The organism is Aquabacter sp., assembly GCF_965279295.1.
Classification (GTDB): Bacteria; Pseudomonadota; Alphaproteobacteria; order Rhizobiales; family Xanthobacteraceae; genus Aquabacter.
This window is the reverse complement of sequence record NZ_CBDIHQ010000014.1, coordinates 224,830-282,500: the sequence shown is the minus strand read 5'-3', so window position 1 is coordinate 282,500 and position 57,671 is coordinate 224,830. Positions and strand designations below refer to the sequence as shown.

Below are 57,671 nucleotides of genomic sequence, written 5' to 3'. Positions count from 1 at the left end.
CTCGCTTCCCGGCGCGCTTGGACCTGGCGTGCCGGACGACGACACCGGCGCCCTGCCCTACAATTTCGGCTTCGGCACCGACCCCTCCGACCCGACCGCCTACGACCTCACCGAGACCTTTGCCTTGTTCGAGGTGCTGCGTGAGATCGGCATCAAGCTCGTCAACATCACGCTGGGCAGTCCCTATTACAATCCGCACCTCACGCGCCCCGCCAGCTATCCGCCGTCCGACGGCTATCACCCGCCGGAAGACCCTCTGCTGGGCGTGATGCGTCACCTGGAAGTGGTGCGTGATCTCAAGGCGCGCTTCCCAGACTTCTGCCTGCTCGGCTCGGGCTACACCTATCTCCAGGAATTTCTGCCCAACGTGGCCCAGGCGGTGGTGCGCCAGGGCTGGACCGATCTGGTCGGCCTCGGCCGCATGGTGCTCTCCTATCCCGACCTGCCGCTGGACGTTCTGGCCGGGCGCGGCGCGCAGAAAAAGAAGATCTGCCGCACCTTCTCGGACTGCACCACGGCGCCGCGCAACGGCATCGTCTCGGGCTGCTATCCGCTGGACCCGTTCTACAAGCAGTCGGCCGAGTTCAAGCAGCTCGCCGCCGTCAAAAAGGCGGCCAAAACGGCCTGAGACAAGACCGCCTAAGAACAAAGCGGCCGGAAGAAACGGGGAAGCGACCATGAGCGAGGTTTCCGCCGGCAGCGCCGTAGCGTTCCTGGGCACAGGCATCATGGGCGGGCACATGGCCCGCCGTCTGGCACAGGCGGGTTTTTCGGTCCGCGCCTGGAACCGCAGCGCTACAAAATCCGAACAGCTTGCGCAGCACGGCGCCACCATCGCGCCCACGCCGCAGGCGGCGCTTGAGGGCGCGCGGGTCGCGGTGGTGATGCTGTCCACCGGCGCGGTGGTGGACGAAGTGCTGTTTTCCGGCCCCTTCCCCGCCATCACGAGTCTGGCGCCGGGATCGACGCTGGTGGTCATGAGTTCTATTCCCGTCGAGACCTGCCGCGCCCAGACGGACATCTGCACCGCCCATGGCATTGCCTATGTCGACGCGCCGGTCTCGGGCGGCGAAGTCGGCGCGCGGGAGGGCACGCTCGCCATCCTGGCCGGCGGCGCGCCCGAGGCGATCGCCCACCTCGCGCCCCTCTTCGCACCGCTGGGACGGCCGACGCGCATCGGGCCAGTGGGCACCGGCCAGTTGGCCAAGCTGTGCAACCAGATCATCGTCGGCGCCACCATGGTCGGGGTCGCCGAGGCGTTCAACTTCGCTGCCAAGGGCGGCGCGGACCTCGCCTGCCTACGCACCGCCCTGATGGGCGGCTTCGGGGACTCCAAGGTGCTCAACATCCACGGCGCCCGCATGGCGACGGGGGATTTCGTGCCCGGCTCCCCGGCGCAATATCAGCTGAAGGATCTGCGCACCGCACAGGCACTGGCAGGCGATCTCGGCCTGTCCCTCACCCTGTTGGACACCATGACATCCATGTTCACGGACATGATGGCGCATGGCGGCACCGACCGTGACGTCTCCGCCATATTCGAGGAAGTGGCGCGGCGCTCCGCGCAGCAATAGGAGGCCGGGATGGCTGAAGAGACAGACGGCGCAATCCGCGTCGAGCGCGACGGCCATGTGGCCCGGATCGTCATCGACCGCCCGCGCAAGCACAACGCCATCACCCCGCCCATGGCACGCAGCCTCGGCGAGACCTGCGCCGCTCTGGATGCGGACGAAAGCGTGCGCATCGTCGTCATCACCGGCGGCGGCGAGCGGGCGTTTTCCGCCGGCTCAGACATGAATGCGCTCGGCGAGATCACCGATCTCTGGGCATTCCGCAACCGCGTGGAATATGCCGCCGTGGTGCGCGACATGCGCAAGCCGGTCATCGCCGCCCTGCGCGGATGGGTGCTCGGCGGGGGCCTTGAGATCGCTTTGGGCGCCGACATCCGCATCGCCGGCGCCAGCGCGAAATTCGGCGCGCCGGAGGTGACGCGCGGCTGGGTTGGCGGCGGCGGCGCCTCGCAGATGCTGCCCCGCCTCGTCGGCTACGGCCAGGCCATGCGCCTGCTGCTCTCCGGCGACACCATCGATGCCGCCAGCGCCCTTGCCATCGGCCTGGTCGAAGAGGTGCTGGACGATGCCGATCTCGACGCCCATGTGGCGGCTCTGGCTCAAAAGATGGCGGCCTTCAGCCCGATCGCCACGCAGGCGGTGAAAGCGGCCACCCGCGCCGCCCTCTCCATGCCGCTTGAAGCCGGCATCCGCCACGAGAACGAACTTCACGTCATCTGCATGTCCGACCGCGGCCGGCACGAGGGCATCGCCGCCTTCCAGGAAAAGCGCGACGCAAAATTCGGCGCCTGAGGCGTTGCTCTCTGCCCTCGCCCTTAAGGTGGGATCAGACGTCCAGGCTGTCGAAAAAGCGACGCACGATCCGGGCGCACACATCAGGATCGGTCGCTGCCACATGGTAGGAATCCCCCGGCAGCACTTCCAGCTGGGAGCAGGGGATCGTCTCCTGCCACGCCCGCACGGCATCAACGCTGGCCAGTCCCGAGCCGGTGGTGGTGATGATGACCGAAGGACAGGACACGCGGGGCAGGTCCGCAGTGATGTCCACGGTCGGGACCATCTGAAGAAAGGCTTCCAGCGTAGAGGCCTGCGTCTTCGACATCAGGTTCACCCACCAGTCGATCGCCGCGGGCGGGAGCGAGGAGCCGAGCCGGAACGCCGTGGTCTCGCGCACCCAGGCCTCGACGCCCTCGTCCCGGATCTGTTTGCGCCAGACCGGCGCGCGATCCGCGAACGAGGTGAGCGAGGCCGGTGCCGCGACACCCGCAACCGCGATCACCCGGTCGGGATAATGGGCGGCGAGATGCAGGGCCAGCGCGCCGCCGATCTTGGCACCAACCAGCAGCACCTTCTCCAATTTCAGCGCGTCGAGCAGCGTGATGATGTCGACGCCGAGCTGCGCGAACCGGTAGGGATAATCGCCCGCCATGGGCGTGGAGGCGCCATAGCCGCGCAGATCCGGCCGCACCACCACATGATGGGTCGCGAAATAGGGCACCCAGCGCCGGAACGCCTCGCCGCTCTCGGCAAGGCCGTGCAGCATCAGCACCGGCGCCTTGGTCTCCCAGGGCAGCACATAATCATCCAGCCGGACGGCCAGTTCGCAATCGTCGCTGACTCGGACCTTCGAGATTTCCGTGGCCATCAGATGCACCTGGTTCCGCCGCCGTCGATGTTGATGCAGGTTCCCGTGATGAAGGACGCCCGATCGGAACAGAGGAAGGCGACCATGCCCGACACTTCCTCCGGCTGCCCCACCCGCCCGAGCGGAACGGAGGCGATGGCGGCAGTGTTCGCCGCGTTGGAATCCTTGCCGTCGAGGGTCGCGCTCTGGGACACCAACTGGTCCCATCGGCTGGTCTGTACCGGCCCCGGATTGACGCCGGTGACGAGCACATTGTCCGGCGCGCATTCCTCAGCCAGCGCCAGGGTGAAGTTCAGCAGCGCGGCATTCACCGCGCCGCCCACCAGATAGGCGGCGCGCGGCTGGTGTCCGCTGCGGCCGATGATGTTGACGATGCGGCCCCAGCGGCGCTGCCGCATTTCGGGAAGCACGTCGCGGGCGCAGCGCATGTAGCCGAGCAATTTCAGGTTGAGGGACTTCTCCCACACCGCGTCGGCGGAATCGGCAATGCGGCCCATGGGGGTCGCACCGGCATTGTTGATGAGAATATCGATCCGGCCGAAGGTGCTGCGGGCGAAGGCCATGGCCTTTTCCACATCGCCCGGCAGGGTCATGTCCCCGGCAAAGGCGACCACACGCCCGCGACCTGTTGCCGACAAGTCCCTGGCAGTGGCTTCAACCCGCTCGGGATTGCGCGCGACGATCAGGACATTGGCATTTTCAGCCGCGAGTTCGGCCGCGACCGCGCGGCCGATGCCCATGCTGCCGCCGGTCACCACCGCGACTTTGCCGCTCAGATTGAGATCCATGAAGATGCCGTCTCCTCAGTCGTTTCTTGCTTTGCCGTTGCGGCCACGCTCACTCGATCTTGGCGCCGGATTCCTGGATGATCTTCGTCCACTTCTTGGTTTCCTCGGTGAGAAAGGCACCGAACTGCGGGCCGAAAACCGTGCCGGGGTCCGCGCCAAGCTCAGCGAAGCGCTTCTGCACATCCGGCATTTTCAGCACTTTTTCAATGTCGCCTTCCAGCTTGGCGACAACCGGTGCGGGGGTCTTGGCCGGGGCCACCATGCCGAACCAGGCGCTGGCCTCGAAGCCGGGCACGCCGGATTCCGCAAGGGTGGGCACGTCGGGCATGGCGCTGGCGCGGGTGGCGCCGGCCACCGCGATGGCGTTGATGGACTTGGCCTGCACCTGCGGCAGCACCGCAGGCATGTTGTCGAACATCATCGGGATGTGGCCGGCGACCAGATCGTTCATGGCCGGGCCGGCACCCTTGTAGGGCACATGCACGATGTCGATGCCGGTCATGCTTTTCAGCAGTTCACCGGCGAGATGGTTGGTGGAGCCATTGCCCGATGAGCCGAAGTTGAGCGTGCCCGGCTTCGCCTTCGCGAGCGCGACCAAGTCCTTCACGTTCTTGACCGGGATCGCGGGGTTTACCGCCAAGACGATCGGCACGGAGGCGATCAGGGCAACGGGCGCGAAGGCCTTGGCCGGGTCATAGCGCAGGTTCTTATAAAGCGCGGTGTTGGTTGTGAGTGGAGGCGGCGCAGTGAGCAGCAGCGTGTAGCCGTCCGGGTCGGCGCCCGCGACAAAATCCGAGCCGACATTGCCGCCTGCGCCGGCGCGATTTTCCACCACGAAGGGCTGGCCCTCCAGCTCCGACAGCTTCTGCGCGACGATGCGCGCGATGATGTCGTTGGACCCGCCTGGCGGGAAGGGAACCACGATCTTCACAGGGCGGGAGGGATAGGTGTCCGCCATGGCGCCGCCGGCCAGCATCATGGCGCTGCAAGCGATCAGGAGGGAGCGGCGGCTGAACAGCGGCATGTCACGTTTCCTCGGGTTTTTATGATTTTGTCGGCAACCGCCCGCGTTCCGGAGCGGCCGATGGGCATCATGTTTCACGCGTGGGCACTTGGCTCGAAGATTCCCGGTTCAGCGACCAGCAAGCCCGGCGCGGGTGTGAATTCAGCCCCCCACAAGCCAAATCGTAATTCCGGCGACATTTTTGTCAACAATCATGCCGACATTCAAGAGGCCCATGCGTGCGCATGTGCCTGCGGCGTGCCGGTGGCCGAGAGCAGACGCTCGGCGATGGTCCGTCCGATCGGGATGGCCGATGTCGCCGCCGGCGAGGGCGCGTTGCAGACGTGCAGCACGCGCTCGGATTGTTGCAGCAGGAAGTCGTGCACCAATTGGCCGGAGCGGGTCACGGCCTGGGCGCGTATGCCGGCGCGGAACGGCGTCAGGTCCTCAAGCTCCAGGCCGGGGCAGTATTTGCGGCATTTCTCCAGGTAGCTTTTCTTGAAAAGCGAATCCCGCATCTCCTCCAGGCCGGAGGAAAGGTTGCTGCCGATGACCTTCCAGAAGCCGGGAAACCTCGCATAGCTGGCGATGTCCCGCGGGCTCACCGAGAATTTCGCGTATCCCTCGCGCGACCATCCCAGCACCGCATTGGGGCCGACCGTGAGTTCGCCATTGATCATCGGTGTGAGGTGAATGCCCAGAAACGGCAATTCCGGGTCCGGCACGGGATAGATCATGTGCCGCACGATGCCGCGCTTCTCCGGGCGGATGGAATAATACTCGCCCCGGAACGGCACGATCTGGAAATCCTCCTGCCCCTTCCGGCGCGGCGCGAGCCGATCCGCCTGAAGCCCCGCGCAGACCACCGCCATCTTCGCCAACCAGCGGCGGTCGCCGGCGACCACGGTGACGCCCGTCACCGTCTCTTCCACCCGGTCCACATTCACGCCGAGTTCGATATGGCCGCCCTGCGCGGTGATCAGATCGCCCATGGCGCGGGCCACGCGGGCGTAATCCACAATTCCGCTGGACGGCACGAGAAGCGCGCTGACGCCGCTGACGTTCGGCTCGATGGCCTTGAGGTCGGGCGCACTCAGCCGGCGGATCTCGATGCCGTTCTGCTGCGCGTTCTGTTCGAGATTGATAAGGCGGGCGTGCTCGGTCTCGTTGGTCGCGACCACCAGCTTGCCGATGGTCTCGAACGGAATCTGATGCGCTTGGCAGAACGCCTTTGTGGCCTGCGCGCCCTCGCGGCACAGCTTCGCCTTCAGGCTTCCCGGCTTGTAGTAGATCCCGGCATGGATGACGCCGCTGTTGTGACCGGTCTGGTGGGACGCAAGCAGCCGCTCCTTTTCCAGCAGAAGCACGGATGAGCCAGGCTGGCGGCGCAGGAGATCCATCGCCGTCGCAAGCCCAAGGATGCCGCCTCCGACGATGCAGAAGTCGTAGGTCATTGAACCCGTCTTTCCCTCTTGGCGCATGCCACTTTGACCCGCGCACCTTCGGGCGGCATCATCGGTATCAGCGTCGGCATTAATGTCAACAATCATGTTGACATGAAATGGCGTGTTGCGCCTTAATCTCCCGGCAGCGTAGGAGACTCTTCGCGAGGACGGGTTTTCAAGTAAAGTGGAAGCAGAAGATGCCGCAAACGCACATCATCAAGGTCGCGGACGTGAAGACCATCGAGCGCGGAGGGGGTGTGCAGACCACGCCGCTGATCACCCGCCATGGCGCGCCAGAGGCGAAGTTCACGACCGGCATGAGCGTCTATCCCAAGGGCAAGGGCGCCTTCATGCATCGCCACAATTGCGATGAGCAGGTGACGCTTCTCGAAGGCCAGGGCGAGTGCGAAGTGGACGGCGTCGTCACGCCGCTGGTGCCCTATGACAGCACCTATATTCCCGCCGGCCTGCTCCATGCGTTCCGCAACACCGGCGACGCGCCCATGCGCATTCTCTGGATCTATAGCTCCACGGCGGTCACGCGCACCTTCGCGGGGAGCGACGAGGAGGTCGAGCATCTCTCGCCCAAGGATCTCATGTCCAAATAGGCGGCCGGCGCGCGGACATCCGCCGCAAGTACATATCCGGGCAAGCGGATATGAGGGGCGGTCCGGCGCATGCTAATTTGCCGTGGCCCGGCGCGCTGGAATCACGACACCCGCCGGGCTTGCTGCCGAGGAAGAGTTACGCGATGGAGGCTTATTGATGCTCCGCAACGGGCCGCCTGCCGGTCCTGCGTCCGGTGAAGCGGGTTCGGCCGCAGCACCCAAGGATGCTGTCTCCCAGGATCAGGTCCTGAACGAGATCCGCATGGACATCATGTTCGGGCGTCTGCGGCCGCGCGAACGGCTGCTGGAAAACGAGCTGTCGCAGCGGTTCGGCGCCGGGCGCTACCTCATTCGGGGCGTTCTCACCGAGTTGCAGCGCCAGGGGCTGGTGGAGTTGCGCCAGAATCGCGGCGCAGTGGTCGCAGACCCGGCCACCTCCGATGTCGATCACCTCTATGACCTGCGCACCGTCCTCCAGCGCGAGGCGGCGAGCCGCATTCCCCTTCCCGCCACGCCCGAACTGCTGGAACAACTCGAAGACCTGAACCGGCAATATCTGACGCGCCTGACCAGCGGCGAACTCGACCGGGTGGTCGCGGCCAACGAGCAGTTTCACCGCGCCCTGTTCGGCGCCTGCGGGAATCCGTATCTGGCTGAGATGATCGAGCAACTCTGGCAGAAGACCGCAGCCATCCACTGCTATGCCATCGGTTCGCCGAACCTCGCCGGGCGCTCGCATCAGGAGCATGTGGACATGATCGCGGCCATGCGGGCTGGGGATAGCGCGGCCCTGGTCAAGCTGTGCGTCGACCACATGATGCCGGCGCTTGACGCCTACAAGGCCGCCCACGGCGGGTGGTCGGCCCGCGACCGGGGCTTTTCGCAACGGTGACGCCATGGTCGTCGGGCAGCGATTGCGCGCGCGCCGAAGGCCTCCATCCTTCTCACAATTTGGTTTGAACCATGTCGCAGCCCACGCTCCCTGTCTCGCCGCCACCGCCGCCCGCGCGCACGCCGCGCATCGCCGCCCTGCCCGGCATGACAGACAGCCATTTCCATGTCTTCGGCCCCACCGATGCCTATCCACTCCATCCCGCGCGGGGGTTCGATCCGCCTTTCGCGCCGGTGGAGGATTATCTGGCAATGGCGCGGACCATCGGCATCGCGCGCATGGTGGCGGTGCAGGGCGGCGTCTATGGCACCGACAATTCCTGCCTGCTGGACGCCCTGGCCAAGCTCGGTCCCGAGCGGGCGCGCGGCATCGCGGTGATCGACCAGAGTGCGACGGCGGAGGATATCGCGCGCATGCATGAGAGCGGCGTGCGCGGTATCCGCTTCAACGCCATCACCGGAAACACACCGGTTGATTGGCTACCCGCCCTGGCGACGCTGATTGCGCCGTTCGGGTGGCATATCCAACTCTGGATCGGCAGCGCCCGACTGCCCGAGGTCGCGGATATCCTGACCAACCTGCCCGTGCCGGTGGTGCTGGATCACATGGGGCAATTCCCCATCCAGGACGGCGTGGCCGGGCCGCAATTCCAGAACGTCCTCAGGCTGCTGGAAAATGATCACGTCTGGATCAAGCTGATCGGCTATCGCGTGTCGAACGCACCGGAGACCTTCGCCGACATCCTGGAGCCGGTGAAGGCGATCCTCGACACCGCACCCGAGCGGTGCCTCTGGGGATCGGACTGGCCGCACATCTTTTTGCAAGGTCGGCCGATGCCCAATACGACAGACTTGTTCGAAGCCGCCAGCGCCTGGGTGTCGCCGAGCGAGGCGCAACGAGTTTTCGTGGACAATCCGGCGCGCCTCTATGGCTTTGCCTGATGTACCGGGCACGCCGCGGCAGGATGCTAAAACAGCCATCCGAGGCGCGCGTTTACCAGCCAGAATTGATGAGTAAAGCATCTCCATTTTAAGGAGCTTCACCTCAAACTGTACACACCCGATCGGAGCAACGGGTGTTTCCGGCATCTGCAGAGGGCGGTCGATGCTTCGATGGTCGGAGCCATCCAGTTTTAATGAATGCGCCCTCTATCGCCCGGGATTAAGCGGCAAGGGGGAGCGAACGGATGTTGCCAGCGGCGTGTTCAACGCTTCGGCGCGGACTGTCTTGAGAGCCCTGGAAAGGGCGCGGCCGGCGATGAAGGTGAAGCGGCCCGCCGGCCAGCGATCTGGCCTGCCTTTCCCTGGGCCTTCTCCTGTTCGAGGTCGTTGACGCGCTCGACGTTGGAGAACAAGCGGACCCGCCTTTGATGTTGCCCGACGGCTGGACACCAAGAGCTGTGGCGATGTGAGTCTTGCCGGTACTGAAGTCGCGGTTCATCGACTTCAGCGGCGCCATGCGCCGAACGGAATGTCAAACCGGCGGCGTCATTGGGACGTGGCCCATTGCCGGGGTCCGTTCGGAGCTAAGGCGTTCCGTTCATAACGCGCTTCGCCGCAGGCTTCGGCCGGGGTGGAGACTTAGCCGCCGGGACCTTGCCCGCCGAAGCCCGCCGCGCTGGCTTCCTCTCGGATATGTCATCCTCGGGCACATCGTCCTTCGGCAGGTCATCATCGCCCGCATCGGCGTGCAAGCCGACGGCGCGCGATGTGCCCTTCGACGTGCCCATCATGGCCGAGATGGAAGCGCCCGCGTCGATCATGATCTGCTTGTAGTCCGACAACCGGGAATCCATTCGGATGCTGGGGCCGGTGATCGAGATGGAATAGTGCACCTCGTCGTTGATGTCGAAGATCGGCACCGAGATGGCGGTGACCCCGGGAATGCGCTGCCCGGAGGTGCAGGCGTAGCCATTGCGCCGGATTTCCGCCAATGCCGCCTTGAGCTTGGGCACGTCCACTTTATCCGAAGCCGGCGTGCGGGCGATGATGTCGTCAATCTCCGCTTCGCTCGCATAGGCGAGGAGAAGGCGTGCCGTCGCGCCGTGAAGCAGGCTGACGTGCTCGCCGGGCCGAACGATGGTCATCAGCGGAGAGGGCGTGTCCACCACGTCGATGCAGATCCGCTCGATGCCGGAGCGGATGTTGAGGGTGATCGTCTCACCGGTCCTGCGACACACATCCATCATGGCCGGGCGCGCGGCTTCGCGAATGCCCAGCGTGCTCTTCACCAGGCCGGCGAGGCGCAGGATCTTGAGCGAAAGGCAATAACGCTGGTTCTCCAGCCGCACCAGGAAGCCGCCGTTCAGCAGCGTGTTCACCAGCCGAAAGGTGGTCGCCTTCGGCATGGCGATCCGCTCCCCGATCTCCTGAAGAGAGAGGCTTTGGTGCTGGGTATCGAACGCATCGAAAATCGCCAGCGCCCGTTCAACAGCTCGGATCATGTCACCACCGCCGCAGCTTTCCTAACGCCATAAGTCCGTCTTCGATCATTCCGCCGCCTGCCGTACCGGCTGGCGTGCTTCGGGCCGCAGCGCGTTCAGGCCCGTCAATTCCCGTCCGAGAATCAAGGTCAGGATCTCGTTGGTTCCATCGGGGATCGGCAGCATGCGCACGTCCCGGTAGAGCCGCTCCAACCCTGTCTCCTCTGCAACCCCCATCGCGCCATGCACCTGCATGGCGAGCGAAATCGCTTCCGCGCACGCCGTCGTCGCGTACCTCTTGGCCATGGCCGAAGTCCCGTCCGCCCTGGCGCCGTCATCGATGAGCGACAAGGCGTGATAGCAGAGGAGACGGCTGGTTGTCACAGCGGTTGCAATATCGGCGAGACGCCCCTGCACAAGCTGCTTCTGGCCGATCGCTTCGCCGAACTGCCGGCGCACGCCGGCATAAGCGACCGCGATATCGAGCGCCTGCTGGGCCATGTTCACGGCGGAGAGGCCGAGCAGCGGCCGGTTGCCGACCCATGTGCTCTGGAGGATGCGCGCGGCGTCGCCCCCCTCGCCCAGCACATTGCGCATCGGCACACGACAATCGTCGAGCACGATTTCCGATAGGTGGCCCTGCTTGAAGCCAAGTACCGGAATTTCGTTGGCCTGATAGGGCGACTTGTCCCGCTCGATCAGCACGCGGCGCATCACGGCGGAACCATTTTCCGCCCGGCCGGCGGCGCAGGTGGCGATCATCACATCGCTGATCGTGCCGTTGGTGATCCACATCTTCGAGCCGGAGACGCTGCACTCGGCGCCGGCGTCGGTTAAGCGCGTGGCGATGCCGCGCGGGTCAGAGCCCGTGTTTGGCTCGGTGGAGCCGGTGCAGCAGATCTTGCGGCCGGCGATCAGGTCCGGCAGCAGGTTTTGGGCGTGCTCGGCCCCGCCCTCCGCGTGGATGCGCGCAATGGTGCATTCGTGGGAGATGAGCGAAATCGCGATCACCGGGGGCAATTGCTCGAACGCGATGCCGTAATCCAGCATGCGCATCTCGCCGCCGCCCACGGAGGCCGGCAAGCGGGGGGCGGTGAGGCCCATGTCCGCCAGCGCCGCGTAGATTTCCAGCATCACCGCTTTCGGCAGCGGGCGGTTGGGATCGTTTGCCGTCAGGCGCGGCTCGATCTGCGTGCGCACCATCCGGCGCACCGCATCGCGGAGCATGTCCTGTTCTTCGCTGAGCTTAAAATCCATGTCAGTCGATCCCGAACCGTTTCATCCCGATCATTGTTGGCGGCGACACCTCTCAGGGCATCACGAAGCCGCCGTTCACGCTCAGCACCTGCCCGGTGATCCAGGAGGCTTCATCGCTGCACAGGAAGGCGATCGAGGACGCGATGTCCTCCGGCTCGCCGATGCGGCCAGTGGGGTAGAGCTTCAGCACGCTCTTCACGCGGCGGGCATATTTTTCCTCGCCCATCTGCGCCCGCATGCTCTCCTCGCGATTGATGCGCAGCGGCGTATTGGTGGCACCCGGCGAGACCACATTCAGGGTCACGCCGCCACGCCCCACCTCCTGCGCGACTGACTTGATCAGTGCGATGACACCCGCCTTCGCGGCGGCGTAATAGGAGAGCCGTGCCTGGCCGATGCGCGCCGCATCGGAGGCGAGGCACACCACCCGGCCATAGCCGCGCTCGACCATCCCAGGCAGGACAGTGTGCAGGCCGAGCATGGGCCCCTGAAGGCAGACGCTCAGCATCCGCTCCCAGTCGGCCGGCGTGGATTCCAGGAACAGTTTGTCGTCGAGCACGGCGGCGCTGTTGACGAAGATGTCGAGCGGACCGAGCCCCGCTTCCACGGTCTCCACCATGCGCCTGACATCGTCCGCCCGCGTGATGTTGCAGGCGATGCCGATGGCGCCGGGCAGCGCTGCGGCGGCGGCCTCAGCCGATGCGCCATCAATGTCCGCAAGCGCCACCCGGCCGCCCTCGGCGGTGATGCGCTGGGCGGCGGCAAAGCCGATGCCCCGCGCGCCGCCAGTGATAAGGGCGACGCGGCCCTCGAAACGTCTTGCGCTCATCAGCCCGGCCTCCGGAAGCGCCGGAAGTCCGGCTTTCGCTTGTCCAGAAAGGCGTTGATGCCTTCCATGTTCTCCTCATTTCCGTAGATCGAGGCGAGCATTTCGGCGTTGGGGAAGAACGCCGAATAGAAGTCGCGGTCGGAACCAGAATTCAGGGCGATCTTGGCGATGCGAATGCTTTGCGGGCTCTTGTCGAGAATGTCGGAGCATAGGGCATCCACAGTGGCGTCGAGGTCTTCCGCCGCCACCACCTGGTTGATCAACCCCATCTCAACCGCCTCGCGGGCGCTGTAGAGACGACAGGTGAACACCATTTCGCGGGCCTTGCGCTCGCCCACGAAGCGCGTGAGCAACTGGCAAGCGCCCCAGATCGGGATGCTGCCGACGCGCGGACCGGTCTGGCCGAACTTGGCGTCCTCACTCGCGACCGTCATGTCGCAGAACAAATTGATCTCATTGCCGCCGCCGACGCAGAAGCCCCGCACTTTGGCGATTATCGGCTTGTCCATCATGCGCATGACGCTGGACAGGTTGAACAGCCGGCGCATGTGCTTGCGCCCCACGGGCGGCACGCGCTTCGACTGGTCGCGGATATCGCCGCCGGAGCAGAACGCCTTGTCGCCCGCCCCCGTCAGCACGACGACGCCCACCTCCGGATCATCGGCGGCGCGCGCCATGGCGTCCGTGAGTTCCTCATAAGTCCTTGGTCGAACAGCGTTTCGCACGTCCGCGCGATTGATGGTGATGCGGGCAATGCCGCCTTCGGCTTGGTACAGAACGTCCTCGTAGGGCACCTGCGTCTCCCTGTCGTATCGCACCCGGATTTCACTAGACGGACCCGGTTTCAAAATGATATATCCGCCGCAATGCCGACGATCAACTCAAGATCGGCACTTAGGGAGAAAAGCATGCTTCGACTTTCCGCGAGCGGATTCCTGTCTTCTCTCGCCGTGGCAGCCGCTCTCGCGGCGACGCCGGCGCTGGCGCAGGATGCCATTAAAATCGGTGTGCCGATGGAGCTGAGCGGGCGTTTCGTCGCCTATGGCTCATCCGGCAAGCGCGGCGTCGAATACGCCGCCGAGGTCTATGGCGGCAAAGTCGCCGGCAAGAAAATCGACCTTCTGGTGCGCGACATTCAGTCGGAATCCCAGGCCACCATTTCGGTGTTCAACGAGCTGATCGGCAAGGAAAAGGTCAATTACATCATCGGCCCCATCGGCAGCCCGACAGTCGCCGCGGCGATCCCGGCGTGGCGTCAGGGCAAGCCGATCTGGCTGGTTCCCGGCTCGTCCAGCACCAAGCTGGAAGAAGAGATCGGTCAGGACCCGGAATTCTTCCACACCTTCCCCTATGCCTATAATTACCATGAGAGCGTGGCGGCGGCGCTGAAGAACCAGTTGCCCGCAGGCCAGAAGGTCGCGATCGTCTATTCTGACGACAATTACGGCCGGACCCACCAGCCCTACGCCAAGAAGTATCTCACTGATGCCGGCTTTGATGTCGTCATCGAGGAGATCGTGCGCACCAATGCGTCCGACATGAACCCGCTGCTGACCAAGATTTCGCGGGTGAAGCCCGACATCCTGCTCGGCCTGGTTCAGACCACCGATGCCGTGACGCTCGCCAAGCAGGTCTATACCCGCAAGCTTCCCGTCCCGTATCTGGTCGGCACCGCCGCGACCCAGCTCGACGAGTGGCAGAAGGCCGTCGGCCAGGCGCAGGAAGGATGGGTTGGCGTGACCACCTATCTGCCCGGCCTCCAGCGGCCCGGCAACAAGGAATATCCCAAGCTGTTCCCGTCGAGCGACGAGTGGGAAGCAGCATTCATCAAGAAGTATGGCCAGGAGCCCGACTTCGAGGACGCCGGTTGCTACGTCACCGCCATGATGCTGTTCCTGGCCATCGAGAAGGCCGGCGGCGACGACAAGGAAAAGGTCGCGGCGGAACTGCGCAAGATGGACATTCCCAACACCCTTCTGGGCACCGCGAAGTTCGTCTCCACCCCGAGCGGCACCAAGCAGCAGGCGTTCACGGACATGGTCGTGTTCCAGCGCGAGAACGACAAGAACGTGATGCTGTACCCGCCGGGACCGACCGTCGGGAAGATCAAGCCCGTCAAATACTGACCCGACCTCCGGCCCGGGACACCTCCCGGGCCGCCTCAGGACGGAGATACAGATGGATTTTCTACCTCAGCTTTTCGTCGACGCGATGTTGCTCGGCGGCATCTACACCTTGATGGTGATTGGCCTGGCCCTGAGCTTCGGGGTCACGCGGGTGATCAACTTCGCCCATGGCGAAGCCATCATGCTCGGGGCCTACGGCTCCTATACGATATTCGTGGTCTCCGGCATCGACCCGCTGATCGGCATGCCGTTCCTGATGGTGGCGGGCTGCCTTCTGGGCATGGGCCTGTTCCGCATCTCGATCGCGCGGGTGCTCAAGGCGGCCCACGTCAACCAGATTCTGCTGACGTTCGGCATCGGCCTCGTCCTGCAGAATGCGGCGTTGATCGCCTGGAAGGCGGACGAGCGGTCCGTGGTGCCTTCCTATGCCTATTCGTCGTTCGAGATCGGCGAAGTGATCGTTCCCGGCGGCCGGCTGATCGGCTTCGGTGTGGCGCTCACCCTGGTGCTCTGCCTGTTCGTCTGGCTGAAGCGCACTGAATTCGGCCGCGCCACCCGCGCCCTCGCCGAGAACCGCGATGCCGCCGTGCTGATGGGCATCAACGTCTCGCAGATGTACGCGCTCGCCTTCGGGCTCAGCGTTTCGCTCGGGGTCGCCACGGGCGTCATCATGAGCTTCCTCGGCGCGATTTCACCGTTCATGGGCTTCCATATCTTGGTGAAGGGCTTTGCCATCATCGTCCTGGGCGGGCTCGGCAGCATCCCCGGCGCTGTGATCGGCTCGTTCCTGCTCGCCTTCGCGGAGACCGCGGTCAGCTATTACGTGCCAAACGGCACCGGATGGGCCGAGGCGGTCGCCTTCCTAACCCTGTTCCTCGTCCTTGTGCTGCGCCCGCGCGGCATCATCGGCCAAGCAGTGGCGGACTGATCCATGACACGCCACACCCACATCATGATCGGCCTCGGCCTGTTATCGGCCGCCCTGCTCGTCGCCTCGACCTTCTGGGACGCGCCGCAGATCAACAATTGGCTGTTCCGCATCTCGACCCTCATCATGCTGGCCACCAGCTGGAACCTGATGGCGAACGCCGGACTGGTCTCGCTCGGCCACTCGGCCTTCTGGGGGGTCGGCAGCTATGCCGCGATCCTGGCGGCCAACGCATGGAACGGCTCGGTGTTCACCACGGTATTCGTGGCTCTGGTGGTCGGCGGGGCCATGGGTGCCGCGCTTGCCGCCGTGACCGGCACGCTGCGGGGCATCTTCTTCGCCATCGCCACGCTCGCCCTTTCCGAGGGACTGCGCATCACGGCCTTGATGGTGCCTGAAGTCACTGCCGGGGCGGTAGGTCTCTTCCTCAAGCAAACGCTGCGGCCCAGCCAGCATACGCTCTACCTGTTCGGCGCGCTGGCGGCGGTGGCCAGCGTCGGCGTCGCGATCCTGGTGTCGTGTTCCAAGCTCCAGTTCGCCTCACGGGCCATGCGTGACAACGAGGGTGCGGCGCAAATGCTGGGCATCGACCCACGCCGGCAACGGCTGATCGTAGTCGCGATTTCCGGGGCGATGGCGTCCGCTGCGGGAGCGATCAACGCCTGGTACGGTGGCTATCTCGACCCCGAAGTGGCGTTCACGCTGCACAACACCATCCTGGCGCAGATCGCTCCCATCCTTGGCGGCATCCATACCCTCGCCGGCCCGGTGATCGGCTCCATTGCCATCGTCGCCTTCTCGGAAGCGACCCGCATCTGGTTCGGCAGCATGGAGGGTATCAGCCAGCTGACTTTCGGCTTGGTGCTGATCATCTGCATCCTGTTCCTGCCCAAGGGCGTCCAGGGACTGATCGCGGGCAAAGAGGAGCGGCCCAAGCCTGAGGGCGAACCGGCCATTCCCGTCAACTCGATGCGGGGAGCCAAGCCATGAGCGCGCTTCTTCAGGTCAGCGGCATCTATGCGGGATATGGCGAATCCACCGTTCTGCAGGGGCTCGACTTCGAGCTGAACGCGGGCGAGGTGATCTGCCTGCTGGGCGCCAACGGCGCCGGCAAGACCACCACCATGGGCGTGCTCTCCGGGCTGGTGGATGCCCGCGCCGGGCACATCCGCTACGAGGGCCGCGACCTTCTCGCCATGCCGCCGCACGAACGGGTGAAAGCGGGCATCGCCCTCTCCCCCGAGGGTCGCAAGGTTTTCCCCAACCTGACAGTCGAGGAGAACCTCGTCCTCGGTTCGTTCAACGTGAACGCCCGAGCGGGACGCGCGCAGAAGCTGGCGGAGGTCTACGACCTGTTTCCGCGCCTCGCCGAGCGTCGTACCCAAAGCTCGGGCCTCATGTCCGGTGGCGAACAGCAGATGTTGGCGCTCGGCCGCGCCCTGATGTCGAGTCCGCGCCTTCTCCTGCTGGACGAGCCCTCGCTGGGGCTCGCGCCGAAGATCGTCCAGATCGTGTTCGAGGCGATCCGAAAGATCGCCTCCAGTGATCTCTCCATCCTGCTGGTGGAACAGAACACCCACGCCGCCCTCAGCGTTGCGACGCGCGGCTATGTCATGTCAGCCGGCCGCATCGTCTATTCCGGCGACACGGCGGACCTGCGCCGCTCGCCGGAAGTGCGCGATGCCTTCATCGGCGGGAAAAGCGCCCGCGCAGCGGAGGCAGCCCATGCTTGAGATCAGCAATCTCTCGAAATCCTTCGGTGGTCTCAAGGCGGTCGGGGATCTCTCCATCAGCGTCGCGCAGGGCGATTTTGTCGGCGTGATCGGCCCGAACGGCGCCGGTAAGACCACGCTCATGAACCTCGTGACCGGCTATATGCGCCCGACCTCCGGCGACGTCCGGTTTGAAGGGCGCTCCATCGTCGGCCTTCCGCCCTACAAGATCTCCCATCGCGGCGTGGGCCGGACATTCCAGGTGGTTCGGCCGTTCTCGGAAATGTCGGTCGAAGACAACATCATGACCGGCGCCCTGTTCTCCGGCGCGCGCACCAACAGCCTCGCCAAGGCACGCGCTGCCGCCGAACTGCCGATGGAATTGACCGGCCTCACCGCCAAGCGCCGCATGCACGCGGGCGCTCTCACGCTTGGCGAAAAGAAGAAGCTGGAGCTTGCCCGCGCCCTCGCAACCGAACCGCGCCTCCTGCTGCTGGACGAGGTGATGGGTGGGGTGACGCGCAGCGAGGTGGACGACCTCATGGTCGTGCTCCAGCGCATCCATGCGGCCGGCGTCACCATCGTGATGATCGAGCATCTGGTGGAGGTCATCATGGCGCTGTCGCAACGCGTGGTGGTTCTCAATTTCGGTCAGAAGCTGTTCGAGGGTTCGCCCAAGGACGTGGTCGAGCATCCCGCCGTGATCGAATCCTATCTTGGAACCCCCATGGAGGCGGACGCTGCATGAATGTGCCGCTCCATCATCCCGCAACGCCCGCGCCCGAGATCATCGGCGGGCTTGCCGTGCGCCGTTTCGGTTCTGGCGCCCCGCTTGTGCTGGTGCATGGCGGGGTCGGCTCCTGGACCCATTGGGTCGCCAATATTGAGGCGCTCGCGCAGCATTTCGCGCTGACCGTGGTCGACCTGCCCGGCTATGGCGATGCCCCCGCGCCGACTGTGAAGGAGCCGGAGGCCTATCTCGACGCGGTGGCGCACGACATCGTGCGGGCGGTCGGACCATCCGCGCCCTTCGGTGTTGTCGGCTTCAGCTTCGGCGGCGTGATTTCCGCGGCTCTCGCGCGGCGCTTTCCCGAGCACATCGCGCACCTCTCGCTGCTCGGACCCGGCGGTTTCGGCATGCCGCTGGGACGCACCATCAAGCTGCTGCCGGTGCCCGATGCGGCACTAGAGCCGGACGCTCATCGCGCGGCGGTCGCCCACAATCTCGGCGGCTTCATGCTCTCGCGGGTGCCCGCGCCGGACGAACCGGTGGTGGATCTCCAGGCCGCGAATATCGCGCGGGTGCGGTTCGACAGTCGCAAGATCAGCCTTCAGGACCGCATCCTTGCCGACCTCTCCACGCTGCCCTGCCCGCTTCAGGTGATCTGGGGCGAGCAGGACCATTTGCCCGTGCCCTCGATCGCGGCGCGGGCGGAAAAGGTCCGGCAGGCCCGACCGGACGCCGAGATCCACATCGTGCCGGACGCCGGCCACTGGGTGCAGTTTGAAGCGCCCAAGGCCGTCAACAATCTACTGACAGATTTTCACAACCGGGTGTCGAGATGAGTGACTACGAGACCATCCGCGTCGAGCGCCAAGGCCCGGCGCTAATCCTGAAGTTGAACCGGCCGGACCGCCGCAACGCGGTCAGCCTTCAGATGATGTCGGACATCATCGCGGCAGTCGCCGCCGCCGAGGACGACGCTGAAAGCCGCGCCATCATCCTGACCGGCGGCCAGGATTATTTCTCCGCTGGAGCCGACCTCACAGAGGCGGTGAAGGTGAAGACCGCCACCGACGGCACCCGCTATTTCAACCAGTGGCACGCCCTCAACTCCGCGCTCGAAAACTCCTCCAAGCCCGTGATCGCCGCCATTGAGGGCTACTGCATGACCGGCGGGCTCGAACTGGCGCTCGCGGCAGACCTTCGGGTGGCCGGCGAAGGGTCCACATTCGCTATCACTAGCGCCCGCATCGGGACCGTCGCCGGTGCCGGCGGCACGCAGCGCCTGCCGCGCGTGGTTGGAATGGCGAATGCCTTCGACATGCTGTTCGCAGCAGAGCCCATCGATGCCAAGGAGGCGCTGCGCATGGGCCTCATCAATCGCCTGACGGCAGCCGGCGGCGCGCTAGAGACGGCCAAGGAAATGGCGGCGCTCTATGCCACCCGCGCCCCGCTTAGCCTCGCCTTCGTGAAGCGCGCGGTGCATCGCGGCATGCAGATGGATCTCGCCTCCGCCATCGAGTTCGAGACCTTCCTGGTCACCACTGTCTACGGCACGCGCGACAAGCAGGAAGGCATCACCGCCTTCCTGGAAAAGCGCCGCCCGAATTTCGAGGGCAAGTGATGGCGGGCGACGCAAAGCTCCCACTGGCGGGCATCAAGGTCGCCGACTTCAGCCGCCTTCTGCCGGGCCCATGGTGCGCGCAGATGCTCTCGGACCTGGGCGCCGAGGTGGTGAAGGTGGAGCGGCCGGACGGCGACCCCAGCCGTCACAACGCGCCGCTGTACCGCCAGGAAAGCGTGTATTTCTGCAGCGTGAACGGCGGCAAGCAGTCGCTCGCCCTCGACCTCTCCGATCCCGCCGACCGCGCCGAGGCGCACCGGCTGATCGCCGAAGCCGATGTGCTGGTGGAATCCTTCGGCCGGGGTGGCGCGGAGAAGCTTGGCGTCGATTGGGACCATGCAAAGGTGCTCAACCCGCGCCTGATTTATTGCTCGATCACGGGCTTCGGCCAGAGCGGCGTGCTGTCCCCGATCGCCGGCCATGACCTGGCCATCCAGGCCGCAACCGGGCTGCTCTCACTCTCTGACGCGCCGGCCCCGGCGTTCCAGGCCGGAGACTATGCGGCGGCCAGCATGGCGGTGATCGGCATTCTCGGCGCGCTGCGAAATCGCGACCGGGATGGCGAAGGCGCCTATCTCGACGTCGCCATGTTCGATGCCCTGTTCGGCATGGGCAATATCGGCCTTGCCAGCGCGCTCGGGCGGCTGGCCGGCGGCACCGGAACGCCCGCCATGGAAGTGTGGGGCGGCAACCCGCGCTACACCACCTATCCCACCCGCGACGGCAAGCGGGTCGCGGTGTGTCTGCTCGAGGCGAAGATCTGGCGGCGCTTCTGCGCACTGATCGGCCGCGAGGATCTGGCCTTCGAGGACGAGCACCCCGGCGACCGGCTTTCCAGCCACGGACCCCGCGCCGAACTGTTTCGGCAGGCCCTGTCGGACTATTGCCTCGCCCACGACCGGGATGAGATCGGCGCGCGCATGATCGCGCTTTCGCTGCCCGTCATGCCGGTGCTGACGCCGGACGAGGCGGTGGCGAGCGAGCATGTTCGCAGCCGTGGCCTGGTCCAGAGCGTCGATCATCCGACCGAAGGCCTCACCTTCACCTTGCGCAGCGGCCTCATGGACGCCGGCATCACCCGCAAGCACCGCGCACCTGCGCCGGTCATCGGCGACACACAGACGTCGTCCCAGGCTTCGATCCGCGCCGCCTCAACGGCGGGCTAGGGGTTTTCCATGGATTTCAATTTCACCGAAGAGCAGTCGCTGTTCCGCGATTCCGTCCGAGCCTTCGCGGAGCGGCACCTCGCGGCCGGCGCCCTTGAGCGCGCGCACAGCGACGATTATCCCTGGGACGTGGCCAAGCTGATGGCCGACCAGGGACTTTTGGGGATTACCTCAAGCGAAGAAGACGGCGGCATTGGCGGAACACTGATGGACGCGGTTATCGCCATCCAGGAGGTGGCACGCGCCTGCCCGCGTTCTGCCGACGTGGTGCAAGCGGGAAATTTCGGCGCGATCCGGGTGCTGATGCAGTACGGCACGCCGGAGCAGAAAGAGCGTTACCTGAAGCCGCTGCTCGAAGGACGCGGCCTGATTTCGGTGGCGATGACGGAGCCCAATGCCGGCTCGGCCGTCACCGAACTGACCACGTCCGTAAAGCCGGACGGGGACGGTTTCCGCCTCAACGGAAGCAAGGTGTTCACCACCCACGGCACCCACGCCACGGTCTTCCTGGTCTATGTCCGCTTCGGACCCGGGCTCGGCAATGTCGGCTCGGTGTTGGTGGAGCGCGGGGCCGAGGGTTTCACCTTCGGCGGGCAGGTGCGTTTCCTCTCGCGGGAGGAATGGAACCCGCTGTTCTTCGACAATGTCTACATCCCCAAGGAAAACGTTCTGCTGGGGCCGGGCGGCTTCAAGAAGCAGATGGCCGGATTCAATGTGGAGCGTATCGGCAATTCCTCGCGCTCGCTTGCCCTCGGCCGCTTCGCCTATGAGATCGCCCGCGCGCATGTGCTGACGCGGCGCCAGTTCGGCCGGCCGCTGGCTGACTTCCAGGGCATGCAATGGAAGTTCGCGGAGATGAAGATCCAGCTTGATGCCGCTCAATTGCTGCTGTACCGGGCCGCCGCAAGCGCCGACCGGGGCCTGCCTTCGGCGGAAGAAACCGCGATCGCCAAGGTCGCCTGCAATCGCGCCGGCTTCAACGTGGCGAACGAGGCCATGCAGGCCATGGGCGGCGCGGGCTACAGCCAGGATTCCCTGGTGGAATACTGCTTCCGCCGTACCCGTGGCTGGATGATCGCCGGCGGCACCATCGAAATTCTGCTTAACCGTATCGCCGAGAACGTGTTCGAGCAGACCTTCCCGCAGCGGCTTAAGACGGTCGCAGCGGCGGCGCAGGAGGCCGTATGAACGCGGCCACACCGATCGCCGACGCCCTGTTCCGGCCGCGCAGTATTGCCCTGGTCGGTGCCTCGGGCGACCAGAACAAGCACGCTTCGCTGCCGCACCAGTATCTGCGCCGGCACGGCTATGGCGGCGACATCTTCCCGATCAACGCCAATCGCGATTCCGTATTCGGCGAGCGCGCCTTCAAGAGCATCTTCCACGTCGGCAAGCCGGTGGATCATGCCTTTATCATGCTGCCCACAGACGCGGTGCGCGATGCCGTCTCCGATTGCTGCAAGGCAGGCGTGCGGTGCGCCACCATCCTCTCCAACGGCTTCGCCGAGAGCGGAGAAGTCGGGCGCCGGCGCCAGGATGAACTGGTGGATCTGGCCCGCGACGGGGGATTGCGCCTCCTCGGCCCGAACAGCCTCGGCATCATCAACCTGCCGGATCGCGTCGCGCTATCGGCAAACGAAATTCTCTCACTTCCGGAGTTGCGGCCCGGCCGCATCAGCCTGATCTCGCAGAGCGGTAGCCTGATCGGCGCAGTGCTCTCGCGCGGCCAGGCACGCGGGCTCGGCTTCGCCAAGCTGGTTTCGGTGGGCAACGAGGCGGATCTCGGCGTCGCCGAAATGGGCGACATGCTCGTGGATGACCCCGGCACGGATGCGATCCTGCTTTTCCTCGAAACCGTGCGCAATGCGGAAGGTCTCGCCACCATGGCGCGGCGCGCATTCGCCGCCGGCAAGCCGGTGATCGCCTTCCGGATCGGCCGCTCGGACGTAGGCGAGCAACTCGCGGCGTCTCACACCGGCGCCCTGGTCGGCAGCGGAGCCGCCATGGACGCGTTCCTGCGCGACATCGGTATCGTCCGCGTGGAATCCATGGACGCCTTCCTGGAAGTCGCCCCGCTGGTGCAGGGCCATCGTCCCCCCAGAGGCCGGCGCATCAGTGTGGTCAGCACCACGGGCGGCGGCGGAACACTCGTGATCGACGCGGTTTCGAACCACGACATCGAGATCATCCCGCCCTCGGAAGCGGTGGTTGCGGAACTCGCCGCACAGGACATCTCGATCGCACGCACCCCTCTGATCGACCTCACACTCGCCGGCACCAATCCGCGCACCTACGGGGCCGTTCTTCGGGCGCTCATGGCGTCTCCGGACTGCGATCTGGTGATGTCGGTGGTGGGTTCGTCATCCCAGTTCCGGCCGGACCGGGCGGTGTTGCCCATCACGGCGGCCACCAAGGAAAATCCCGACAAGCCGGTGGCGGTGTTTCTCACACCCCACGCGGAAGCGTCTCTCAGCTTGCTTTCCGAGGCCAATGTCGCTGCCTTCCGCACACCGGATTCGTGCGCCGACGCCTTGCGGGCCTTCTTCGACTGGCGCGCTCCGCGCGACGTAACCACCTTTGAGGTGCCCCGCGCGGCAGCTGAAACGCTCCGCGCATCTACCGGCAACACGCTGGATGCCGCCACCGCCGGCAAGGTGTTCGCGTCTCTTGGCGTGCCGGTCGCCGGCGAGGACATGCTGCCTGCGGATATAGCAGCCATCGAGGCGCTGGACCTGACGCACCTGACCTATCCCGTGGTCGCCAAGATCCTGTCTCCCGAGATCGCCCACAAGACCGAAGTGGGCGGCGTGGTGGTCAATTGCGACACGCCCGAAGCTCTCAAGGCGGCGTGCCGGCGCATTCTGGAAAGCGTCGCCCGCGCGGCGCCCAATGCAACGTTACTGGGCATCCAGGTTCAGCCAATGATGCGCGGGATCGGCGAGGCCCTTCTCGGCTTCCGCCGCGACCCCTCCGTTGGCGCGGTCGTGACGCTGGGTGCCGGCGGCATTCTCACCGAAATCTATCGCGACGTCAGTGTGCGCATCGCACCGGTGGACGAGGCCGGCGCCCGCGAGATGATCACCGAAGTGCAGGGCTTTGCGCCTCTGCGCGGCTATCGCGGCCTGCCCAAAGGCGACCTCGATGCGCTGGCGCGCGCCGTCGCCAGTTTCTCCCACCTTGCCTTGCTTGATGTGGCGGAGGCGGAGATCAATCCTGTCCTCATCCGCCCTGAAGGCCAGGGCGTCGTCGCGCTCGATGCGCTGCTGGTCAAAGGAGAGAGCCATGCGGGCTGAAACTCCCGTGCGCGGACCAACCGCCCGCCTCGCTGAATTCTGTGCCGGGCTGCGCTTCGATGATCTCGATCCATCGGCCCGCCATGCGGTGCGCCGGCATCTGCTGGACACGCTCGGCGCGTCGATTGCGGGAACGCAGAGCCTGCCGGCGCAGATCGCCGCGCGCACGCTCCGTGAACTGGAGAATACCGGGACGATCCCGGTGCCCGGCTTCGAGGGCGGCTGGAACCGACTGACGGCGGCCTATCTCCTGGGCGCCAGCGCCCATGGCCTGGAACTGGACGACGGCTATCGCGCCGGCTCCGTCCATCCCGGCGCCCCTGTCATCCCGGCGGTTCTCGCCGCTTCCTGGGGGCGCAAGGTAGACGGTAAGCGCATCGCCAGCGCCATCGCCGCCGGCTACGAGGTGGTGACGCGGGTGGCGGAGGCGGCCCATCCGGCCTCCCGCAAGCGCGGCTTTCACAACACCCCCATCACCGGCGTCCTCGGGGCGGCGGTGGCGAGCGCATCCATTCTCGGGCTCGATGCGGCCCAGACCGCCCACGCGCTCGGCATTGCGGCCAGTTCGGCCGCGGGCCTGTTCGCGTTCCTGCATGGCGGCGGCGAGATCAAGCGCCTGCATCCCGGTTTTGCCGCCCGCGAAGGCCTGATGGCTGCGCTTCTGGCGCGCAACGGCATGACCGGTCCAGCCGGCGTTCTGGAGATCGAGGACGGATTTCTTCAAGCCTATAGTGGCGCGGCGAACCTCGAAAAACTCGTCGCGGGCCTGGGCGAAGGGTTCAACGTCGCCCGCTGTTACATCAAGCCCTATGCCTGCTGCCGCCACCTTCATCCTGGCATGGATGCTGTGATCGCAGTGGCGCGGGAGGAAGGCGTCACCGCTGAGGACATCGCCTCCGTTGAAATCGGCACCTACGGCATCGCGGCGGGGCACGCTCATGGCGGCTGGGAGGATATGCCCTCGGCGCAAATGAACTATCGTTTCTGCACCGCGCTCGCCGCAACCAAGGGACGCGCGGGCATCGCCGAATTTGGCAGCGCCTATCTCGCCGATCCCGCGCTCGGAGATCTCGCGGAGCGTGTGACGGTTTCCATCGATCCCGGCTGCGAGGCGGACTATCCGCGCCTGCGCTCCGCCAATGTCACCGTCATCACCAAGGCCGGCACCAGACATCAACGCTATATCGACGAACCCCTGGGCTCGGCCCGCCATCCGCTCAGCGACGCGGCACTGGTTCGCAAGTTCCACGATCTCGCCACACCGGTTCTCGGCGCGGTGGAGGCTGAGCGCATCCATGCCGCGATCTGGTCGCTCGAAACCCTCGGCGATATCGACACGCTTTTGAAGGCCTCCGCTTGAGAGGCCGATAAACCCGTTGCGGGAGGAAAACCAATGCCGAAGACAACGCTCTTTTCGCCCATTTCCCTGCGGTCGGTCACGTTCCACAACCGCATCGTCGTCTCGCCCATGGGGCAGTATTCGGCCGACCATGACGGCTTCGCCACGCCCTGGCACACCATGCATCTCGGCCATCTCGCCCTCTCCGGGGCCGGCCTCGTCTTCACTGAAGCGACGGCGGTGGAGCCGCGTGGCCGGGTGAGCCCGCGCTGCCTCGGCATCTGGTCGGACGCGCATGTGGCGGGCCTGGCGGAGGTGGTCGCGTTCTGTCGCCGGCATGGCGGCGCGAAGCTCGGCATGCAGCTCGCCCATTCCGGCCGCAAGGGCTCCGTGACCGTTCCGTGGGAGAAGCAGATAGGCATGCAGGACGGCGAAGGCGGCTGGCTGATGGCGAGCCCGTCCGACGTCGCCTATCCCGGCCGTCCCGTGCCCGAAGCCCTGGACGCCGACGGGTTGGTCGAAGTGCGCGATGCCTTCGTCGCTTCCGCCCGCCGCGCCGATGAAGCGGGCTTCGACGTGATCGAGATCCATAACGCGCACGGCTATCTGCTGCATTCTTTCCTGTCGCCGTTCGCCAATGCGCGAACCGACCAATACGGCGGCAGCCTCGAAAACCGCATGCGCTACCCGTTGGAAGTGTTCGATGCGGTCCGTGCCGTGTGGCCCGCGCACAAGCCGCTCGGCGTGCGCGTTTCCGCCACCGATTGGGATGAAGGCGGCTGGACGCCGGACGAAACGGTCGCGTTCGCCAAGGCCCTCAAGGCGCGCGGCTGCGACTTTATCTGTGCCTCATCGGGCGGGGCCTCGGCGACCCAGAAGATTCCCGTGGCGCCGGGCTATCAGGTGCCGTTTGCCGAGCAGGTGCGCCGCGAGGTCGGCATTCCCACCATGGCAGTGGGTCTCATCACCCAGCCGCAGCAGGCCGAGGATATCCTGGCCCAGGGCCAGGCGGACTTCGTCGCGCTCGGCCGAGGCATGCTCTACAACCCGCGCTGGCCCTGGCACGCCGCGGCCCATTTTGGTGAGGAGGTTTATTTCCCCCCGCAATATGAGCGCGCCCATCCCTCCATGCGGGCGGGCGACTTCCTCAAGCCGTTCCGCGAACGCCAGGCTGCGGAGTGAACGCCATGAGCGAAGACCGCGATCTCACCCACGCTCTGGCCGCCGAGTTGGTGTCCCTGTCAGCGGCGGACCTGTCGCCTGCGGACCTCGGCCAGCTCGAATTCCTCGTGCTGGATTATCACGGCGTCGCCTATGGCGGCGCGGCACGGCCCTGGATCGCCGCGCTACATGGCTGGGCGGAACGCTATCGCGGCACCGGCCCCGCGCGCATCATCGCCAGCGACATCTGCGCGACCGCCGAGGTCGCGGCGTTCGTGAACGGTGCAGCCGGGCATAGCTTCGAGCTGGACGACACCCACGACGCCTCCATGAGCCATCCCGGCGCGGTGGTAATCCCGGCCGCGATCGCGGTCGCATCCGAAACCGGCGCTTCGGGCGTGGACGTTCTGGCGGCGATCGCGGCGGGCTACGAGGCCATGGCGCGGATCGGCATCGCCGCGCGGGCGGAGCGGGTCATCGCGGCGGGCTATCACCCCACTGCCCTGTTCGGGGTGTTCGGCGCAGCCGTCACCGCCGGCAAGCTTTATGGCTTCACGCCGGAGCAGGTGGCGGGCGCATGGGGGCATGCGTTGTCCCTATCGGCCGGCTCCATGCAGTTCTCGCAGGAAACCTCCGGCGCGGAGGTGAAGCGCCTCCACGCCGGCTATGCCGCCCGCAACGGGGTTCTCGCCGCACAGATGATCGCGGCCGGCATTTCCGCTCCGCTGCGCAGCCTTGATGGGAAGTACGGCTTCCTCGCGCTCTACGGGCACGATCCCCTGCCGCAGGAACTGATGCGGATGGGAGCCAGAGGCCTCGCCATTCACGACATTTCCATCAAACCCTACGCCTGCTGCCGGCTGCTGCATTCCATGATCGATGGCCTGCGCACCGCCACCGACGGCTTCGCCGTCCAAGCAGCGGATATCACCGGCATTCTCGTGCGCGGTCCCCAGAAGCTGGTGGAACAGCACGTCGTGAGGCGCCCGCTCACTCCCATGGCGGCGCAATACAGCCTGCCGTTCACCGTGGGCGCCGCAATGGCGCTGGGGCCGGATCGCTTCGATGCGTTTGAGCCGCAGAATCTCGAAAACCCGGACATCCTGGAATGGGCGGACCGGGTCAGCGTCGAGACCGATGCGGACCTTGAGGCGTCCTACCCCGTGCATTTCGGTACCGAAGTGGAGATCGCCTTCACGGACGGCTCACGGCGCCGCGAGCGCGTGCTCGACAGCGTGGGAACGCCGGCTAATCCAATGACCGCCGAGACCCTGCGCTTCAAGGCCAGGGCGCTGATCGGTGGCAGACTCGGCGAGACCGCGTTCGACCGCATGGTCGATGCGGTGCGCGCGCTTCCCCATGCCGAGAGCGTCGACGCCCTCCAGCAGGCTTGTGCTCGATGACGCTGACGACGCCGTTCTGCGACCTCATTGTTCTCGAGTGGGGCCGGCGCCCTGCCGTGCGCGCCTGCGGCAGTTTGCTGGCGCAGGTCGGCGCAAGCGTGATTGTGCCAGGGGAGATGGACCCGTCCGATACGTTCGCCAGATTCAAGACCTTCGTTCCCGATACGCCCCAGGCGCGGGAAGAGGCCCTGGCGCGTGCGAATATCGTGCTGTTTTCCTCCGACCGGGCCGATGAGCCCGCGCTTGACGATCCGCGACCAGATCTCATCTGCTGCGACATAACCGTGGGCGGGGGCGACGACCGGGGATGGTGGAGCGAGCCGCTGCTTCAGGCCGCGACCGGCATCGCCGACATCACCGGCACCAAGGACAGCCCGCCAACCATTTGCGAAGCTCCGGTGATCGAGATTCAGACCGCCATCTTCGCCGCGGCCGGCATTCTCGCAGCGTGGCCCCGGCGCGCCACCACCGGCGAAGGGCAGACCGTGGCGCTATCTCTTCTGGATTGCGGCCTGAACGGCCTTTCCTCGTTCCTGCCCCTCGCCTTCGCCGGCAAGACACCAAAACGGTCCGGCAATCGCCACCCCATGGCTGTGCCCTGGAACAGCTACCAGACAAAGGACGGCTGGATCTTGCTGTGTTCGGCGACCGACGAACATTGGTCGCGCCTCTGCACGCTCATGGACCGTGAGGATCTCACCACGGGCGCCTTCGAAAAGCTGGTGGACCGGGTCGAGAAATGCGACGCGGTGGATGCCGAGGTGGAGGCGTGGACCGGGACGCTGACTGCGAAGGCGTGCGTTGCCGCCCTGAACGGAGCAGGTCTGGCAGCCGGCCCGATCCTGACCCTTCAGGAGCTACAGGCCGACCCTAATCTCATTCATCGGCAGTCCATTGCCGACGCCCCTGCACCGGCGCCGCTGTCGTTCGTCCGCACCGCCTTCAATACCGCAGTCGCGCAGCCCGCTCCACCCGAGGCGCAGCCGCTTCCCGCCCTGCCCCTCTCGGGCATGTTGGTGATCGAGATCGGCCAATACACAACAGCCCCACTCGCCGCGAAGCAACTCGCCCTGCTCGGCGCGGAGGTCATCAAGATCGAGCCGCCTGGTGGGGAAGCCTCGCGCGCGTGGCCGCCGCACCAGGACGGCCAGGGCTATTTCTTCACGATGAACAATGCCAACAAGCGCAGTTGCTTGCTGGATCTGCGTGACCCGCAGGACCGCAGCACCTTCACCCGCTTGATCGAGCGGGCGGACGTGCTGATCGAAAACCTCAAGCCCGGCTCGCTGGACCGCCTTGGCTTCGGCGAATCCCAGCTCCGCGCCCTCAATCCGCGTCTGGTCTATTGCGGCATTTCCGGCTTCGGAAAGATCTCCGCATATCCTGATCGCCCGGCATTCGACACCGTCGTCCAAGCCATGTCCGGCCTCATGGATGTGACCCGCGCCGACGGCATCCCGGTGAAGCTGGGCATTTCGGCGGCCGATGTGACCGGCGGCATTGCGGGCCTGTTCGCGGTGATGTGCGGCCTGGAGCAGCGCCGCCGCACCGGCCTGGGCATGATGATCGACCTGTCCATGCAGGACGTGGCTGTGTGGGTCACGCAAACCGCGTGGAATGGCGCCGCGCGCACGGACTATTGCGTCCTTGCCTGCACGGATGGTTTCGTCGTCGCAGACCGCGCGCGGTCTGATCTCGGCGTATACGCCAACAAGGCAGCGCCGGCATCGCGCGCTGACCTCATCGCAGAACTGGCGACGGCTGGCATCGCAGCCAGTGCGGCAAGGACCCTGGACGAGGTTGCGAACGACCCGTCCATCGTTGGCGAAGGGACGGTCGCCATTCTGAAAAGCCCGGACGGAAAATCCTGGCCGCTCTTCCGGTCGCCATATCGTTTCACGGCCGAGACCACCAAGCCCTTGGCGCCCATTGGCCCGCTGGCGGAGGCGAACCCCTATGTCCTTGAGCTATGCGATAATTAGCGGACAGGCGCCGACATCCCTCGGGTGACGTTATTTCCGGGACGCAAAGGATGGGACGCCGGCCGATGTCCGGCATTGAGCAGCCGCGCGTGTCCCTCTTGCCGCTTACCAGCCGTGAGGTTCGCGCCGCGCGTCTCTTTAGCTAAATTTTTCGACCCGAACGGCGCATTGCGCAGGTGATGCAAAGCAGGCTAGGTGGTGCCCATTCGACTGGACCCGGTGAAAATCCGGGTGGCTCTTCCGGCCGCCAATCCGCCGGACCACGCAACAGGCTGCATGCTACATTCGACCCGCCGGCTCGGGCTGGTCGATGGCTGTCCCTTGCGAGACTCCATGATATCACCCTCCATCCGCCGGGAATGGCTCGGCCGCCCGGTGCGCGAACTGCTCGCCGGAGCTGTTGCCACCTTTGCCCTCATTCCCGAAGTCATCGCCTTTTCGTTCGCGGCCGGGGTCGACCCGCAAGTCGGACTGTTCGCCTCATTCGTGATCGGCATCGTCATCGCCTTCACCGGCGGCCGCCCGGCTATGATCTCAGCCGCCGCAGGCTCGGTAGCGCTCGTGGCCGCACCGCTCGTACATGCGCACGGACTCCAATATCTCCTCGCAGCGGGTTTGCTGGCCGGTCTTATCCAGATGCTTTTCGGCGTCTTGCGGCTTGGCGTGTTGATGCGCTTCGTTTCCAAGTCGGTGCGGACCGGGTTCGTCAACGCGTTGGCCATTCTGATCTTCGCCGCTCAGGTGCCCCACATGATTGGCGGCGGCTGGATCGGCTACGGCGTCCTGGCTGCGGGGCTGGCGGTGATCTACCTCGTGCCGCTTGTCACCACAGCTATCCCCTCGCCGCTCATCTGCATCCTCATCCTCACCGGCACATCGATCGCCCTGGATCTGCCGATCATGAAAGTGGCCGATCTCGGCCAGCTTCCCGATTCCCTCCCGGCATTTGCGTTGCCGTCGGTCCCCCTGAGCTTCGACACTCTACGGATCATTGGAGGGCCAGCGGTGGCGATCGCCATGGTGGGACTTCTCGAATCCATGATGACCGCGAGCGTCGTCGACGACCTCACCGAAACGCCAAGCTCCAAGAACCGGGAGTGCACGGGCCTCGGCATTGCGAATTTCGCGGCGAGTCTGTTCGGCGGCATCGCCGGCTGCGGCATGATCGGCCAGACCGTCAGCAACGTGAAATATGGTGGCCGTGGCAGGCTCTCGACACTGTTCGCCGGTACATTCCTGCTCGTGCTGATGGTCCTTTTAAAGCCCTGGGTGTCGCAGGTGCCGGTTGCGGCGCTGGTTGCAATCATGGTGATGGTGTCGATCGACACATTCGACTGGTCGTCGCTCGGCTCCGTGGTGCGGCACCCTCGGATGTCCAGCATCGTGATGCTGGCAACGGTGCTGGTTACGGTGGCGACATCGAACCTGGCGCTGGGCGTTTTGGTTGGCGTGCTGCTCAGCGGCGTATTTTTTGCGTCGAAGGTTGCGAGCCTCCTTAGCGTCGACGCCATGCCAGATCCACACTCCGGACGGCTGATCTACCGAGCGCGTGGGCAGATTTTTTTTGCCTCGGCTGATCTGTTTATCGATGCCTTCGATGTTCGTGAGGCGGCCGATCGGGGCGTGGTTATCGACGTCTCAGACGCTCACTTCTGGGACATCACGGCGGTAGACGCACTGGAGAAGGTGGTCCAGCGCTTCAAAGCGCAAGGAATTGCCACTGAGGTACGCGGTCTCAACCAAGCAAGTTCGACCCTGATTGAGCAGCTCGACAAGGACCGGTCTGGCCGTGAGAAGTGTTAGATTAAACCTGTGAAGTTGCTCCTGATAACTGGGCATGTCCGCTTCGCGATCTAGCGCGTACAGCGTTGTCGTGCTGCCGCCAGCCTTCGATCACGACCTTGGCCTCGGTGAGCGAGTAGAAGATCTCGGCGTTAAGCAGTTCGTCCCGAAGCCGGACGTTGAAGCTTTCGCAAAAGGCATTCTCCCACGGACTGCCGGGCTCGATGAAGGCGGTCTGCGAGCCAACCGCTGCGATCCACTCACGCACGGCCTTGCCTGCGAACTCAGGACCAATGTCGGATCGGACGTGGCCCGGCGCTCCGCGGAGGATGAACAGGTCCGACAGAACGTCGATGACATCGATCGATCTCAGCCTTCATCCGATCCGGATCGCGATGCATTCACCACTCGATCAGGCCAATCCGTCGGGGTGATGAGTTCAGGCGAGTAGGCGGCTGTTGATCGTCGGTCTATTTAAACGAGCGGCCAAGACTATCGGCGGAGCCTTTTGCGCGTCTACAACTTACATAGGCATTGATCTGCACGCCGACGATTGTCTCAGAAGTGGTACGCGAGGCGCAACGTCCCGGTCTGGTTCAGATAATTTTCGCCGATCTGCGCGCCATACTCCGCCTTGATCTCGAACCCGTTGGTCTGAAGAAGCTGGAAGCCGATGTCGAAATCGCCCAGTACGCTTGGCATGTCTGTGATCACGGTGAAGCTGCCCAGCGCGGCCGGCATGCCTTGCAGGCTCACCTGGCTCTCCCAAGAGGGATTAGAAAGCCATGTGACGCCTGCGGTCACATAGGGTCTCAGGATCGTCTGGCCGGGCAGGTTAAGGCGGGCACCAAGTTCTAGGCGGGGGGATACCGAGGTGCTGCTGTGGTCTTGCGCCGAGACATTGACCCCAAGGAGCGCCAAACCGCTCTCGCTGCTTGCCGGTAGGTACGTATAGACCAGATCAACGTCCACGTAGGGCCGCAGATACCAGCTTGAAAAGGCAAACTCGTAGGCGGCGCGCAACCTGCCGGCCGCGCTCCACACATCGGTATTGCCATTGTAGACAAGGTTCGTTCCCTCGAACGGCACATAGCGGGTGGTGTCGGACCAGCCATAGCCGAGATTGATGCCGGCACCGAAATACCAAGGGCCGATGGTGTGCTTGAGGGTCGCCCCCACATCGACCCCTTGGCCGCTGGCCGAGGAAATTCCGCTTGAGGCATCGAAGTTGGCGGTCTCGTAGGCGGCGGACGCCCCGAGATACCAGTTCGGCGCGATCTCCTTCTGCGCCCCCATGCGGGCGATGATGGCGTCGATCTGATAGCCCGGCGCGCTGGAGGTGGAATATTGGTTCTCCTTGACGCCGTAAACGCGCGCCCAAACGCAATTGCTCTCGTCCATGACGGTGCCGCTGTCCTGGAACACCGGGCAGCTGAAGGTGGCACTGAGGGCCGCAGAGACCGCGATCAGCCGGTGCTGGGCGTAGGCGGACAGCGTTTGCGGGGTCATTGTCGCGATCGCCTCGCTCACGGCAGCACCGCTTTCCAGCCCGCCGAGGTAGCCGAACAGAGGCGCGAGAGCACTTGTGCCGCCGCTGTTCCAGGCCCGCTGGACATAGTTGCCGAATGCGGTCTCGTTTTTGTTCATCGCAACCCCGGCTGGGGTGAAGTTGGCTGTGGGCGTCAAGGTGAGTGCGTTGGATGAGCTGCCGACGAACCAGCTTACCACCGGCGTGGAAACGGCGGTCGGGGTACCCGTGACGCCGCCGTTTGCGACCAGGAAGGTGATGGCGCCGGGCAGCAGGTTGGTGAAGGTGGGGGCCACCGTGCCGCTCATGGACGCGGTGCCGGCGATGTTGAGGATGTCGTTGGTGCCGGCTTGGCTGTCGATGTCGATCCCGATTGAGCCGCTTGCCGCTTGCGTCAGATTGCTGGAAAGCTGAGTGCTGCCGACGGTGCCCAAGCCGGCGATGTTCAGCCTGCCTTGATTGGTCAGGCTGCTGGCGACGATGCTCGAACCGGTGTTGAAGGTGCCGGTATTGGAGATGCCACCGGGCGTCGCGCCGAGATCGACGCTGCCGGCGAGCGTTCCGGCGTTGCTCACGTTGGTGATGCTGGAATTGGCGAGGATGGCAGTGCCTGAGATGCCGTCCACCGTGCCCACGAACCCGCTGGCGCCGATGGTGATCGTGTTCAGGATACTGCTGGTTCCTCCCCCGCCCGAAACCAGGATGCCCGCAGCGCCGATGCCTTCGCCATAGCCAGCATTGGTGCCGCCCAACACGGTGCCGTCGATTTTGAGGGTGATTTGACCCGAAGTCGTGCTGTTGCCGGAGCTTTGGGCGAAGATGCCGATGGAGCCCAGCCCGCTGGTCTGGATAATGCTTCCAGCGCCCTGACTGACAATGATAGAGCCGCCATTGCCCGCATAGGTCGAATTGGTTTCGTTGTAGACCTGTGCAGTGTTCCCGGCCACCAACGCGGCGTTGGGCAAGAGCGCCAGGCCTGCGGCTGCACCGCCGCTGCCGCCGATGGACTGGGCAAAAACGCCGTGGGCGTTAACGCCGCTTGTGACGATATTGCCGTTCACGGTCACGGTGACACCGCCGCTGGACGCGTTTCCAGTGAGACTGCCCTTAGATTGCGTGTTTGATGCCAACGCGGCGGCAATGTTGAGGGAGGAATCCCCCACGAAGCCGCCGCCACCACCGATGCTTTGCACCAGGATGCCCCAGGCGCCCGCTCCGAAGGTCATGATATCGGTTCCGGCGCCGACCGCCACGGAAACATATCCGCCTGTCGAGTCGTTGGCGCCAATCTGCGGGGTCAATACCGCGCTGTTAAGCATATTGGAAGCGCCCGCCGCCATGCCGCCGCCGCCGCCGATGCTTTGCGCCACGATGCCGAAGGCGCGCGCGCCATAGGTGGTGATGCTGCTGCCGGCGATGCTCTGGGTGACGCTGACGCTCGCGCCATCGCCGTCGGCGCCCGCGCCGCCGCCGAGATTGAGGTTCATCACCGTGCTGTATGGGGAATTGGCCGCCGTGAGGCTGACGCTGCGCAGGCAGGGGGTGGCGGACAGGCCCGCGTTGATGATGCCCGCGGAATTGGTGCAGCCGGCGCTGCCTTGTCCGCCGCCGCCGCCGATGCTTTGCGCCAGGATGCCATAGGCATCGTCGCCCGCAGTGAGGATCGTACCCGCGCCGGTCACAGACGCGCCGTTCACGGTGCCTGTTCCGCCATTCAGGACTGTCACGATGCCGCCGCCGCCGGACGAGCCGCCGCTGCCGGAATCGGCAACCCCGACACTGACGGTCGTGAAACTGCTGATGGTTCCATCGGCGCCAACGCCGCCGCCACCGCCGATACTCTGGGCGAATACGCCATGAGCGCCATAGCCGAGCGTGACCAGCGTGCCGATCTGCTCCACTGTTACGGTGCTTCCGTTGCCACCCCCGCCACCGGAACCGCCGACCGAGATATTGGCGCTGTAGGTCTTGCTTTTGGCTGTGTCGGGATTGGCGCCGCCGTCATAGACCGCGCTGGCGGAGGCCGTTGCCGATCCGCCGGAGCCGCCGCCGCCACCGATGCTTTGCGCCAGGATGCCGAAGGAGCGCTGGCCGATTGTGTCGATGACACCGCTGTTGGCCACAGTGGCGAAAGAGCCGTTTCCACCTCTGCCGCCTGTCCCCCCCACGCCCAGATTTGCATTGTAGGAGGCGCCCGGCTTGTTCAGCACGTCTTCGATCTGGGCGGCCGCGCCGATGGAGGCATCGGGATCGGCGGTGCCCGCCGTCCCGCCACTGCCGCCGATGGACTGAACGAAGATGCCGGTGGCATCGCCGCCGTCCGTTCTGATGAGGCCGGCATTATCCGCCGTCACCGCGCCGCCGATATTGCTGGTGCCGCCATTCGCGCCCACGGCGATATTCACATTATAGGTGTCGCCGGAGCTGGACGCCGACCCGCCGCCGGCATTGCCGCCGCCCCCGCCGATGGACTGCGCCAAAATGCCTTGCGCGCCCGAGCCCAAGGTGACGATGGAGCTGTTGAGGAGGTTCTGGACAAAGATGTCCTGGCCGCTGCCGGAGACGCCGCCGCCACCGCCCACCGACAGGGCAACGTCGACGGTCGTGCCGGTCTCTCCCCCGAAGTTCGGGCTACCCGTCGAGGAATTGCCGGCGCCGCCATTTCCGCCGCCCCCGCCGATGGATTGGGCCAGGATGCCGATCGCATTCTTGCCGGCCGTCTCAATGTGGCCGTTACAGCCGGGGCATGCCGCCTGCTGCCCGTTGACGACGTTGATCTCACCGCCATTGCCGGCGGCGCCACCGCTTCCGCCATGGGAGATGGCGATCTTGATGGTGCCCGATCCGCCCTCGATAGCCTTTGATGTGGCGGTGGAATCCCCGCCGTTTCCGCCGCCGCCGCCGATGGACTGCGCCAGGATGGAGATCGCCCCGTCTCCGGCCGTATAGATCTGACCGCCATTCGCGACATTGATGACGCCGCCGGCCCCGCCACCACCACCGCTGCCGCCGGTGGATACGGAGAAGCTGATGGCTGGGATCGGATCGTCCGGGGCCGGAATGGTCAGCGATTTCGCCATGCTGTTGCCGCCGTTCCCACCGCCACCGCCGATGCTCTGCGCCAATATCCCGATGGAATCCGCTCCCCCCGTGTAGATCTTGTAATTATTGGTGGCGTCCACCGTGCCGCCTTGCTTGCCTCCGCCGCCATTGCCGCCCAGCGCGATAGAGATGCTCAACCCGGGGCCGACGGAATAGGCGTTCGCGGCGCCGCCATTGCCACCGCCCCCGCCGATGCTTTGGGCGATGACCCCTGAGGATTGCAGGCCCTGCGTGATGATGGTGGTGGATGCATTCGAGCCGAAGTTCGAGAAGATCACCGCCCCGCCGATGCCGCCCGAGCCGCCGGCGCCGCCGATAGATGTGGAAATGACGATGCCGGCGCTGGTGGCATAGCCGCCGTTGCCGCCGCCGCCGCCGACGCTCTGGACCAGCACGCCCATGGCGAAATCGCCGAGCGTCGTCAGCATGTTGTTGGTGCCGCTGGCATTGTTGAGATAGACGGCGGACTGTCCGCCGTTGCCGCCGCTGCCGCCATTCCCGCCGACGGCGACGAACACGCCCGCAGCATTGCCGCCATTGCCGCCGCCGCCACCGATGGACTGGGAGAGGATGCCGATCGCGCCGTCGTCCCTGGTCGTGATCTGGCCGCCGTTCATGGTGACGGCGACCGAGCCACCGTGGCCTCCGGTGCCGCCATCATCTCCGACAAAGGCTGCGACGCCGCTTCCGCCGGAACTGCCGCCGCCACCGCCGATCGATTGGGCCAAAATGCCAATCGCGAGTTTGCCACCTCCATTCGCGTCGCCGGTGATGATGGTGCCGGAATTTGACACCGTGACGCTGCCACCCGAGCCGTTATTGCTCGAGGTTTGCCCGCCGACGACGCTGCTACTGGTCAAGCTGCCGTTGTCGAGATTGTATGCGAGATTCATCAATCCACCGGCGCCGTTGCTTGCGGCCAGGATGCCGAAGGCAGATCCGCCGTTCGTGCTGATCGCGCCGGCGTTGGTGACGTTGATGGTGCCGCCGCCGTTGTTCTGCGTTCCGATATTGCCTAGATAATTGTCGCTCGTGCTGCTCGCCGTGGTGAAGACGCCGGACCCGCCGAGGCTGAGAGCGGCAATGCCGATCGCCAATTGACCGTTGGTGGCAATAGAACCCGCATTCGTGACGCTGACCGCGCCGCTGAACCCGCTGCCGTTGGCGGCGACTGTCTGGGTGGCAAAAGGCTCAATGATGTCCGGGCTGCCGGTGCTGACCGCTGCCACGCCAATATTGAAAGCGCCACCGCCTGTGGTGCTGATGCTGGCGCCGGAATTGACGACCACCGCAACGGCGCCTCCGCTGCTCGTTGTGTTTGACTGCGCGGACGGTCCCACGGAGCTGGCCGCCAGCACGCCGATGCTGTCGCCTCCGCTCAAGCTAATGGATGAACCGCTGTAGAGTGTGACGTCGACCGTCCCGCCCGGGCCTGATGTACCGGGGTTCGCGCCGATACCGTGGCCCGTTTGCAGGCCACCATCGCCGCCGATCGAGATCGCCGATATGCCGATGCTGTTGACAGCGGTGCCAGTGATACTTCCGGAATGTTCAACCGTGATCGCGCCGCCTGAGCCAGACAGGCCATGGGTATTCGCGGTGTCGCCGCTGCAATCGCAACCGGAGCCTCCCCCTTGCGAATAGGCGGTGATGCCGTTGAGGGGCGCGCCGGGATTGCCCGACCCTTGGATGATGATCTCCGAGCCCGCACCGGTGGCAATGACGAGCGCGCCGCCATCGCCTCCGTTGCCGCCGATATCCCAGTCATTCGTCTTCCCACCGGCGCCGATGCCACCAGCTGTAAAGGCGCCGATGGCGCTCGCGAACGGCATCCAGGGCGCACCCGAGTTGCCGCTGGCCGCTGCATTGATAGAGATCGAACCGCTGTTGGTAACGGTAATTACGCCGCCAGCCGCGCCGTTATAAACGGTGCTGTCCGGAGGGGTCTTGTTCTGCCCTTGTAAATAGCCGTCTGCGCCGGTCGACACAGCGAGGAGCGTGCTCGCGGTCGAAAACGAAAGAGGGGAAGCCAAGGTGAAGGGCGATGCCGCGCCGAGTTCGATCTTTGCCATATTGACGATATCCAGCGTTGGGCCGATGGCCCACGACGCCTGCGCTGCATTCTCACCGCCGTCATAGGTATCCTGGGTGGCGTGGCCGAATACGCCGAATGCATATTGCTGACCGTCCGATCCGAACGACGTGGGATTGATGGTCACGTTCAGGGTAGAATTACCGTTGTTCGACGCCGGCACCGGCTTATTGCCCGTGGTGAGCGAGATGTTGCCAATACTGATCGTTGCGCTCTCCGTCGCCGTGACATACGCCGTCGGTGCACCGCCGTCAGAGGGATAGTCGACGCTTGAGGTGCAGCAGCCTGACGGAGAGAACGAAAGCGGCAGCTCCTGCGCCCAAGCCAGACCGCTCCCGCAAAGGAACAGGCCTAGCGCGACGCCGCCGGCCTGAGGAAGATATGTTCGATATGGGCGACGTTCTGTAGACGGCGTCAGGCTTCTCACCCAATCGGTGAGCCCCTTGATGGAAGGATAAGTGACCGCCAGCATGAGCCGGCCGAAACCGCAGGCACCCACTTGCATCAAGATCATCCTCCGCCCCCAAAAACCTAATTATTTAAGCCTGCCGCCGTTCGCGCGGGCAACCAAATCGCCCGCAACTGCGAAGGCAAGCCGCAACAGCTTCCACCGATCGGGTCGAATGGCATGTTTTCTTGTCTTTTCTTAATACCTATCGAACCCGGGCCGCTCCCCAGGGCCTTTCATCAACGGCAGGCATGGAAATTTTCTCAGAGGGACGCCTGGATAATCTTTCTCAAGGCCGATCTGGATATCGCCAAGGTCAAGCTTGTCAACCAGGCGGCGATGCCCGCAGGGAGTTTTATTAAAAAAACTTTGGCCCATTCCAAGATGGACTTTCTTGACAGCGATGTTTCTGGCTTTCTCCCGCGTGTATTTATGTAAATTGACATTGAGAAGCTGGCAGGCCGCTTTCGAAATATCGAGCGCCAATGGTCCGAAGCCGAGGGGTTCGGGTGGCGGGATTGGCCGGATGCTCGACGATCCTCGCTTAGGAAGCGGACTGATAAAGTCCGGATCCATATTCGGACGGCCGCGAGTTTTAGGGCCGCGAGATCGTTTTAAGGCAGCCGGTCGTAGCGGGTGGCGAGGCCGCGCATCTGTTTGATGCGGTTGAAGAAGCGCTCGACGGCATTGCGCTGGCGATAGAGCCAGGGACTGAAGGCGAAAGTCCGCTTGCGGATGATCCGCGGCGGGATGTTCGGGAACGCACCGCGATCGGAAGTCTCTGTCCGGATGGCGTCGGTGTCATAGGCTTTGTCGGCGAGCAGGATGCTCCCCTCGCGCAGATGCGCTAGGAGGGCCTGGGCGGCCGGTGCGTCACCGGCCTGTCCGGCGGTGAGGATGAGCCGGATGGGGCGGCCCTCGGCATCGACGAGGGCATGGATCTTGGTGGTCAGTCCGCCCCGGCAGCGTCCCATGCAACGATCATCGGCGCCCCCTTTTTGACCGCTGCGCCATGCTGATGGACCCGGACACAGGAACTGTCGATCATCACCAGAGCGTCGTCATAGGCGGCGGAGACGGCTTCCAGCAGGCGATCCCAAACCCCGGCTGCACGCCAACGCACGAAACGATTGTAGAGCGTGGTGCGCGGGCCGTAACGCTCTCCTTCGATCGGGGTAGCCTGGGCATTGTATGGGCGAGCATTTGTTACACTAGGGTCACGCTGGTAGTTTCCGCTGTAGTCAACGCTTTCGAGCATGCCGCGTGTCACCAGCTTCAGCGCGTCATCGAGAAAGTCCGCAAAGCCATATTCGCTGCCATTGTCGATGTAGAGCCGTGCCGGCATGCCCCAAGTGGGGTCCTGGGTCATGTTGATGAAGCTGCGGATAAGGTCAGCGTTGCGAACGTCATCGCCTTTTGGTGGAAGCACCAGGTCCATGCGCAAGCGGTTAGTCGCGGCATCGAGCCAGGCGATAGCTCTAGGATGTGCCGTCGTTCCATCATCTCGGCGCATGATAATATCCAGTCGGTGCACGTCACCGAACACCACATCCATGGGATTCAAGCCGTCACGGTGGCGCGAGACGCGCGGCCTCGCATCTTCATGAGCCTTACGGTCCCTCTTGAAGATGGCGACCTTTCGGAACCTGCTTTCCGCCTCGATAAAACGGCGCGGAACAGAGCAGCCCTGCCGCAGTTCGTCGGTTATCTCGCGGAAGTCTTCTTTCGCGGTGCGCTTCGCGAGCCAATCCGCAGCAAGGGCGTCGATAAGCTTGAAAGACGTGCCAGCCTTATAGAGGCCCTGAATATGAGAGCGCAGATCGTGCGCAATCTCTTGCCGCGTGGCGTCGTCGAAAGGCATAAGCTGATCCCACGCCCTTGAAATCAGAACCTTGGCTTTGCCCTTGTACTTCCCGTGCCATTTGGCGAGGCCGGCGATGCCATGCAGTTCAAAGTCGGCGATCTGACGATGAAGTGTCCGTTCGGAGGGGCTAGTGGGCCTGCCGGTCCAATCGGTGAGCGGTCGGCTGAGGATGGAAGCGATTGCCGCGCCTCGCTCTCGGGAGCCCTTGGGATGGGCGAGCGCGGGGAGGAGAATGAGGTGCCACCAATCCCGTTCGGCCGAACTGGCGGCAACGGGCTCGATCGAGTTTGCGGCCAGTTTTTCAGAAGCTTTTAAACGCTCTTGAAGATCGAGGGGCAGAGAGGAAATCAAAACCTCGTAGCGAAAACCGGAACGCCCGCCCGCCCGTGCAAGGTGCGAACGGTAAGGGTCGCGCCGCGCCATGTGCTCCGAACATGCGTATGGGCAAGCTCAAGCGCCCTACGGCACTTCCGCTCCGACGTTCCCGTGAGGTGGGCTAGGACCGATCGACATTCACCGTAGCCAGATCATGATTGCGGCGAGGTGGATGTCGATCGGTCCTAGGGTCCGCAATAGGGTCCGCAATCAGGCTTCACCGCAGCCCCGCGCAGGAATGAAGGCCGCAAAAACACAAGTTAAATCAAGGTGTTCCGTATATATCTTCTGGATTCTGGTCCTGGCGTTCGCCAAATTTCCGAGTGCAGAACATGCACTGTCTTTGATTTGCAACGTTTTGCGATGGGTACGTTATCTCTCTGTGTCGATCTCCAACGCTTTTTGTCGGAGTTATGCGGGACCTCGCCGATCCTGGCGGGTCCTCGCGGGATAACCGGCTCTTTTTTCCGCGAGTTTCAGGCTCAAACGCTGGACGGGGCGCGATCGCGCAATCTCTTCCAGAAATAGTATGCGGCGGTCCGTGACGGGGTGCGGTCCGCGCCAAATCGATTCCGACACGCGCGGACGATATCCAGCACGTCCATCGCTCCGAATCGTTCTGTGAAAAAGGCGGCAATCTCCGTATCTCGTTCAAGAGGTGAGCGCGGCGGAACTTCATAGCGTCGGGCTTGCTTCTCGGATGCTCTTTCTAAATCCCGCCGGCGGCATTCAAGAAGTTCCGCATAGTGGGCCACGGGAATGGTCACCACAGGCACGTCAGCCACCGTTGCGAATGCAGCCGGTACGGCCTCGGCCCCGTCCTTCCGATCGCATGGCTGTGTATCGGCAGAGGCTTCGGGGATCCTCATTTGATCTATGCCGCCCATGGCGTGACAATCGGTTTTGCAGTTCCCGCCCATTCATTCTGAACGGCAACCGCAGCCTCGCCGACAGTCACAATCCGGGTCCCGTTGTTGAGCAGGCGCATAGCCGCACCTTCCAGGCTGGGAGGCACAACAAGGATATTCGGCTTGACGCCAAGTGGCCGGCCTTCATCGCCGCGCAGATTCATCATCGCTGCTCGCGCTGCCTCATAATTGTCTGCCGTCAGTTGCGCTTTCGACGCGAAGGCCAGCTGCCACAACCCGAAACCAGCGTTTGACCGCGCGCGAACGCCGTAGACGTATTCGTCCTTCCAGAACACGTTGTCGTCGCCGTCATCGGTCAGGGGCGTGAGCTTGTAGGGAAGGCGCTCCTGATAAACCAAGGGTTTGATCGCTCTGCTACAATCCAGCAGATACCACGGGGCGCCGCTGCCACTCTGGAAATTGCTCGCCGAGACGGTGGCGCCAGCAGCGTTCTTGACGGGATGGTCGCCGTCGAAGAAGTACTGTCCATCATAGCACGGCGTGCCGAACCCTTGCGCCAGAAGGGAAAAAATCAATTCGTCTGGGTGCTCCGCCGCAGCTTTCCCCATCTCCGCCATGATGGGAGCGAAAACCCCGTAGCGGTCGTCTTCGATTTGGGTGCGGCCAACGCTGACGGTGTTCTCGAACTTGAGGTTCGTGATCGAAAAGGTATGTGCTGCAAGGTTATGCACGATGCGATCTCCGACCCACTCCCGCATCTTCGGAAACTGGCCAAGCCAGCCGTATGTCTCGGACGTGGTAGAAGATGGGACAACCATGGAGATGGTTTCGTATGCGGTTTCCGCGCCGGAGTAGCCTTTCGTAAAAGCCGCGTTGAAGGCGTCGAAAAGGGTGGAAAGATTGGATCGATTGATGAGCATGTCAGTCTCGCCCAGAGGTGTTGAAGGCGCGGGCTTTCAGAAGTTCGTCTTCTGAAACGCCCATTCGAGCGCAAATTTCCAGTTCATCGTCACCGAGGCGGGATGAGACGTGACGGGAGGTCGAGGTCTCTTTCGCTTTCGGGTCGATAATCGAATTGAAGGCGCCTCTGGTGCGCTCCACGAAGGCATCGAAGGCGACTTTGTTCACTCCGCACAAAGCAATGCCCCATTCTTTAAGAATTGGCGGGAGATTGCCGTTTCTCACCTGAAGCGAAACATGGTCGTGGGCATCCCTGTGGGATACGCCCTGATTTAGACGATTGACTTCGGAGACTGCCGTCTCGAATGCACCGATCGGAACGAACAAGCTCGGGTCTGGCGCCGAACTATGCCGGGCGGTGAGCAGGTCTTCGACTGCGCGGGCGATCTCATTGTCGGTGCTTTCGTCAGGGAGTTGGAGCATTTCCCGGAGACGAGCGTGCAGGGTTTCCTTCGAGTCCATGGGCATCTCCGACCGCGAAAGTGCGGTCAATTGATCAAGGTTGGGATGATTGGTGAGCGCCGCTCGCAGAATGCTCTTTACGGTTCCATCTGAAGCGCACAGCATCACTGGGGAGAGGTAGCGATATTCTTTTCTTTCGAGATATTCAGAAGCGCGTTCGGTCCACGTGACGCGACCCCAAATCCCATCTCGACGAGCCTCAAGCGCATCTATCCAACCTGCGGCGGGCGCAGGTTGTCCGTTCTTAGGCGCCAGATCGATCTGGTGTTCGTAATCAACAGGGATCATGCGAGCGCCGGCATATTTGCGACTTGCCTGCAAAACAGCGGCGGCATTTGAAACGCGAAATGGGCCACGGCCATCTCGCCCTGTGAAAACGCCGGCCGGAAGAAGGTGTATCCAGCTTTGGCGTACGCTCTCAGTAGGGACGGAATGCAGGCTCAAGGCCGTTCTGGCGCGATAGCTCATGCTTTTGTCCCGCGCGCATTTTTATCGTCCGGGTATTTCGCAACGCCGTCACCGGGTTTCGATTTTGGATAAACGGATAGAATATCGCCCGGATATTGTTTCTGCCGTGCATCGGGTTTGAGATATTTCCTGACGGTATGGTCAGATACCCTAAGGATACGAGCGATGCTCGCGATCGAGTGGCTCTTTGATCTTAGATAACGCGATAGAAATCTATTGCTCAAAGGAACCCGAATATGACTTCCAAACAGATTTTGGCCTAGTTTAACCGCGTTCTCTGGGCCGAAAATTTTAGAAACGAATGAATTATTGGAAAATATTGAGCCGGGCTTGATTTTGGTGCCGCCCAGTTTGATGAGGAGTTCCGCCGTGGCATCAAGCCCAATCAGCTCGACCCACGTCCGCACGGGATACGGAATTTTGGAGCTGTACAGATCGCCAGATGCGGAGAGCCACTGAATTTCCATCCCGATAGTAGGCATGTATTTGCGGGCTATATCTGCCCGCAACCAGTTGTGGCCAAGCACGGTTTTCGACAGATGAATTAGAAGCGCAGTCGCCGAGGGGGTACGCCACCTTCCCCGTAAGAATCATCCGCAGAAGCAGACCACCCAGCCGGAAGGCGAGTTTCCCGGTTGTCACGACGCCGCACTAAGATAATGCGGCCCAACGCGGCCCGATGCAAATCTGAGTGCTCGATAGGAAAGTCGGGTGCGATCGCCGAGGGGGTACGCCACCTTCCCCGTAGCAGTCACTCACCGAGGTGAGCCACCAAACCGGACCGGCAATTTCCCGGTTGTCACGGCGATCGCTAGCCCAATATGGACGTTTTGGCATTCCACGCAACCTCGGCGCCTCACCTGCCCAGGGGCAACCGAACCGGTGCTCGGCGTGTCCTGCCGTCTCGCTTGGCGACCACCAGCCGAGTCTGTGGATCGCAAATAGGCACTGGGGGCGTTGTCCATTGCAGGTTTGGTGGTTCACCTTCCGTCTCAATGAGGCGGACGTTGCTGGCCAAGCAAGCTGTGAGCCACGGATTTCCCTCGGTGTACATCGCTTCTTCGTAGGAAGCGCCAGTGTTCGTTGTATGAAATTTCACCGCATATGGGTCAGAACTGCAGTGGGGCTGGTGGTATTGCGCCAATTCAATGTGCGTGGCGGGGCCGCTTTCTAGCAGTGCGTAAAGCCAGCGTACTTGCTCCCTTACGCGCCGGGCGCGCATTCGGGCGGAAATGATCGCTACCACCTCTGTGGCGTGAGATGGCCCCTCTCTAATCACAACCCATGCTTTCATGCGGGCCTCGCTGCCTGAACTGGTGCGCCTTCAGGTGTGGTCGCCCAGGGGGTACGCCACTCTCCCCGTAAGAGTTAGCCGCCGAAGCGGGCAACCCAACCGGACAGGCAATTTCCCGGTTGTCAGGGCGACCACCTCCCCTCTATGGCCTCCGAAACTAGGCGTCACAAGATCAAGTCCGAAAAAATGAAGGGCAAGGGTCCAAGGCGGGCTTTAATGGCTTCGGCGCTTGCTGACGTCTAATAGCTCCCTTTAGGCTAAGGATTCAGGCCGAATCCCCCTTCACCCGTCTTCCCGATCCCCATCCGACGGGAGATCCCGCATAATGATATCCAAGAATTCTTTGGCAGTGAGGCCTATGACGGCTTCCGCAAAAGTCTCGACCTCATACCGGCACTCTCTCATGCGGTCGCTCAGGGTTTTCATTTCTCCAAAGCTGAAAAACCGCTCCACAGGGTGAGACTCAACCCCAATCAGCGTTAAATTGACCCCACCCGAGGCAGGCTCGAACACATGGTGGGCGAAGCGGTTACGCGCTTTCGCCAGATCTTGAATTTCGACGACAACATCAGCGAAAGGCCGCTTTAATCGATTAGCCTCAACTTGCTTTGCAACCTTCCTTAGTATGTCGAGCTTTTTGCCGAAGGCGAGAGCGGAGACCACCACATGAGTGTTAACGTCGTTGATACCGGTTGCCTTTCCGATTGCTTCATTCACCGCAACTTCTAGATGCGCGAAGTGATGAAACAGCACGCCCACCGCACTAAACGCATCTTTGGCATTTTGGCTCGGTGCGCCGGATTCCATCTGCTGCTGCCCTGTCATTCTTAGCCCCATGCCCGCCAGCGGCCGTTTTCGTACGCCACATTGCACGGTCGCGTTTGTATATGGAACGGCCGCTCACGGCGTTAAATGACCCTTTAACGGCGAAGTATCCGACGCTGGGTCGGTGGAAGACGCGCCGATCACGCGGCGCGCCCCCCTTTTTCGTCGGACCATGGCCTTGAGACCGGTGATTGCCTTCGCTGCCAGGGGTGAGGGCAGGAAGCGCAGCGCCGACACCTGAAAGCTCTTTTCGAGCCAAGCGTTCAAGCTGGTTTCCTCGCCATCCTCTGACCATTGAGCCCAAAGGCTGCGTATCAGGTCCACTTGCTTCGGCGAGGCCATGCCGGGGCGTTCGCCAAAGGTCCGGCTGGTCCATGTGGAGCGAAAGCCGTGGGCGGTGAAATAGGCCATAACCCGCTCGAAGCCGCGAAAGTCGAGTTCCTTTGCACTGGCGACGCCGCCGTGGGCCATAAGAATGGCGCGGTAAATCTCATCGTCGAATCCCAGGCGCTTAGTCGCCAGATGGATAAGGGCGATCTGTTTGGGTGTGAGCATGTCATTCGCCCTCCGCAGCATACAGCTTCCGGGCAAGTTCGCCGACCTCATCAAGATCATCCATCCACCATCCGATGGATTCCAGGAATGTATCCATGACATAGCTCATCCGATCGAGCTTTTTTTGATCGCGCCCGGCCTCTTCCTCAAGTATACGTATGCACCAAATCAGTGAGCGTATTCGGTCGGTGACGCGTGAGTGGTCAGAGGCGAAATCATCGGAATTAATAACTCCTTGAGCATTCGCGAAAAGCGATGTCCGTTTGGCTCGCGAGGCGGCTAATAATACTTTGCCGCCGTTATACGAGCGCCCTTCCTGCACGTTCCACGAATTGTGGTCGAGGGACACAGCTTCGCCATTCGCCGTCCGCCCTGCGGCGGCGTCAACATCGTTAATCATGGGGAGGTCCTAGTTAGGAGAGAGTTTTACGCGGTACGCTCAGTCGGCCTTGCCGCGCTTACGTTTCGTCTCAAGTGCGACTCGGTACTGGGTAAGGACATCAAGGGCGTCGAGCACGTGCCCCTGCTTAATGGCTTCGCCCCTGGCGAAGCGCCGAGCGAGGCTGAGCACCGCGACAATCCCATCGGTGTGGAAGCGTCGACCTATCGCCCGCATGGTTTCATGAGCGTCCGCTCCGAAGAAATTGGTCAGGGCATCGGAGTCTTCGTCCTCGATCCCCGCTATCGTATCTCTAAGCTTGATGCGTCGGCCGATCTGCGTAAGCGCCCCGCGCTCCAAATTGATCTGCTTTAGAACTTCTTCATTCCCGCAGAACACGAACCGGAGCGAGCCGTTGTCGGTCGGACTGAAATCTAGAAGCTGTTTCAGATGATCCAGAGGCAGCATCTGAGCTTCGTCAATGACGACGATCCAATCGCCCAAATGATAGCGCCGGAGCGAGTGTTGCATGTCGTATATAGATTCTCTATCCCAAGTTCTAATTTCAACCTTTTCACATATAATGCTCAGCAATTCTCGCATTGATCTAGAAATAACCTTTGTCATTGTAATGTGTGCAACGCGGATATAATCGGAGGTGTAAGCGTGCAGTGCGGTGGTCTTCCCCACGCCAGCCGATCCGATAATCGCGACGTTGTGGCCGGTATCCACGGCGAGATCGATGATGGTGCGGATGCGCCGAAATACTGATGTTTCAACGAGTTGGTTCAATTCCTGCCTCCCATAATTCGCGACGCGCGTTCAAAAGCCGCCAGTCGGTCGCGGCCCTCCTGCTGTTTCAACCGATGTTGCTGTTCTTCCCGCTCTTCGGGATCCTGGGCCAAGCGTTGCGCGATCTCGGAATTCACCTTGATGGTGCCCGCGATAGGTGCGGCCGGCAGTGCGGATACGCGTTCGGCGCTCTTCGCGATCTCTTCCGTCGTGTTCACGTCGGGGGCGCTGCGGTCGAGTTGCCGCACGGCCTTCTCCTTCAGGAGCGCCTGCCGACCCGCCTCCCTTGCCCCGCGCGGATCCAAGACTGCGAAAATCTCCTCGGGTTCGGCAAATCCGATTAGAGCGCCAGCCTCGTCCATCACGGGAATGACAGAGGGTTCCTCGAACTTCGGAATATGGATGGTGACGTTCTTCCCGATATGGGCGGTCAAGGCGTCACATTTCCATTTGCGGGTGCCAAACTCGAAGCTGCTCTTCCGTAACTTCAGTCCCTTCTCGACTGCGAACACACTGCGCAATTCATTCGGGTCTACCGTGATCCTTTGCCAACCCTCTTGCACGGCGCCTCGATAAGCATCGGCGGGTGAGCGATTCCGGAGGTCGCCCGTCTGCTTCTGGTCCTGGTAGATGGTCATATAGGAGGCAATAATTTTGCGGAGGGCATCAATGTCGCCAGGGAAGGGCTTTGTCGGGCGCCCCACTTTCTCGGTCTTCTTGTTCATTCGATTTCCGCCGGCCCATCCGAAAATCGTATTAAATATGTGACGCTCAAGATGGCCGAAAATACCTTCGATTAACTTGGCCGCCGCATTGTATGGTTTAGCCCGGACGATTGAGGAATCGCTCCTTCTATCGAAGTAATGGATTGAGGACATGAAGCCGGGTGTGTTAGCCCGGACAAGTTTCATCGCATCATCGACAAATTCAGGCCAAATATATTCTGAGCCATGGTCGAGATAGAGCCTGTGCGGCATTCCCCATGTCTCATCCTGCGTCATGGCGATGTAGGATCGAATGACATCCGCGTTGCGGATGCCGGTAGCTTTATCGAGAAGGACGACATCCACGCGAACCCGACGGGTGGCCTGATCGGCCCATGCAATAAGTTTTGGCCATGCCGTGCTGCCGTCTTCCCGGCGCATGACGATATCAAGATGGTGTACGTCACCCACCACGAGTTCCATGGGCCACATACCAGAGGCGGTCCGGGATATCCTCGGCTTCTCGTTGTCTTCGTAGGCTTTCCGGTCGCTTTTGAACGTGGCGACAATGCGGTAGCGAGATTCAGCCTCTATGAACCCGCGCGGCACTTTGTAGGCGTGTCCCGGAAACACCTCATCGGGGTTACAATCAATGCCATGCGAGCGCCGCAGATATGCCGCTGAGAGATCGCGCAGCTTTTCACCGCTGAGGCGGGCGATTATTCCGAATGCGGCGCTGTCCTTGTACAGGCCGCGGATGTAGTCGCGGAGTCGCCAGGCGATCTCCTGCCTAATTTCGTCGTCGAAAGGGGCGGCCTTGTCCCATGCAAAGGACAAGATGACCTTTGGCTTGCCCTTGTCCTTCCGATGCCATCGCGCCAAGCCGATGATGCCATGCCGCTCATAAGCGTTGATCTGGCGGTGCAAGGTGCGCTCGGAGGGGTGTGTGGGCTTGCCGGTCCAATCCGTGAGCGGTCGGCTGAGGATGGAAGAGATTGCCGCGCCGCGCTCTCGGGAGCCCTTGGGGTGGGCGAGTGCGGGGTTGAGGATCAAATACCACCAATCCCGTTCGGCCGAACTGGCGGCAACGGGCTCGATGGAGGTTGCGGCCAGTTTTTCAGAAGCTTTTAAACGCTCTTGAAGATCGAGGGGCAGAGAGGAAATCAAAACCTCGTAGCGAAAACCGGAGCGCCCGCCCCGCCCGTGCAAGGTGCGAACGGTAAGGGTCGCGCCGCGCCATGTGCTCCGAACATGCGTATGGGCAAGCTCAAGCGCCCTACGGCACTTCCGCTCCGACGTTCCCGTGAGGTGGGCTAGGGCTGGGGTGTCGATCCACGCGGCCATTATCTTCAGCCACGTCTCGTATCTGCTGTTGGGCGAGGCCCGTCTTTCAGGCCAATCGCGACGGCGATCTGATGCGCTTGTCCGCGAAGGCCGCGAACTGACCCATCAAGCACCCGATAAACAAGCTTCTGGCTGAAGCCATGGCTGCGAGCCCACTCCGCGATGCTCACCCCCTCGGCTTGAAACCGCCGCTTCACTTCCCGCCCATCGCAGTTCATGATGACATCCATGTTCACGTCTATTCACATAAAGTGAATTGAATTCACAAAATGTCAATCGAAATGAAAGATAGCGCGAAGCCCAATGGCGTGACGGTGCCGGAACGCGACGCGGCGCAGATCCTTGACCGGTTGAAGGGTGCTCTTGAGATATCGGCGGACGCGGATTTGGCGGCGCTGCTCTCTGTTTCGCGGCCTACCCTCTCAAATTGGCGTGCGCGTAATTCCATCCCGCTGGCAAAACTGCGACCGGCATGCAGAAAATACGGTATTCCGCTAGATTATTTGCTCACCGGCCGGGTGACGATTGATCGTAACTCATCAGCGATTTTGGATACCGAAATATTGGGTCAGATATTTCGGATTTTAGACAGGTATGGCTTCATCAAGTTGCCTGATTTTCCCGGTGACGGCTATGATCCAGCAATAAGGGCCGGTGCGGAATTTCTTCAGCTTCAGCTAGAGTTTCGACAATTACTTGAGCAGCTTGTCTCTGAGGGAAAGGGCGATGCGGAGGGGGCCAAGCTCGCCTTGCTCAAAATGAAGCGCAGCGAGGACTAGGGTCCGCAATAGGGTCCGCAATCAGGCTTCACCGCAGCCCTGCGCAGGAATGAAGGCCGCAAAAAAACAAGTTAAATCAGAGTGTTCCGTATATATCTGTCGAACTCTAGTCCTGGCGTTCCCCAAATTTCCGATTGCGGAACATGCACTGTCTTTGATTTGCAACGTTTTGCGACCGAAAGACCGACAAATAGCTCCGGCGATCGCATCCAGCCAAATCGACAAAAAGCGAAAGCCCTCCCACCAACAATATAAATCCACCGAGCTTCATGAGAACATATTGCGAACGCGGAACAAATGAAGTACAAATTCTCTACGCGATAGCCCTTGCGCTTGGAAGGCCACACAGCGATGACTCAGTCGACTCTCAGACTCGTCGAAGGCTCCTCAATGGATAAGACGAAAGCACTCGACGCCGCGCTGTCGCAGATCGAGCGGCATTTCGGTAAAGGCTCGATCATGCGGCTCGGCAAGAGCGGCAAGGTCATGGAAATCGAGACCGTGCCCTCCGGGTCGCTGGGCTTGGATATTGCGCTCGGCATCGGCGGCTTGCCGCGGGGGCGTGTGGTGGAGATTTTCGGGCCGGAATCCTCCGGCAAGACCACGCTCGCACTCCACACTGTCGCGGAAGCACAGAAAAAGGGCGGGGTATGCGCCTTCATCGATGCCGAACATGCGCTGGACCCGATCTATGCCCGCAAGCTAGGCGTGAATTTGGATGATCTCCTGATCTCGCAGCCGGACGCCGGCGAGCAGGCGCTGGAGATTGCCGACACGCTTGTGCGCTCCGGCGCGATCGACGTGCTGGTGGTGGATTCCGTCGCGGCGCTGACACCGCGCGCCGAACTCGACGGCGAGATGGGCGACAGCCAGCCCGGCATGCAGGCCAGGCTCATGAGCCAGGCGCTTCGCAAGCTCACGGCGTCCATTTCCAAATCGAACACCATGGTGATCTTCATCAACCAAATCCGGATGAAGATCGGCGTGATGTACGGTTCACCCGAGACCACCACGGGTGGCAATGCGCTGAAATTCTACGCTTCCGTCCGCCTCGACATCCGCCGCATCGGCATGATCAAGGAGCGCGAGGAGGTGGTGGGCAATCAGACCCGCGTGAAGGTGGTCAAGAACAAGCTGGCTGCGCCGTTCAAGCAGGTCGAATTCGACATCATGTATGGCGAAGGCGTCTCCAAGACCGGTGAATTGCTTGATCTCGGTGTAAAGGCCGGCATCGTGGAGAAGTCCGGGGCCTGGTTCTCCTATGACAGCCAGCGCCTGGGACAGGGACGTGAGAATGCCAAGACGTTCCTCAAGCAGAACGCGGAAATCGCGGGACGGATCGAAGCCGCGATCCGGCAGAATTCCGGCCTGATCGCGGAACAGATTCTCGCCGGCACCCCGGAAGAGGACGACGATTCCGACGCTTAAGGGGATCTCGGGCATTGCGAACGCCCGACCCTGAGCGAGGCGTCCTCCGATACGCCTTTCTGGACAAGCGGAAACGGCATCGCTAAAGGGTCGGGTCCCTTTGCGGTGCCTTTCATTCGGCGTCGCGAGGCACCGGTGCCGCGCGAGGTGCCGTCTGGCAGTGTCCAAGAAGCGATGGTGATCGGCACATGAGCGGCGTCAACGAGATCCGGTCGACCTTCATCGACTATTTCGTCAAGCAGGGCCACGAGGCGGTCTCTTCGTCTCCATTGGTTCCGCGCAACGATCCGACGCTCATGTTCACCAATGCGGGCATGGTGCAGTTCAAGAATGTCTTCACCGGCATCGAGAAGCGCCCCTATTCCCGCGCCGTTTCCGCGCAGAAATGCGTGCGCGCCGGCGGCAAGCACAATGATCTCGACAATGTCGGCTACACCGCCCGCCATCACACTTTTTTCGAGATGCTGGGGAATTTCTCCTTCGGCGACTATTTCAAGGACCGGGCCATCGAGCTGGCTTGGAATCTCGTAACGCGCGAGTTCGAGTTGCCGAAGGACCGGCTCCTGGTCACGGTCTATTCCGAGGATAATGAGGCCCACGCGCTCTGGAAGAAGATCGCCGGCCTGCCGGACGACAGGATCATCCGCATCCCCACGTCCGATAATTTCTGGGCGATGGGCGACACCGGGCCGTGCGGGCCGTGCTCGGAGATTTTCTTCGATCATGGCGATCACATTCCCGGCGGCCCTCCCGGCTCCGCCGACCAGGACGGCGACCGGTTCATTGAGATCTGGAACCTCGTGTTCATGCAGTTCGAGCAACTGCCGGGCGGCGAGCGGGTGACCTTGCCGCGTCCGTCCATCGACACCGGCATGGGGCTCGAGCGCATCTCCGCGCTGATGCAGGGCACGCACGACAATTACGAGACCGACCTGATGCGGGCGATCATCGCCGAGGTCGCCGAACTCACCGGCGTGTCGCCGGAAGGACCGCAGAAGGCGAGCCACCGGGTCATCGCCGACCATCTGCGTGCCGCCGTCTTCCTCACCGCCGACGGGGTTCTCCCCTCGAACGAGGGGCGCGGATATGTCGTGCGCCGGATCATGCGCCGGGCCATGCGCCACGCGCAGCTTCTGGGCGCGCGCGATCCGCTGATGCATCGCCTGGTGCCGATCCTGGTGCGCGAGATGGGCCGCGCCTACCCCGAGATCGTGCGCGCCGAGGCGCTTGCCTCCGAGACCTTGCTGCTCGAGGAGCGCCGCTTCCGCCGCACGCTTGAGCGCGGCCTCGGCATCCTGGAAGAGGAAAGCGCGGGCCTGGGTTCGGGCGACAATTTCCCCGGCGAGGTCGCCTTCAAGCTCTACGACACTTACGGCTTTCCGCTGGATCTCACCGAGGACGCGCTTCGCGGCCGTGGCATCCAGGTGGATACCAGCGCCTTCGATGCCGCCATGGAGCGCCAGCGCGCCGATGCGCGTGCCGCCTGGCAGGGGTCGGGGGAAGCTGCGACCGACACGGTGTGGTTTGCCCTGCGCGAGCGTGAGGGCGCGACCGAATTCCTCGGTTATGACACCGAGAGCGCCGAGGGGGTGGTCTGCGCCCTGGTGAAGGACGGCGTCGAGGTCGACACACTCAAGGCCGGCGAGCAGGGGGTCGTGATATTGAACCAGACCCCCTTCTATGGCGAGTCTGGTGGCCAGGTGGGTGATACCGGCCTGTTGGCCGGCGAGGACGTCCGGGCCACGGTGCTTTCCACCCAGAAGAAACTGGGCGATCTTTTCGTCCACGAGGTTCAGGTCGCGGAGGGTGCGCTGACGCGCGGCACGGCTCTGGCGCTGGAGGTTGACCACGCCCGGCGCGCCGCCGTGCGGGCGAACCATTCCGCCACCCATCTGCTGCATGAGGCCTTGCGTCGGGTGCTCGGCGATCACGTCGCCCAGAAGGGCTCGCTGGTTGCGCCCGACCGGCTGCGGTTCGATTTCAGCCACCCCAAGCCGATGACCGCCAACGAGGTCGCCGAGGTGGAGGAAATCGCCAACGCCTATGTGCTGCGCAACGAGCCGGTGGAAACCCGGCTGATGGCGGTGGACGATGCCATCACCTCCGGCGCCCGCGCGCTGTTCGGCGAGAAGTATGGCGAGGAAGTGCGCGTGGTCTCCATGGGAACGGACGCGGGCAATGGCGCGCCGTTCTCGATCGAATTGTGCGGTGGCACCCATGTGGGGCGCACCGGTGATATCGGCTTGGTCTCCCTGGTGTCGGAGAGCGCGGTGGGCGCCGGCGTGCGGCGGATCGAGGCGCTGACCGCGACCCAGGCGCGGCATCACCTGAATACGGCAAACGCAGCCCTCCAGGCCGCGGCCGCCTCGCTGAAGGTGCCCGTCGGGGATGTCGAGGCCCGCGTGGCGGCTCTGGTCGACGAGCGACGCAAACTGGAGCGCGACCTGTCCGATGCCAAGCGCAAGCTGGCCATGGGCGGGGGCGGGGCGGGCGAAGACGCCGCCAAGGATGTGGGCGATGTGAAGCTGCTCGCCAAGCATGTTTCGGGCATCGACCTGAAGGATCTCAAGAGCCTCGTCGACGAAGGCAAGAAGCGCCTCGGGTCCGGCGTGGTCGCCATCGTCGGGGTGACGGAGGATGGGCGCGCCGGCATCGTCGTGGGCGTAACGGCCGACCTCACCGCCCGTTTCGACGCGGTGGCCCTGGTACGACGCGGCGCCGAGGCGCTGGGAGGCAAGGGCGGCGGCGGGCGTCCCGACATGGCCCAGGCCGGCGGACCGGACGGATCGAAGGCGCAGGACGCGCTGGACGCCATCGAGAGTGCCCTGGCGGGTTGATCTGCCGGGATGCCTCGGCGGGTGGACGGCGATCGGTCGTGGAGACCGGTTCGCCTCGCTTTGCCGATGCGTAGCTGACCAAGCCGGCGGACCAGGACGGGACGCGACATCTATGTGGGCGGACATTTGCGTGCCCAGCTAAGTGGCGGTGATGAGGCCAATTAGCCCAACAGGCCGGCGGGGCAGCCGTACGTCTGCGGTGGTCCCGCGCAATTTCAAACTTTGCTTGTTCAAACCGTGCTTGCGTGGACGGAGCCCAGGTCCGCGCCTGCCGCCGTCACCTTCGCGCGTTCGTTTCCGCGGGGCGGTCCTGCCCCTGCATCAAACCAACGCATGCGATAACCTTCCGGCCCGCGCATCGCGGACAGGCGCCCACCGAACAGCTTCAAAAGCGCAGCTCAAATTGACAAGACGGATCGCTTCCTTATTATCTATCTAACTAGATAGTTAATAAGGAAGCGCCCGATGGTTGCCGGAAGTGCCCGCCTTTTCGCGATCATCGGCGACCCTGTCGCCCATGTGCGCACGCCCATCGTGTTCAATGCCTATTTCGCCGAGCACGGCATCGATGCCGTCTGCGTGCCGATCCAGATTCGCCCCGAATATCTGGAGGCGGGCATCGCCGGGCTGAAGGCGATCGCCAATCTCGACGGCTTCATCGTCACCGCTCCGCACAAGGCGCGGGTCGCGACGATGATGGACCATCTGGGGCGCGACGGGGCGCTGGTCGAGGCGGTGAACACCGTGCGGCGCGAGCCTGACGGCTCTTATACCGGCACCATGCTGGACGGCCACGGCTTCGTTACCGGCCTCGCGCGGGCCGGCACCGATGTGCGGGGAAAGCGGGTGTATCTCGCCGGCGCGGGTGGCGCAGCGAGCGCGCTTGCCTTTGCCCTCGCCGGGGCGGGCATCCAGGCGCTGACAATTTTCAACCGCACGCGTGAGCGAGGCGAGGCGCTGCTGGCGCGTGTGAAGGCGGCTTTTCCTGAGGTAGAGGTAGCCTTCGGCACGCGCGATCCCCGCGGCCACGACATCGCGGTCAATACCACGCCGCTCGGGTTGGAGGCGGGCGATGGCTTCTCCTTCGATGTGGAAAAGGCCGAGCCCTCCACGCTGGTGGCGGAAGTGCTGATGAAGCCGGAGACCACGCCGCTGCTCCATGCCGCCGCCGCGCGCGGCTGCAAGATCCACCAGGGCAAGCACATGCTGGATGGGCAGCGCGATCTGATGATGGCGTATTTCGGCCTCTCCCGCGCCGCCTTCGCCGCCGCCTGATCTGAACGAGACATCCCAAACGAGGCACCCCATGGGCTATGTCGTCACTGAAAATTGCATCCGCTGCAAATACACCGACTGCGTGGAGGTCTGCCCGGTCGATTGCTTCTACGAGGGCGAGAACATGCTCGTCATCAATCCCGACGAATGCATCGATTGCGGTGTCTGCGAGCCGGAATGCCCTGCTGATGCCATCAAGGCCGAGGGGGATGACGGCCACTCCGAATGGCTCGACCATAATCGCACCTTCGCCCTGCAATGGCCGAACCTGACAAAGCGGCTTCCAGCCCCGCCTGATGCCGACGCCTGGAACGGCGTGGTGGACAAGGTCTCATCGTTCGACCCGACCCCGGCGCCGCGATGAGCGGGCTGGAGGCAAATGTGGAGGCAGGCGCGCTCGCGCTGGAACTCCACACCGCGCGCCAGGCAGGGAGATGGGCCCGCATCGAGGGGTCGTTCCCGCAGACACCTGAACATGCCTATGCGGTTCAGGCCGAAATCGTGCGGCTTGCCGGAGAGGCGGTGCGCGGGTGGAAGGTGACGGCGCTCAATCCCGCCGATCAGGGCGCCTATGGCGGTGCCCGCCCGGTCGCCGGGCCGCTGCTCGCCGGTGCGGTCCACGCCGCGCCCGCCGATCTGCCGCTTTCGGGATTCCTCACGCCGATGCTGGAGTGCGAATTCGCCTTCCGGCTGGGCCGCGATCTCCCGCCGCGCGCCACACCTTACACGCTGGAAGAGGTGGCGGATGCGGTCAGCGCCATCATTCCCGCATTCGAGGTGGCGGACGGGCGGGTGCCCCCCAATGCGCCGGGCGCACTGCGGCTCGCAGACAACATGGGCAACGGCGCGTTTGTCCATGGCACGGACTTGGTGGATTGGCTCCAATTCGACCGCTGCGGGGCAAAGGTGGACCTGACCTTGGACGGCGCACCGGCGGCAACCGGCACCGGCGCCCGCATCCTCGGCGATCCGTTGAAAGCGGTCCTGGCGCTCGCCAACGCGCAGCCGCTGTCGAGCCCGCTGCGCGCGGGCCAGATCGTAACCACGGGTTCCGCCATCACGCCTTTGCCGATTGATCGTGCCTGCCTGGCGGTCGCGGATTTCGGACCGCTGGGCATCATCACGCTGAGGCTTCGCGCCTGAAAAGACCGTAACATCATGGTGGCCCGCCCCCTCCCTATGCGGGCAGGCGTGTCCTGGGGCCGCTGAATTCGGCGGCATTCCAGGTGGTATTCGCCCGCTTCGCGTCGGCTTGTGCGGCCGATCTCGAAGGTGTGGTGGCAAAGCATTGCGGCAGGCCAGCGAGAGCGGCCTTGTGGCGAGCCCGCCGCTGGTGGTGACAGACTGGGCGAACCGGGCGGGGCTGGCACCGGCGGCGGCGACGCCCCCGTGAGGGCGAGACTAACGTGGAGGGTGCGCTCGCGGTCCTCGCATGCCTGGATCTGGCTGGCCGCGTGCCACGCACCGACGCCTCTGCCTTTGGGGGAACCGGCCCTGCCCACACGCGAGAGAGCGGGCGCGCCGCATAACGCACCGGTCCCGCCCTCTCTCGCACCTCGCTCAAGCGGCAAACATGATCTAATGGGGGAAA

At 63.6% G+C, this 57,671-nt stretch carries 45 protein-coding genes, 3 pseudogenes and 1 other annotated feature (1 of these 49 running past the window's edge); of the genes and pseudogenes, 27 read left to right on the top strand and 21 right to left on the bottom strand.

What is annotated here, in order from left to right; translation table 11 throughout:
• The 3 genes in view from ADADO0_RS10310 to ADADO0_RS10300 are tightly spaced (at most 49 nt apart) and all read left to right on the top strand, a layout consistent with a single transcriptional unit that may run on beyond the window.
• Positions 1-628 carry the 3' end of an oxidoreductase gene (locus ADADO0_RS10310; protein WP_511305040.1) on the top strand. The gene continues 848 nt to the left of window position 1, outside the view, so the window shows 628 of its 1,476 coding nt (coding positions 849-1,476); the start codon falls outside the window, past its left edge; it ends in the stop codon at positions 626-628.
• A 49-nt stretch (positions 629-677) separates the two neighbouring features.
• Positions 678-1,574 (top strand): NAD(P)-dependent oxidoreductase, encoded by an 897-nt coding sequence (locus ADADO0_RS10305; RefSeq protein ID WP_511305039.1) that lies wholly within the window; start codon positions 678-680, stop codon positions 1,572-1,574.
• Between the two features lie 9 nt (positions 1,575-1,583).
• Positions 1,584-2,363, top strand: a complete 780-nt coding sequence (locus ADADO0_RS10300; protein ID WP_511305038.1) for an enoyl-CoA hydratase/isomerase family protein — start codon at positions 1,584-1,586, stop codon at positions 2,361-2,363.
• 34 nt (positions 2,364-2,397) lie between these two features.
• Here ADADO0_RS10300 and ADADO0_RS10295 read toward each other — a convergent pair whose 3' ends face one another.
• The 4 genes from ADADO0_RS10295 to lhgD form a co-directional block, all read right to left on the bottom strand.
• Entirely contained in the window at positions 2,398-3,216 is an 819-nt protein-coding gene (locus ADADO0_RS10295; RefSeq protein ID WP_511305037.1) for an alpha/beta fold hydrolase, read from the bottom strand.
• A complete protein-coding gene (locus ADADO0_RS10290) occupies positions 3,216-4,004 on the bottom strand; it encodes an SDR family NAD(P)-dependent oxidoreductase (RefSeq protein WP_511305036.1) in 789 nt (262 codons plus the stop codon). The genes ADADO0_RS10295 and ADADO0_RS10290 overlap by 1 nt, the downstream gene beginning before the upstream one ends.
• Positions 4,005-4,053: 49 nt before the next feature.
• Complete coding sequence (locus tag ADADO0_RS10285; RefSeq protein WP_511305035.1) at positions 4,054-5,028, bottom strand: Bug family tripartite tricarboxylate transporter substrate binding protein; 975 nt, start codon at positions 5,026-5,028, stop codon at positions 4,054-4,056.
• 203 nt (positions 5,029-5,231) lie between these two features.
• Positions 5,232-6,461, bottom strand: coding sequence for an L-2-hydroxyglutarate dehydrogenase (lhgD, locus tag ADADO0_RS10280; protein ID WP_511305034.1), 1,230 nt, complete (start codon positions 6,459-6,461; stop codon positions 5,232-5,234).
• A 188-nt stretch (positions 6,462-6,649) separates the two neighbouring features.
• On the opposite strand from lhgD, the gene ADADO0_RS10275 reads away from it, so the two are divergent.
• The 3 genes from ADADO0_RS10275 (at position 6,650) to ADADO0_RS10265 (ending at position 8,893) form a co-directional block, all read left to right on the top strand.
• Positions 6,650-7,060 carry a cupin domain-containing protein gene (locus tag ADADO0_RS10275; RefSeq protein WP_511305033.1) on the top strand — a complete coding sequence of 137 codons (411 nt, stop codon included), beginning with the start codon at positions 6,650-6,652 and terminating at the stop codon, positions 7,058-7,060.
• A gap of 157 nt (positions 7,061-7,217) precedes the next feature.
• Positions 7,218-7,952 carry a GntR family transcriptional regulator gene (locus ADADO0_RS10270; RefSeq protein WP_511305032.1) on the top strand — a complete coding sequence of 245 codons (735 nt, stop codon included), beginning with the start codon at positions 7,218-7,220 and terminating at the stop codon, positions 7,950-7,952.
• Between the two features lie 71 nt (positions 7,953-8,023).
• Complete coding sequence (locus tag ADADO0_RS10265) at positions 8,024-8,893, top strand: amidohydrolase family protein (protein ID WP_511305031.1); 870 nt, start codon at positions 8,024-8,026, stop codon at positions 8,891-8,893.
• Between the two features lie 341 nt (positions 8,894-9,234).
• Here the strand turns inward: ADADO0_RS10265 and ADADO0_RS10260 are convergent.
• From ADADO0_RS10260 to ADADO0_RS10240, 5 genes and pseudogenes are all read right to left on the bottom strand, one after another.
• A pseudogene (locus ADADO0_RS10260) lies at positions 9,235-9,374 on the bottom strand (ATP-binding protein); the annotation flags it as partial.
• Between the two features lie 103 nt (positions 9,375-9,477).
• The gene (locus ADADO0_RS10255) at positions 9,478-10,395 is read right to left on the bottom strand and encodes an IclR family transcriptional regulator (RefSeq protein WP_511305030.1); all 918 of its coding nucleotides are present in this window, start codon (positions 10,393-10,395) and stop codon (positions 9,478-9,480) included.
• A gap of 45 nt (positions 10,396-10,440) precedes the next feature.
• Positions 10,441-11,631: an acyl-CoA dehydrogenase family protein gene (locus ADADO0_RS10250; protein WP_511305029.1), complete on the bottom strand. Its 1,191-nt coding sequence runs from the start codon at positions 11,629-11,631 to the stop codon at positions 10,441-10,443.
• A 52-nt stretch (positions 11,632-11,683) separates the two neighbouring features.
• Positions 11,684-12,460: an SDR family NAD(P)-dependent oxidoreductase gene (locus ADADO0_RS10245; RefSeq protein WP_511305028.1), complete on the bottom strand. Its 777-nt coding sequence runs from the start codon at positions 12,458-12,460 to the stop codon at positions 11,684-11,686.
• On the bottom strand, positions 12,460-13,254 hold the full coding sequence (locus ADADO0_RS10240) for an enoyl-CoA hydratase-related protein (RefSeq protein ID WP_511305027.1): 795 nt from the start codon (positions 13,252-13,254) through the stop codon (positions 12,460-12,462). Before ADADO0_RS10240 ends, ADADO0_RS10245 begins: the two co-directional genes overlap by 1 nt.
• A gap of 114 nt (positions 13,255-13,368) precedes the next feature.
• On the opposite strand from ADADO0_RS10240, the gene ADADO0_RS10235 reads away from it, so the two are divergent.
• From ADADO0_RS10235 to ADADO0_RS10165, 15 genes are all read left to right on the top strand, one after another.
• Positions 13,369-14,586, top strand: a complete 1,218-nt coding sequence (locus ADADO0_RS10235; protein WP_511305026.1) for an ABC transporter substrate-binding protein — start codon at positions 13,369-13,371, stop codon at positions 14,584-14,586.
• Positions 14,587-14,638: 52 nt separating this feature from the next.
• Positions 14,639-15,514 carry a branched-chain amino acid ABC transporter permease gene (locus ADADO0_RS10230; protein WP_511305025.1) on the top strand — a complete coding sequence of 292 codons (876 nt, stop codon included), beginning with the start codon at positions 14,639-14,641 and terminating at the stop codon, positions 15,512-15,514.
• A gap of 3 nt (positions 15,515-15,517) precedes the next feature.
• Positions 15,518-16,504, top strand: coding sequence for a branched-chain amino acid ABC transporter permease (locus ADADO0_RS10225; RefSeq protein ID WP_511305024.1), 987 nt, complete (start codon positions 15,518-15,520; stop codon positions 16,502-16,504).
• Positions 16,501-17,247 carry an ABC transporter ATP-binding protein gene (locus ADADO0_RS10220; RefSeq protein WP_511305023.1) on the top strand — a complete coding sequence of 249 codons (747 nt, stop codon included), beginning with the start codon at positions 16,501-16,503 and terminating at the stop codon, positions 17,245-17,247. Before ADADO0_RS10225 ends, ADADO0_RS10220 begins: the two co-directional genes overlap by 4 nt.
• Positions 17,240-17,974, top strand: coding sequence for an ABC transporter ATP-binding protein (locus tag ADADO0_RS10215; protein WP_511305022.1), 735 nt, complete (start codon positions 17,240-17,242; stop codon positions 17,972-17,974). The genes ADADO0_RS10220 and ADADO0_RS10215 overlap by 8 nt, the downstream gene beginning before the upstream one ends.
• Positions 17,971-18,792: an alpha/beta fold hydrolase gene (locus tag ADADO0_RS10210; RefSeq protein ID WP_511305021.1), complete on the top strand. Its 822-nt coding sequence runs from the start codon at positions 17,971-17,973 to the stop codon at positions 18,790-18,792. The genes ADADO0_RS10215 and ADADO0_RS10210 overlap by 4 nt, the downstream gene beginning before the upstream one ends.
• Positions 18,789-19,574 (top strand): enoyl-CoA hydratase/isomerase family protein, encoded by a 786-nt coding sequence (locus ADADO0_RS10205; RefSeq protein WP_511305020.1) that lies wholly within the window; start codon positions 18,789-18,791, stop codon positions 19,572-19,574. Before ADADO0_RS10210 ends, ADADO0_RS10205 begins: the two co-directional genes overlap by 4 nt.
• Positions 19,574-20,740, top strand: a complete 1,167-nt coding sequence (locus ADADO0_RS10200; protein WP_511305019.1) for a CaiB/BaiF CoA transferase family protein — start codon at positions 19,574-19,576, stop codon at positions 20,738-20,740. The genes ADADO0_RS10205 and ADADO0_RS10200 overlap by 1 nt, the downstream gene beginning before the upstream one ends.
• Before the next feature lie 9 nt (positions 20,741-20,749).
• Positions 20,750-21,928, top strand: coding sequence for an acyl-CoA dehydrogenase family protein (locus ADADO0_RS10195; protein ID WP_511305018.1), 1,179 nt, complete (start codon positions 20,750-20,752; stop codon positions 21,926-21,928).
• Positions 21,925-24,033 carry an acetate--CoA ligase family protein gene (locus tag ADADO0_RS10190; RefSeq protein ID WP_511305017.1) on the top strand — a complete coding sequence of 703 codons (2,109 nt, stop codon included), beginning with the start codon at positions 21,925-21,927 and terminating at the stop codon, positions 24,031-24,033. The genes ADADO0_RS10195 and ADADO0_RS10190 overlap by 4 nt, the downstream gene beginning before the upstream one ends.
• Positions 24,023-25,393, top strand: a complete 1,371-nt coding sequence (locus ADADO0_RS10185) for an MmgE/PrpD family protein (RefSeq protein ID WP_511305016.1) — start codon at positions 24,023-24,025, stop codon at positions 25,391-25,393. Before ADADO0_RS10190 ends, ADADO0_RS10185 begins: the two co-directional genes overlap by 11 nt.
• Before the next feature lie 33 nt (positions 25,394-25,426).
• A complete protein-coding gene (locus ADADO0_RS10180; RefSeq protein ID WP_511305015.1) occupies positions 25,427-26,554 on the top strand; it encodes an NADH:flavin oxidoreductase/NADH oxidase in 1,128 nt (375 codons plus the stop codon).
• A gap of 5 nt (positions 26,555-26,559) precedes the next feature.
• Entirely contained in the window at positions 26,560-27,936 is a 1,377-nt protein-coding gene (locus ADADO0_RS10175) for an MmgE/PrpD family protein (protein WP_511305014.1), read from the top strand.
• Positions 27,933-29,918: a CoA transferase gene (locus ADADO0_RS10170; protein ID WP_511305013.1), complete on the top strand. Its 1,986-nt coding sequence runs from the start codon at positions 27,933-27,935 to the stop codon at positions 29,916-29,918. The genes ADADO0_RS10175 and ADADO0_RS10170 overlap by 4 nt, the downstream gene beginning before the upstream one ends.
• 209 nt (positions 29,919-30,127) lie before the next feature.
• Positions 30,128-30,183, top strand: a sequence feature (sul1 is cis-regulatory element that is thought to sense ions involved in sulfur or methionine metabolism; They are found in Alphaproteobacteria).
• 68 nt (positions 30,184-30,251) lie between these two features.
• Positions 30,252-31,721 carry a SulP family inorganic anion transporter gene (locus ADADO0_RS10165; protein ID WP_511305088.1) on the top strand — a complete coding sequence of 490 codons (1,470 nt, stop codon included), beginning with the start codon at positions 30,252-30,254 and terminating at the stop codon, positions 31,719-31,721.
• 1 nt (position 31,722) lies between these two features.
• On the opposite strand, the pseudogene ADADO0_RS10160 reads toward ADADO0_RS10165, so the two are convergent.
• The 12 genes and pseudogenes from ADADO0_RS10160 to ADADO0_RS10105 all read right to left on the bottom strand — a co-directional run.
• A pseudogene (locus ADADO0_RS10160) lies at positions 31,723-32,103 on the bottom strand (integrase core domain-containing protein); the annotation flags it as partial.
• 155 nt (positions 32,104-32,258) lie between these two features.
• Entirely contained in the window at positions 32,259-38,936 is a 6,678-nt protein-coding gene (locus ADADO0_RS10155; protein WP_511305012.1) for a hypothetical protein, read from the bottom strand.
• A gap of 548 nt (positions 38,937-39,484) precedes the next feature.
• A pseudogene (locus ADADO0_RS10150) lies at positions 39,485-40,032 on the bottom strand (IS5 family transposase); the annotation flags it as partial.
• Positions 40,033-41,983: 1,951 nt separating this feature from the next.
• Entirely contained in the window at positions 41,984-42,898 is a 915-nt protein-coding gene (locus ADADO0_RS10145) for a Mu-like prophage major head subunit gpT family protein (protein WP_511305011.1), read from the bottom strand.
• A 1-nt stretch (position 42,899) separates the two neighbouring features.
• Positions 42,900-43,868 (bottom strand): phage protease, encoded by a 969-nt coding sequence (locus ADADO0_RS10140; protein WP_511305010.1) that lies wholly within the window; start codon positions 43,866-43,868, stop codon positions 42,900-42,902.
• Positions 43,865-44,395: a hypothetical protein gene (locus ADADO0_RS10135; protein WP_511305009.1), complete on the bottom strand. Its 531-nt coding sequence runs from the start codon at positions 44,393-44,395 to the stop codon at positions 43,865-43,867. Before ADADO0_RS10135 ends, ADADO0_RS10140 begins: the two co-directional genes overlap by 4 nt.
• Before the next feature lie 1,049 nt (positions 44,396-45,444).
• Positions 45,445-45,987 carry a hypothetical protein gene (locus tag ADADO0_RS10130; protein ID WP_511305008.1) on the bottom strand — a complete coding sequence of 181 codons (543 nt, stop codon included), beginning with the start codon at positions 45,985-45,987 and terminating at the stop codon, positions 45,445-45,447.
• Positions 45,988-46,062: 75 nt separating this feature from the next.
• A complete protein-coding gene (locus tag ADADO0_RS10125; RefSeq protein WP_511305007.1) occupies positions 46,063-46,542 on the bottom strand; it encodes a regulatory protein GemA in 480 nt (159 codons plus the stop codon).
• Between the two features lies 1 nt (position 46,543).
• On the bottom strand, positions 46,544-46,942 hold the full coding sequence (locus ADADO0_RS10120) for a hypothetical protein (protein ID WP_511305006.1): 399 nt from the start codon (positions 46,940-46,942) through the stop codon (positions 46,544-46,546).
• 39 nt (positions 46,943-46,981) lie between these two features.
• A complete protein-coding gene (locus tag ADADO0_RS10115) occupies positions 46,982-47,713 on the bottom strand; it encodes an AAA family ATPase (protein WP_511305005.1) in 732 nt (243 codons plus the stop codon).
• Positions 47,710-49,761: a hypothetical protein gene (locus ADADO0_RS10110; protein ID WP_511305004.1), complete on the bottom strand. Its 2,052-nt coding sequence runs from the start codon at positions 49,759-49,761 to the stop codon at positions 47,710-47,712. The genes ADADO0_RS10115 and ADADO0_RS10110 overlap by 4 nt, the downstream gene beginning before the upstream one ends.
• Positions 49,762-49,766: 5 nt before the next feature.
• Positions 49,767-49,991 carry a BcepMu_gp16 family phage-derived protein gene (locus ADADO0_RS10105; RefSeq protein ID WP_511305003.1) on the bottom strand — a complete coding sequence of 75 codons (225 nt, stop codon included), beginning with the start codon at positions 49,989-49,991 and terminating at the stop codon, positions 49,767-49,769.
• A 39-nt stretch (positions 49,992-50,030) separates the two neighbouring features.
• Here ADADO0_RS10105 and ADADO0_RS10100 point away from each other — a divergent pair, with 39 nt between their 5' ends.
• The 6 genes from ADADO0_RS10100 to ADADO0_RS10075 all read left to right on the top strand — a co-directional run bounded on the left by ADADO0_RS10100 (position 50,031) and on the right by ADADO0_RS10075 (position 57,223).
• Positions 50,031-50,540 carry a helix-turn-helix domain-containing protein gene (locus tag ADADO0_RS10100; protein WP_511305002.1) on the top strand — a complete coding sequence of 170 codons (510 nt, stop codon included), beginning with the start codon at positions 50,031-50,033 and terminating at the stop codon, positions 50,538-50,540.
• A 351-nt stretch (positions 50,541-50,891) separates the two neighbouring features.
• A complete protein-coding gene (recA, locus tag ADADO0_RS10095; protein ID WP_511305001.1) occupies positions 50,892-51,968 on the top strand; it encodes a recombinase RecA in 1,077 nt (358 codons plus the stop codon).
• Positions 51,969-52,156: 188 nt separating this feature from the next.
• The gene (gene alaS / locus ADADO0_RS10090; RefSeq protein ID WP_511305000.1) at positions 52,157-54,805 is read left to right on the top strand and encodes an alanine--tRNA ligase; all 2,649 of its coding nucleotides are present in this window, start codon (positions 52,157-52,159) and stop codon (positions 54,803-54,805) included.
• Positions 54,806-55,270: 465 nt separating this feature from the next.
• The gene (locus ADADO0_RS10085) at positions 55,271-56,080 is read left to right on the top strand and encodes a shikimate dehydrogenase family protein (RefSeq protein WP_511304999.1); all 810 of its coding nucleotides are present in this window, start codon (positions 55,271-55,273) and stop codon (positions 56,078-56,080) included.
• Positions 56,081-56,111: 31 nt separating this feature from the next.
• The gene (fdxA, locus tag ADADO0_RS10080; protein WP_511304998.1) at positions 56,112-56,444 is read left to right on the top strand and encodes a ferredoxin FdxA; all 333 of its coding nucleotides are present in this window, start codon (positions 56,112-56,114) and stop codon (positions 56,442-56,444) included.
• Positions 56,441-57,223, top strand: a complete 783-nt coding sequence (locus ADADO0_RS10075; RefSeq protein ID WP_511304997.1) for a 2-keto-4-pentenoate hydratase — start codon at positions 56,441-56,443, stop codon at positions 57,221-57,223. Before fdxA ends, ADADO0_RS10075 begins: the two co-directional genes overlap by 4 nt.
• Positions 57,224-57,671: the final 448 nt, after the last annotated feature.

Excerpts from the sequence above, each read along its gene's own strand:
- ADADO0_RS10105 (WP_511305003.1), bottom strand. The coding sequence starts at position 49,991 with ATGGATGTCATCATGAACTGCGATGGGCGGGAAGTGAAGCGGCGGTTT.
- ADADO0_RS10120 (WP_511305006.1), bottom strand. The coding sequence starts at position 46,942 with ATGATTAACGATGTTGACGCCGCCGCAGGGCGGACGGCGAATGGCGAA.
- recA (WP_511305001.1), top strand. The coding sequence starts at position 50,892 with ATGACTCAGTCGACTCTCAGACTCGTCGAAGGCTCCTCAATGGATAAG.
- lhgD (WP_511305034.1), bottom strand. The coding sequence starts at position 6,461 with ATGACCTACGACTTCTGCATCGTCGGAGGCGGCATCCTTGGGCTTGCG.
- ADADO0_RS10140 (WP_511305010.1), bottom strand. The coding sequence starts at position 43,868 with ATGAGCTATCGCGCCAGAACGGCCTTGAGCCTGCATTCCGTCCCTACT.
- ADADO0_RS10305 (WP_511305039.1), top strand. The coding sequence starts at position 678 with ATGAGCGAGGTTTCCGCCGGCAGCGCCGTAGCGTTCCTGGGCACAGGC.
- ADADO0_RS10075 (WP_511304997.1), top strand. The coding sequence starts at position 56,441 with ATGAGCGGGCTGGAGGCAAATGTGGAGGCAGGCGCGCTCGCGCTGGAA.
- ADADO0_RS10125 (WP_511305007.1), bottom strand. The coding sequence starts at position 46,542 with ATGCTCACACCCAAACAGATCGCCCTTATCCATCTGGCGACTAAGCGC.
- ADADO0_RS10185 (WP_511305016.1), top strand. The coding sequence starts at position 24,023 with ATGCGGGCTGAAACTCCCGTGCGCGGACCAACCGCCCGCCTCGCTGAA.
- ADADO0_RS10200 (WP_511305019.1), top strand. The coding sequence starts at position 19,574 with ATGGCGGGCGACGCAAAGCTCCCACTGGCGGGCATCAAGGTCGCCGAC.
- ADADO0_RS10085 (WP_511304999.1), top strand. The coding sequence starts at position 55,271 with ATGGTTGCCGGAAGTGCCCGCCTTTTCGCGATCATCGGCGACCCTGTC.
- ADADO0_RS10285 (WP_511305035.1), bottom strand. The coding sequence starts at position 5,028 with ATGCCGCTGTTCAGCCGCCGCTCCCTCCTGATCGCTTGCAGCGCCATG.
- fdxA (WP_511304998.1), top strand. The coding sequence starts at position 56,112 with ATGGGCTATGTCGTCACTGAAAATTGCATCCGCTGCAAATACACCGAC.
- ADADO0_RS10265 (WP_511305031.1), top strand. The coding sequence starts at position 8,024 with ATGTCGCAGCCCACGCTCCCTGTCTCGCCGCCACCGCCGCCCGCGCGC.
- ADADO0_RS10145 (WP_511305011.1), bottom strand. The coding sequence starts at position 42,898 with ATGCTCATCAATCGATCCAATCTTTCCACCCTTTTCGACGCCTTCAAC.
- ADADO0_RS10210 (WP_511305021.1), top strand. The coding sequence starts at position 17,971 with ATGAATGTGCCGCTCCATCATCCCGCAACGCCCGCGCCCGAGATCATC.
- ADADO0_RS10235 (WP_511305026.1), top strand. The coding sequence starts at position 13,369 with ATGCTTCGACTTTCCGCGAGCGGATTCCTGTCTTCTCTCGCCGTGGCA.
- ADADO0_RS10225 (WP_511305024.1), top strand. The coding sequence starts at position 15,518 with ATGACACGCCACACCCACATCATGATCGGCCTCGGCCTGTTATCGGCC.
- ADADO0_RS10110 (WP_511305004.1), bottom strand. The coding sequence starts at position 49,761 with ATGGCCGCGTGGATCGACACCCCAGCCCTAGCCCACCTCACGGGAACG.
- ADADO0_RS10195 (WP_511305018.1), top strand. The coding sequence starts at position 20,750 with ATGGATTTCAATTTCACCGAAGAGCAGTCGCTGTTCCGCGATTCCGTC.
- ADADO0_RS10165 (WP_511305088.1), top strand. The coding sequence starts at position 30,252 with ATGATATCACCCTCCATCCGCCGGGAATGGCTCGGCCGCCCGGTGCGC.
- ADADO0_RS10175 (WP_511305014.1), top strand. The coding sequence starts at position 26,560 with ATGAGCGAAGACCGCGATCTCACCCACGCTCTGGCCGCCGAGTTGGTG.
- ADADO0_RS10155 (WP_511305012.1), bottom strand. The coding sequence starts at position 38,936 with ATGATCTTGATGCAAGTGGGTGCCTGCGGTTTCGGCCGGCTCATGCTG.
- ADADO0_RS10295 (WP_511305037.1), bottom strand. The coding sequence starts at position 3,216 with ATGGCCACGGAAATCTCGAAGGTCCGAGTCAGCGACGATTGCGAACTG.
- ADADO0_RS10230 (WP_511305025.1), top strand. The coding sequence starts at position 14,639 with ATGGATTTTCTACCTCAGCTTTTCGTCGACGCGATGTTGCTCGGCGGC.
- ADADO0_RS10205 (WP_511305020.1), top strand. The coding sequence starts at position 18,789 with ATGAGTGACTACGAGACCATCCGCGTCGAGCGCCAAGGCCCGGCGCTA.
- ADADO0_RS10255 (WP_511305030.1), bottom strand. The coding sequence starts at position 10,395 with ATGATCCGAGCTGTTGAACGGGCGCTGGCGATTTTCGATGCGTTCGAT.
- ADADO0_RS10275 (WP_511305033.1), top strand. The coding sequence starts at position 6,650 with ATGCCGCAAACGCACATCATCAAGGTCGCGGACGTGAAGACCATCGAG.
- ADADO0_RS10250 (WP_511305029.1), bottom strand. The coding sequence starts at position 11,631 with ATGGATTTTAAGCTCAGCGAAGAACAGGACATGCTCCGCGATGCGGTG.
- ADADO0_RS10270 (WP_511305032.1), top strand. The coding sequence starts at position 7,218 with ATGCTCCGCAACGGGCCGCCTGCCGGTCCTGCGTCCGGTGAAGCGGGT.
- ADADO0_RS10215 (WP_511305022.1), top strand. The coding sequence starts at position 17,240 with ATGCTTGAGATCAGCAATCTCTCGAAATCCTTCGGTGGTCTCAAGGCG.
- ADADO0_RS10180 (WP_511305015.1), top strand. The coding sequence starts at position 25,427 with ATGCCGAAGACAACGCTCTTTTCGCCCATTTCCCTGCGGTCGGTCACG.
- ADADO0_RS10290 (WP_511305036.1), bottom strand. The coding sequence starts at position 4,004 with ATGGATCTCAATCTGAGCGGCAAAGTCGCGGTGGTGACCGGCGGCAGC.
- ADADO0_RS10300 (WP_511305038.1), top strand. The coding sequence starts at position 1,584 with ATGGCTGAAGAGACAGACGGCGCAATCCGCGTCGAGCGCGACGGCCAT.
- ADADO0_RS10170 (WP_511305013.1), top strand. The coding sequence starts at position 27,933 with ATGACGCTGACGACGCCGTTCTGCGACCTCATTGTTCTCGAGTGGGGC.
- ADADO0_RS10190 (WP_511305017.1), top strand. The coding sequence starts at position 21,925 with ATGAACGCGGCCACACCGATCGCCGACGCCCTGTTCCGGCCGCGCAGT.
- ADADO0_RS10220 (WP_511305023.1), top strand. The coding sequence starts at position 16,501 with ATGAGCGCGCTTCTTCAGGTCAGCGGCATCTATGCGGGATATGGCGAA.
- ADADO0_RS10100 (WP_511305002.1), top strand. The coding sequence starts at position 50,031 with ATGTCAATCGAAATGAAAGATAGCGCGAAGCCCAATGGCGTGACGGTG.
- ADADO0_RS10245 (WP_511305028.1), bottom strand. The coding sequence starts at position 12,460 with ATGAGCGCAAGACGTTTCGAGGGCCGCGTCGCCCTTATCACTGGCGGC.
- alaS (WP_511305000.1), top strand. The coding sequence starts at position 52,157 with ATGAGCGGCGTCAACGAGATCCGGTCGACCTTCATCGACTATTTCGTC.
- ADADO0_RS10130 (WP_511305008.1), bottom strand. The coding sequence starts at position 45,987 with ATGACAGGGCAGCAGCAGATGGAATCCGGCGCACCGAGCCAAAATGCC.